This is a genomic window from Moraxella sp., assembly GCF_030525845.1.
Classification (GTDB): Bacteria; Pseudomonadota; Gammaproteobacteria; order Pseudomonadales; family Moraxellaceae; genus Moraxella.
Genome location: NZ_JAUNDY010000004.1, coordinates 57,672 through 115,342 on the forward strand (window position 1 = coordinate 57,672; position 57,671 = coordinate 115,342).

Genomic DNA, 57,671 nt, shown 5'->3' on the forward strand with positions numbered 1-57,671 from the left:
AGCTCCAACCCAACAAACCGCCCTAAAAATGGTTGGCGACAATCAGGCAAATCTAGCCATGGGCGATTGCACGGCACTGCGTTATTATATCAAGCACGAACCTATGCTACAAAATTACCGTTTTGTGGTGCAAGAGCTACCCAATTCGGACGACCCAAAAAATTCACAGCTTGTTTTTGGTGTTGCCAAAAATCCTGCTTTGATACAACAAATCAATGACGGACTTGCCACGCTTAGACAAACAGGCGAACTTGATAAAATCAAACAAAAATGGGGTCAATAACCCTACTAACTTATCAGCCAAATATTGCCAAGCAATATTAGCAACTCGGAGACCATTATGGCATACTCAGACAAGGTCATTGACCATTACGAAAACCCCCGCAACGTGGGCAACCTAGACAAAAACGCCAAAAATGTTGGCACAGGCATGGTGGGTGCTCCTGCCTGTGGCGATGTGATGCGTTTGCAAATCCAAGTGGGCGATGATGGCATCATTGAAGACGCCAAATTCAAAACCTATGGCTGTGGCTCAGCAATTGCGTCAAGCTCGCTGGTTACCGAATGGCTAAAAGGCAAAACCCTAGACGAAGCCCGTGCCATTAAAAACCTAGACATCGCCAAAGAATTGGCATTGCCTCCTGTCAAGGTGCATTGCTCAGTGCTTGCCGAAGATGCAATTAAGGCAGCGATTGATGATTATCAATCCAAAGCGACTGCCTAATCAATAAGATGAGGCTTATTCATGCAGTCAATGATAACGTCCCATTTCCTATTGCATTAACAAAATTAAATGACTTTTAAGCATTAATTAAACATTCACGTCACACAAGGGAGGATAGCAAATGATTATTCATCGGTTATTTAATAAGCGTACCGCTGCTGTATTGATGAGTATGGTACTGCTAAGTGCCTGTGGGAACGATAAAACAAGCACCGCCCAAAACACAGAAGTGGCCAAAACAGATGTGCCGATGACTGTGCTACGTTTTGCTACCGAAGGGGCTTTTCCTCCCTACAACTACACCAATGAAGATGGCTCTTTGGGGGGGTTTGATGTGGATATTGCCAATGCTATTTGCGATAAAATGCAAGTCAAATGCGAAATCAGTGCCCAAGATTGGGATGGTATTATCCCTGCCCTAAAAACAGGTAAGTACGATGCGATTATCGATGCACTATCCATCACGCCAGAACGCCAAGAACAAGTGGATTTTAGTGAGCCATATTACTCCAATCCTTTGGTATTTGTCGCAAAAAAAGACAGCAATTTTGACCCTACCAATCCAGATGACATCAATAACAATACCATCTTGGCTCAACGTGGCACCATCGCCGTTACATGGATGGAAGAAAACCATCCCGATGCCAAATTGCTGCTCCAAGACACGCTAACCAATTCCTTTTTGGATTTAGCAGCAGGTCGAGCGGCAGCTACTGTGGTAGATAGATCAGCTGCCAACACTTGGATAAAAACCGAAGTGGGCAAGGACTTTACCATTAAAGGTCCAGAAATTAGTTTTAATGACAGCGTTGCTATTGCCATCAACAAAGGCAATCCCCAATTACTTAGTAAAATCAATAATGCCCTTGCCGAAATGAAGGCTGATGGCACTTATGATGAAATTGTTACCAAAAATAATTTTTAAATTAACCCAAAATCGTAAATCATGATTTGGAGTATTGTCAAATCAGCAATATTCCAAATTAGATTTTACAATCATTTATTCTCGTTAATCAAGGTGTCGCTATGATTACTCTGACAGAGCAAGCAATTACCCATGTCAAAGATTTTTTGGCAAATCGTGGTTCGGGCGTAGGCATTCGTGTCGGCGTACGCACGGCAGGGTGCTCAGGTCTTGCCTATGTGCTTGAATTTGTGGACGAGCCCAATGACACCGATGAGCGATTTGACAATGACGGTGTGAGCGTGTTTTGCGACCCCAAAAGTTTGGTGTATTTAAATGGCTTGCAAATGGACTACGTGACCGAAGGGCTAAACTCTGGTTTTAAATTTACCAATCCCAACCAAACAGGCGAGTGTGGTTGTGGCGAATCCTTTACGGTGTAAATCATGGCTCAATTAACCAATCATTTTTTTGACTTATTTGGCATGCCTGTGGCGTTTGACATTGACCAAACAGCCTTAAAAAACACCTTTTTGCAATTACAAAAACAGCATCACCCCGATAATGCCGATGATAAACTCAAAGCCGAGCAAAATACTGCTTTAATCAATCATGCTTATCAAATTTTATCTCGTTATGACAGTCGTGCGGTATATTTGCTCGAACTTGCCAATATTGGTTTTGATTCGGATAAATCCATTAGTGATGAAGGTTTTTTAATGCAAATGATGGAATATCGTATGGCATTAGAAGACGCAGATTTTGATAAAGATGATGAACAAATTAAAGACATTGGCGGACAAGTCAGTCAGTTATTATTAAGTACCGCCAAAACATTTAATGAGAGCTATCAAAATCAAGATTGGCAAAATGCCCAAATACACGCTCAAAAACTTAAATTTTTGACCAATTTACATCAAGATTGTGTTGAAAAATTAAATCAACTTATAACACTTACAACCAATGACGATGATGAGTTATATGTGTGATTTTTATCATACAATTTAAAAATACAACAGATCATCAAATGTATCATACGCCATTGTAGATTTGATTTTTTATGTTGTACCATTTTAAAAAATAGTACTTAATATTTAGTTTTATTTATTTTATTAAAAACCCAAACCGCCAAAAATTTTAACCAATAAGAACCAAATTATGCAAAGGTGTCTATGACGCACCATAAAAAGCCCAAGTCTTAAAGGGTGCGTGGTACGCACCTTACGATTGCGGTATTTTTAAAATTCATCAGCATAGTTTGTTAAAAATATGTTAAAATTTTAGCCCATTTTAAAAGATTAAAAAATATTGCCATGTCCCTACTTCAAATCAGCGAACCCAACCAATCCGCCAAACCCCACCAACACCGCTATGCCTTAGGCATTGATTTGGGGACGACTCATTCATTGGTGGGCGTGGTGCGGTCTGGGCGAGCTGATGTGTTGCCTTTTGGCGATACACCACTTTTGCCAAGCGTGGTCTATTATGGCGAAAAATCAGACACGCCTGTGGTGGGTAAGCTCGCTTTGGATTATAACGACCCCACCAACACCATCATTTCCGCCAAACGCTTTATGGGGCGGTCGCTTGCTGACATCAAATTTAGCCACCCTTATCAGTTGGTTGGGACGGACGGCATGATGCCTGCTTTTGTAACGGCACAGGGCGAAAAATCCCCCGTAGAGACTTCGGCTCACATTCTTGCCAAGCTCTACAACCACGCCAAAGCCAGCCTACCGCCCAACAGCATACAAGGGGCGGTGATTACTGTGCCTGCGTATTTTGACGAGGCTCAACGCCAAGCCACCAAAGATTCTGCGACCAGCATTGGGCTAGAAGTCTTGCGACTCTTAAACGAGCCAACCGCCGCCGCCATTGCCTATGGGCTGGACAAATCCGCCAAAACGGGTACTTATTTGATTTATGATTTGGGCGGGGGGACTTTTGATGTCTCGCTCCTTAGCCTAAAAGATGGCGTGTTTGAAGTGCTTGCCACAGGCGGAAATTCGGCATTGGGCGGTGATGACATTGACCGTTTGATTGCTAACTTTTTTATCAAATCGGCAGGGATTGACCCAAAAACGGTGGACAATGCCCAAAAAGCAACCCTTGCCAAACTTGCCAAAAGTTATAAACAAAAACTTTCCGAACGCCAAGCGGTGTCCGTAGATGTGGAAATTAACGGAACGCCCTTTACCACGATTTTGACAAGTGAAACCTTGACCCAGATTTGTGAGCCTGTCATTCGCCGAACGGTGCAAATTTGTGAGCAAGTGTTGATGGACGCACGCCTTGACAAAACCGCCATTGATGAAGTGGTGCTGGTTGGTGGTTCAACCCGTATGCCAATCATCAAGCAAGCGGTGCAAGCCTTTTTTGACAAACAGCCCCTTTGCTCCATCAACCCTGATGAAGTGGTGGCATTGGGGGCAAGTCGTTTGGCTCATCAGTTGATTCATAAAGATGATAATAATCTACTCCTACTTGATGTTACACCCTTGTCATTGGGCTTGGAGACGATGGGCGGACTGTGTGAAGTCATTATCCCACGCAACACCCCCATTCCTGTGGCTCGCCGTCAGACCTTTACCACCCATACGGACGGTCAAACGGGCATGGTGATTCATGTGGTGCAAGGCGAGCGAGAGACGGTGGCGGATTGTCGCACGCTTGCCAATTTTACCTTGACGGGCATTCCACCGATGAAGGCAGGCGTGGCAAGGGTGGAAGTTACTTTTGCGATTGATGCCAATGGACAGCTGACTGTCTCAGCCATGGAGCAAACCACCAAAGTTGCCAGTAAAATTGATGTCGTGCCAAGTTATGGACTGAGCGAACGACAGCAAGAAGAGCTATTAAAAGCAGGCTTTATCCACGCTAAGGCTGACAAAGAAAAACGCATGCTGATTGAAACGCAAGTAGAAGCCGAACGAGAACTTTTGGCATTACAATCAGCACTTGTGGAATTTGGCGAATTGCTTGATGATACCGCCAAAGCAAGCCTAAGCGACAAAATGACCGCCGTTAGCTCTGCCATTGCCACCAATGACAAAGCGGTGCTGGATAAGGCGGTGAGTGAATTAAAACCCTTGTCGGATAATTTTGCGTCCATCATCATGAACCAAAATGTCAAACAGGCACTTGCTGGCACTAAGGCGAGCGATTGGCAATAATTGCTTAACCCACCCATGTTAAATAATAAGTGAAACAACTATGGTAACAATCACCGTACTTCCCCACCACGAAATCTGCCCAGAAGGGGCAACCGTTGAGCTAAACGCAGGCGAAAACCTGCTAGAAGGCTTGCACGAACAAGGCATTAACATTGAACACGCTTGCGACTGCTCAAAGGCGTGTACCACTTGCCATGTTGTCATTCGTCAAGGTTTTGACAGCCTTGAAGAAATGGACGACATTGAAGCCGACCTACTTGACCGTGCATGGGGGCTAGAACCCAACTCTCGTCTGTCGTGCCAATGTATTGTCGCTGATGAAAATCTGACCGTTTATATTCCCAAACATACGCTTAACCATGCCAAAGAAGGGCATCATTAAAGTTGACACAAAAAAGACTTAGAAAACTCTAAGTCTTTTTTATCGCAAATTATTGATTATTTGCTTTTGCTGCTGGTAGTTTTTCAGGGGCGCCACCAAACCATTTCTCATAAATCTTTGCATAAGTGCCATCAGCAACGATGTTAGCAAGTCCCGCATTGACTTTATCCATCAACTCAACCTCAGCTTTTGGGGCTATAATAGCCATCTCATAAGGTTCAAAATTGCCCACAATCTTAAAATCCACATCTGGGAACTGTTTAGCATAATAACGCAGCACGCCCTCTTCTCCCATTACTGCATCTACCCCACCTTGAGCCAACTCTTTAAATGCGAGGAAATCCGATGGTCTTTGAATAATATTTGAACTACCCTTACCCATGACCATTTCTAATTCCTCAACATAAGGGCTATTCATGAGCGTGGATACTTTCCTCCCTGACAAATCCCGAATATCAGCAATGGTCGTATTGTCGCCCCTAACGCCAATAGCATCTTTTCCCCACATGTAAGTTTCGGAAACCGCATATTTAGCCATACGCTCCTCACTTTTGTAAAAGCCTGATAAAACAAGATGGTTTTGGTCGTTATCCAAACCCTTTATGAGAGCATCCCAACTTTGGGGAATAACATCAACATTAAACCCCTGATTTTCGGCAATCGCCTTGATAATATCCACATCAAAACCTTGAGCATCCCCCTTTTCATCTTTAAAATCATAAGGTGGATAGCTGGCATCAGTACCCACGATGTAACTTTGAGCATTTGGCAATGTAGCAGATGCTATTTGTTGTACATCCGAAGTTAATTCACTTCCTGATGGGGGGGGGCAGACTCTTCTTTACTACATGCCACTAAAAATGATACAATCGCTGGCAGTAGTACGGCGAATTTTACTCGTCTCATGAATTGATTCATTGCATTCTCCAATAATAAGTGGTTTACCTGCAACGTCTTTCGACTGTAGCGTATTCATTGTAACACATTTTGATATCATAGAAAATCTCACACTCTCTTAAAACAATGCAAATCTTTTATGCTTTTTGAGTAATTTTTTGATATAATTTAGCGAAATTTTTAGCAATGATGGAGCTTTTTATGGCACTGGTTTCCCTACGCCAACTTTTAGACCATGCAGGCGAGCATGCTTATGGTTTGCCCGCCTTTAACGTCAATAACTTAGAGCAAATGCGTGCCATTATGATGGCAGCCGACCAGACAGATTCTCCCGTCATCGTCCAAGCCAGTGCAGGGGCGAGAAAATACGCAGGAGCTCCATTTTTACGCCATCTTATCTTGTCCGCCATTGAAGAGTGGCCTCACATTCCTGTGGTCATGCACCAAGACCACGGCACAAGCCCAGCCGTGTGCCAACGTTCCATTCAGCTTGGTTTTAGCTCGGTCATGATGGACGGCTCATTAAAAGAAGATGGCAAAACTCCTGCTGATTATGATTATAACGTGGGCGTAACCCGTGAAGTTGTCCGCATGGCTCATGCCTGTGGCGTATCGGTAGAAGGCGAGATTGGCTGTCTAGGTAGCCTAGAAACAGGCATGGCAGGCGAGGAGGACGGCGTGGGTGCAGAAGGCGTGCTTGACCACAGCCAACTACTCACTTCGGTAGAAGAAGCCCGTCAGTTTGTGGCGGATACAGGTGTGGATGCGTTGGCGATTGCGGTCGGTACTTCACATGGGGCATATAAATTCACTCGTCCGCCTACTGGCGACATTTTGGCGATTGACCGCATCAAAGAAATTCATGAGGCTCTGCCAAATACCCACCTTGTCATGCATGGTTCATCAAGTGTGCCACAAGAATGGCTAAAAATCATCAACGAAAATGGTGGTCAAATTGGCGAAACCTATGGCGTGCCTGTTGACCAACTGGTAGAAGCGATTAAACATGGCGTACGCAAAATCAACATTGATACCGATTTGCGTTTGGCAAGCACAGGGGCGATTCGTAAATTTATGAACGAACACCCAGCCGAATTTGACCCACGCAAATACCTACAAGCGTCTATCATCGCCATGAAAGACATTTGCGTACAGCGTTATGAAGCCTTTGGTTCGGCAGGTAACGCCAGCAAAATCCGCCCAATCAGCCTTGAAAAAATGGTGGAATATTATAAATAATTGGTGGTTTTACACCCATAAACCAAGTTCAAGCGATTGGGCTTGGTTTTTATTTTTAAAACAATTGAAGGAACAACCATGATAGCCATTTTAAAAGGCGAAATTTGCCACTTATCTGCTCCTGTGGCGTGCGTGATGACCTCAGGCGGGGTGGGTTATGATGTGGAGATGAGCATTCCTACTTTTTGTACTCTGACACTTGGGCAATCCGTTACGCTGTTTACCCACCTTCATGTGCGTGAGGACGCTCATCAGTTGTTTGGCTTTGCCACACCAAAAGAGCGAGAAGTGTTTCGTAAACTCATCAAAACAAGTGGCGTGGGAGCAAAAATGGCACTTGCCATACTCTCCACCCTACCCCCTGATGAGCTTGCCCAAGCGGTGGAGTATGACGATGAAAATGCACTCACTCGGGTGGCAGGCGTGGGCAAAAAAACCGCCCAACGGCTCATCATTGAGTTAAAGGGTAAATTGGACGGCGGGACGGAGACTGGTTTATTTAATATGCCAACCACCACCCAACCTGCCCTCCAAACCGCCAACCCCATGCACGTCATCGCCGAAACAGAAAGTGCATTAGTCAGTTTGGGTTATAAAGAAAAAGAAGCCCAATCTGCCATTAAAACCGCCAAACAAAATCTGTCTGATGATGACTTAACCACGTCCAATCTGTTAAAGGCGAGTTTAAAATTATTGTCGGGGTTTTAACTCACCGCCCGCAGTTGTACGATAACCAGCCCCCCAGCCCCATTCATACAAAAATCCACGTCCACCGCCTTATATCTCATGCTACACACGATGTCTGTTTCGTGTTGGCGGTAGGCAGGGCGGGGGTCTTGGGCGATAAGCTCACTGATGATGTCTTTGTCATGTTGATGTAAATCATGATTTTGTAAAAATGTGCCAAAATCCTGCTCGGCAGTATCCGCCCAACGCACCGACCGAACAGTCGGTTTGTCAAAACTCATTGCACCGTCCACACTATCGACAAATGCCAAATAGGGTTTGATGTCCAGTATGGGTGTGCCGTCCGCCATGTCCGCCCCTGTGATGTGTAGGATGACGTGGTTGTCCTTGACTTCTAATTTATCAAATGCCACCACTGACAACCCCACCGCCGATGGTCTGTACATACTGCGTGTAGCAAAAACACCAATTTTGTCATTACCACCCAGACGGGGTGGACGCACTTGGGGGCGAAAATTATCCTGTGGTTTGTTGTGATGAAACAGCCAAAGCACCCAAAGATGACTGTAATTTTCAATACCCACAAAGGCATTAGGGTCATCATAAGGCGTGATGAATGTGATGTGACTCTTGACTGCCACGAGATTAGGCTGGCGAGGAATGCCAAATTTTTGGGTAAGGGGCGAGTGATGATGACCGATAATCGGCAGGGTGTGCGTATTCATGGCGTTTTTGAGGTACTTATGCTAAAATATGTCGCAGATATGCCAATTTGGCATTAAAATTTGGTAGAAAAAATCGTTATTATACACAAAATTTGTTATCATATCACTTTTCAAATCAATTATCATTATCACTAGGATTTGTTTATGTCAAAATTCATCAAAGAAACCGTAACCTACGTCCATCATTGGACAGATCGACTATTTACCATCAAAACTACTCGTAGTGATGGTTTGCGTTTTAGAAGTGGCGAATTTGCGATGATTGGGCTAGAAGTGGACGGCAAACCACTCGTGCGTGCTTATTCTATCGCCTCTCCTGCATGGGCGGAGGAGCTTGAATTTTACTCCATTAAAGTCCAAGATGGTCCTTTGACCTCTCGCCTGCAACACATCAAAGTGGGTGATGAGCTTTTGGTTTCTAAAAAACCCACAGGCACGCTTGTCATTGATGATTTGCTTCCTGCCAAAAACTTGTATCTACTTGCCACAGGTACAGGGCTTGCTCCATTTTTATCACTCACTCGTGAGCCAGAAGTGTACGAGCGTTTTGAAAAGGTGATTTTGGTGCATGGCGTGCGTCATGTTGAGGATTTGGCATATCGGGACTTTTTTGAAAATGAGCTACCCAACGATGAGATTTTTGGCGAATGGGTGCGTGAAAAATTCATCTACTATCCCACCGTAACTCGTGATGAGTTTAAAAATCAAGGGCGTGTTACCGACATCATCAAATCAGGTAAATTGTTTGACGACATTGGCTTACCACCGATTTGCAAAGAAAATGACCGTGCGATGATTTGCGGTAGTATGGCAATGAATGCTGATATGTCAGCGATTTTGGATAGCTTTGGGCTGACCGTCTCGCCACGCATGGGCGAGCCTGCTGACTATGTGGTGGAGCGGGCGTTTGTGGGCTAACTTAACCTTAAACCATCAAGCAGATGTGATGATTTCATGACATTTGCTTTTAGATTTTTTGTTCAACACCCTTAATTTGGAACACAAACATGGCAAAAGCAAAAACTTCCTACGTTTGCCAATCCTGCGGTGCTAATTACGGCAAATGGTCAGGACAATGTATTGATTGTGGTGAATGGAATACCCTAGTGGAAGCCCCATCGGTTGCCATGCCTCATCATAAAAACACCAAACCAACCAGCCCCACCCCAAAAACCGCAAACTACGCAGGAGCGGTATCGGGCGTCATGAGTCTTGACGAAGTGGGCGTAACATTGGAAACTCGCATGCCAACTGGTATTGGCGAATTTGACCGTGTGCTTGGCGGTGGACTAGTGGCAGGTTCTGTGGTGTTAATCGGTGGCGACCCCGGTATTGGCAAATCTACAATTTTATTACAAACCGCCATCAACATGGCAGGTAGCGATTCTTTGGCGGGCTCTGCCCTATACATCACAGGCGAGGAAAGCCTCTCTCAGGTTGCCATGCGAGCCAAACGCCTAAGACTGCCAACCGACCGCCTAAGGGTGCTTGCCGAGACCAATGTTGAGACCATTTGTCTAGCCCTAGCCACCGAACAGCCTGCGGTTGCTGTCATCGACTCCATTCAGACCTTATTTACAGAAGCCATCACATCAGCACCTGGTGGCGTCTCCCAAATCCGAGAATCTGCTGCCATGCTAACTCGCTACGCCAAACAAACAGGCACGGCATTATTTTTGGTGGGACATGTTACCAAAGAGGGTTCTCTGGCAGGCCCTCGTGTACTAGAACACATGGTGGATACAGTATTATACTTTGAGGGGGAAAGCGATAGCCGTTTTCGCATGATACGAGCGGTAAAAAACCGTTTTGGAGCAGTAAACGAACTGGGAATTTTTGGCATGACTGACACGGGATTAAAAGAAGTTGCCAACCCCTCTGCCATTTTTTTGAGTCGCTACGATAAGCCCATTGCAGGGTCGGTCATCATGGTCAGTCGTGAGGGTACTCGCCCCCTGCTGGTCGAGGTACAAGCATTGGTCGATGACAGCCATGCCCAACCTAGACGCATGGCACTAGGACTTGATTACCAGCGTCTATCCATGCTACTTGCTGTCATGCATCGTCATGGAGGCATTCATACCAGCGGTCAGGACGTGTATGTTAATGTGGTGGGCGGCGTTCGAGTGATGGAAACAGGTTCGGATTTGGCGGTACTGCTTGCTTGTGCATCAAGCCTAAGAGAGCGTGCCTTGCCGCCTAATCTCGCCGTCTTTGGGGAGGTGGGCTTATCTGGCGAGATTCGCCCTGTACCAAACGGTCAAGAACGCCTCAAAGAAGCCATCAAGCACGGCTTTACTCACGCCATCATCCCCAAAGCCAACGCCCCAAAACAAGGCGATGATAATTTTAGCAACATTAATATTATCGCAGTAGATAGACTTGATGACGCTCTGTCACAAGCCTTTTATTTATGACATTTATATCATGTTTGGTTATTTATTTCGACAATACCTCATTAAATACAGCTTGATGATTGTCTTGCTGGTCATCTGGCAAATGACGGTGATGTTTGGCATTATCCCTGATTATTTATTACCATCGCCCACTCAGATTATTGTGGCGTTTATTGAGGATTTTTATTTACTATTCAATCATGCCAAATATACATTATGGACAGCATTTTTTGGCGTGTGTATTGGGCTGATATTAAGTTTTGTATTATCCATCATGATGGATTTATCAAAAACTTTTAAAGAAATTATCTACCCCATTCTACTTCTCAATCAAACCATTCCCACCATTGCCATTGCACCATTACTGGTGATTTGGCTGGGTTATGGCATATTACCCAAAGTGGTACTTGTGGTGTTGTCCGTGTTTTTTCCCATTACCATCGCACTCATCGATGGCTATAATTCGGTAGAAAAAGAACAGCTGAATTTATTTCGCTCACTAAATGCCACCAGATATCAACTTTACCGCCACCTAAAAATCCCATCTGCCATGAGTCATTTTTTCACAGGATTAAAAGTAGCCTTGTCTTATGCTCTGATTTCGGCAGTAGTGGCAGAATGGCTTGGTGGCTATCATGGGCTTGGCGTGTATATGACGAGAGTGAGAAAATCTTATGAGCTGGATAATATGTTTGCTGTGATTTTTTTAATTAGTATTTTGACTTTGTTATTAATTGGCGCGGTTAAATTATTAGAAAGAAAAATATTGGCTTATCAATATATTAAATAATCATCACATTAACCTTAAATTATCCAATTTTTAAATTTATCATAAATGGCTTGACAAGCTTTTATCATTTCTTTATAATCAAGAGAAAGTCGGGGTGCCGATAGGCTGAGATGATACCCGTGAACCTGATACAGTTAATACTGGCGTAGGAAACTTACATGAACTTATTGAATATTTTTGATATGACATTTGGTTTGGTCGTATTAACTGTACCTTGTATCGCCTTTGGGTTATTGTAATCCAAAGGTTTTCTTTATTTTAACGGAAGCGACATTCATGAAACCAAACACAAAATCACACAAAGCACTTGGCATCAAATGGCTATCTACCCTCATCTGTGGCACAGCCCTGTGCTTGCTTGGCTGTCAGCCCTCCAATGACACCAAGACCGCCCCGCTTGATGAACTTGTCATCGCCCTAGACTGGACACCCAACACCAACCATACAGGGCTGTATGTGGCACTTGATAAGGGCTATTTTGCCGAGCAGGGTTTTGATGTGAAAATCGTCCAACCCTCTGAGGATAGCACCTCCACATTAGTGGCAAATAACCGTGCTGATTTGGGCGTGTATTTTCAGCCCAACATGGTCAAACGCCTAAATAAAGGGGAGCCAATTACCGCCATCGCCACCATCGTCCCTCACAATAACGCAGGCTTACTATCCCTAAAATCACTGGGGGCGACCACGCCTGCACTTTTACACGGCAAACGCTACTCCACATGGGAAGACCCCATCGATGATAAAGTTGTGGCAAGTTTGGTGGGCGAACCCCTAAACCCCATTCCCGGAGAAAGCACCGATGCCACCAGCGCCTTACGCATGAACCAGTTTGATTATATTTTGGCTTATTATAGTTGGGACGGCATTCACGCAAACTTAAAAGGCGTGGAAACCAACTTTTCCTACCTAAAAGATGCTAACCCTGTGTTTGATTATTATTCGCCAGTATTAATCGCCAACACCAACCAGCTTCAACAAAACCCCAATCGTTACAAAAAAGCCCTAAACGCCATCTCACAAGGCTACACCTACGCCAGCAAACACGCCGATGAGAGTGCCGACATTCTCATTAAGTACGCCCCAGAGATTAATCCAGAACTTGCCAAAGCCAGCCAAAAATACATGTCAGGGCAATATTTGGCAGAAGATGGCAGTTGGGGGAGATTTGATTATGATAGGTGGGACAGATTTTTTACATGGGTGTATGAACAAGGTCTTATCCAAAACCCCTTTGCACCACACGAGGGCGCAACCAATGATTTTTTACCCCAAAACCAGTCCCAGCCATGACCAAGCCCATCACATTATCCCTATCCAATATCCATCATGAATTTGATGGTCAGGCGATATTTACAAATATTAATCTAAATGTCCATCAAGGCGATGTCGTGGCGATTGTCGGCGTGAGCGGCGTCGGCAAAACCACCTTATTTGACATCGCCTCAGGGCTAATCCCCCCTAAACACGGACAAGTCATCATCGATGGGCGTGATGTAACCGCCTGTGCAGGGCATGTCGGCTATATGCTCCAAAAGGATTTGTTGCTACCCTTTAAGTGCATATATGACAACATCGCCCTACCCTTGACACTCAAAAACACCCCAAAAGACATCATACACCAAAAAATCACTGCGTTACTACCAGCATTTGGACTTGAAGGTCTGACACATAAGCACCCCACCCAACTCTCAGGCGGTCAAAGACAGCGAGTGGCACTGCTTAGGACTTATCTTAGCAACGACAAAATCATGCTACTTGATGAGCCATTCTCGGCACTTGATTTTATTACCAAAAACCAAATGTATGATTGGTTTGACAAATTTCGCACCCATGCTCATCTTACCTGCCTCATCATCACGCACGACATTGATGAGGCCATGAGGTTATCTGACCATTTATATGTTTTGAGCGGTTATCCTGCCACTTTGTCGTCTCATTTTGTCATTCCCAAAACCCATAACTTCGCCCAAAGCCAAGAATATTTATCTTTAAAAAACCAAATTCTAAACACCCTAAAATAATCACACACAAATAAAGTAGCACGCCCCATTGATAATTACACATTCGCCCATATTTATCATTGATTATTAAAAAATACAACACACCTTTATTATGTCTTTATTTCGCTATTTTGAAAACCGCCTAAATCCTTATCCTGATACCCCCATGCCCACCCCAAACCCCAATCAACGTCGATTGTTTGCGTTTTTGTGGGCATGTACAGAAGGAGCGAGAGGCTGGATTGGCTTACGTATCGTCATCTCAATATTGATGGGCGTGTTCGGCTCTTTGTTGTTTGCGTGGGCAGGCGATGTCATAGACTGGCTGACCATCTACACCCCAGACACGCTTTGGCAAGAAAAAGGAGCAACCATCACGCTGATTTTGGGATTGTGCGTACTGTCGATTTTTGGGGAGTTTTTTGGCAATTTGGTGCGTTTTCAAGTGCTACAAGGGGTCATGCCCATGAGACTGCGTTGGTGGTTTCATAAGCACATGCTGGGGCAATCCATGCAGTTTTATCACGATGAATTCTCAGGACGTGTCTCCGCCAAAGTCATGCAAACCGCCCTGTCGGTGCGTGATACCATCATGACGATGGCTGAGATGGTGTCGTTTGTAATAGCCTATCTCATTACCAGCGGTGTGATTTTACTTGGGCTGGACATTTGGCTGTTTTTACCATTTGTTGCATGGCTTATTTGTGTAGCGATGATGATGAGGTTTTTTTTGCCACGCCTACGTCAAAGTGCCAGCAACCAAGCCAATGCTCGTGCCTTGATGACAGGACGCATCACAGATGCTTATGCCAACATCAGTGCCGTCAAGCTGTTTAGTCATTCAAATCGTGAACTGACCTACGCAAAATCCGCCATGAATGAGTTCATGGATACCGTTCACACCCAAATGCGATGGGTGTCCGTGCTAGGCACCACCACCGAAACCATCTCGCTACTGATGATTGTTGGTAGCACCGCCATTGGTGTGTACTTATGGATGGCAGGCAAGGTAACCGTTGGTGCCATCGCCATTGCCAGCGGAATCGCCCTACGCTTAAAAGGCATGATTCAGTGGATTATGTGGGAGATGGCAAGCCTGTTTGAGCATATCGGCACCGTACAAGATGGCATGAATACCCTAACCACACCTCATGCCATCATTGATAAAGATAACGCCGAAGACATCGTGGTTAGCAACGGGCAGATTGAGTTTAAAGGCGTACAGTTTAATTATGGACGTGGCGATAAAAATACCAAACTTTTTGATGATTTTAACCTCTCCATCAAGGCAGGCGAAAAAATCGGACTAGTGGGGCGTTCAGGTGCAGGCAAATCCAGTCTTGTCAATCTACTTTTGCGTTTTTATGATGTTGATGGCGGTCAAATTACCATTGATGATCAAGACATCAGCCAAATCACCCAAAACTCCCTACGCCAAAACATCGGCATGGTAACCCAAGACACCGCCCTACTTCACCGCACCGTACGAGAAAATATCGCCTATGGCAGACCTGATGCCAGCGATGAGGAAATTATCGCCGCCGCTCGTCTTGCTCAGGCATGGGATTTCATCCAAACCCTAAAAGACAAACACGGCAATACGGGGCTTGACACCGAAGTCGGCGAACGTGGCGTAAAGCTCTCAGGGGGTCAGCGTCAGCGCATCGCCATCGCTCGTGTCATGCTAAAAAATGCCCCCATTTTATTGCTTGACGAAGCCACCTCCGCTCTTGATAGCGAGGTTGAGCATGCCATTACCCAAAGCCTAGATGAAATGATGAAAGGCAAAACCGTCATCGCCATCGCTCATCGCCTATCGACCATCGCAAGCCTTGATAAACTGGTTGTCATGGATAAGGGCAAAATCATCGAAATGGGTAGCCACGATGAACTACTCGCCCAAAATGGCGTGTACGCAAGCCTATGGGCAAGACAATCAGGCGGATTTTTGGGTGAAATGTAAAGCCTCATGAGTCAGTTACATAAAACCAACAATTTACCACAAACTACTCTCAATACACAAAAGACAATTAAGATAGATTTGGTATGATTTGACAGACCTCTTACATAGATTTAGCGTAGGGCATCGCCCAATTACCATGTTTTGATTTAACTTTAATGGAAGTATCATGAAAATGACCAAAATCGCTTTTTTAACAGCCCTGTGCCTGCCCCTATCCGCCCTTGCACAGATAAACGCTCCCACCTTGCGTGATGAAATTACCACGCCTGTTTTTTATGCTGGTGCTACCAACCTGCTGACGCAATCCGTTGCCAGCATTCCCAGCATTTCAGCAAATATCAGTAACGTCAATTACATCAAAACCACCATCATTGATGCCAACAAAAACGGCAGTACAAGGCTCGATGTCAGTCTGATTGATGATTTTATTGACGATGTTTCGCCCAACGCTCGCCATTATCCACCAAATTTCCCCAATCGCACCACCGAATTTAATACCGCTGATACCATTAAATATCTCTCTGACTGGCTAGAACCCTATGCTAACGCTTCTGATGCATCACTTGATGTCGTGCTACGTGCCGCCAAAATCAACGGTATGGCTCGCAACATGAATGTCGGCACAGAATACACCCAGCGTGCCAATAAATACATGGCAAAAGCACTAAACATCACTCCTGATGACGCAGAGGCCAACTTCTTGTATGGCATGATGATTAGTGAGGGTGGCGGTTTTGTTGAGGGGCAAAAATACCTCCAAAAAGCCTCATCGCTTGGCTATCTTGAAGCCGAGCAAAGCCTAGCTCAGGCAGAGCTACTCGCTGGCGACCACGCTGGCGCCATCACTCGCCTTAGAAATTTACAAAACCAATATCCACATAACTCCCAAATTGCCGAGCAAGTACGCATTGTTGAAAGTGGCGGTTTTTACATTTGGAACATCAAAAACGATGACATCAATGTCAAACCACTAAACATCAACTAACCACACTTGCCAGCTCATTTAATCCGTCAATTTTGGCGGATTTTTTTGGTTTTTAGCAAATTACAAATAAAAAAAGCCACCCCCAAAGGTAGCCACTTTAAGGGTGGGAAAGCTTGACAAGTTTTGATACAGGCTTACTCAGTTTTAAGTGCCAAATTTACCACGCTATCTTGACTGGCTTTATCATCGGCTTGTTTTTTAGTGTCTTTGTCTAGCTTTTCTTTGGCAAGCATAGAATCGGTAACTTTTGCTTCCTTTGCAGGTTTGGCACCCACAGGCGTTACTTTAACTTTAACCAAGCCTGCTGATAATGGTGCTAATTGCTTAAAAGCATTTTGGGTTAAATCAATACGTCCTGCCTTGCCGATACGGTCATTGACTTTACAGGTAATGGATTTTCCTGTTTTGACATTGGTAACTTCCACATAAGTACCAAGTTTATACTGGTTAGAGGCACAAGTCATGCCTTTATTGCTAAACACTTCGCCATTGGCGGTTTTACGACCATTGAATTTGTCAGCATAATAAGACGCTGTGGTGGTATTGGCATATACTGACATACCAATCATTGATGTTAAGGATAAAATACAAGTATAAAATAAACGCATGATAATTTCTCTGATAAATATAAAATTACACTTCCATCGTTTTGATGGTTTCAAGATAAGTACGGATATTCGCTACGTAATGCATGCATTGCACATAGCGACTGTTTTGGCTGGCATTTTGGGAGAGATAGCCATAAACCTCAGCCCAACTGTTGCCGTTACGCCCCTTGGTATTAAGCTCGCTTTGGATACGCTTGATGGCATTAGGACCCATATTATAAGAGGCCAGCACAAACCAAAGACGCTCTGACTCGGAGACATCTGCATAGAGCTTTTCGAGAACTTCTAGGTACTTAGCACCGCCTGCGATGCTTTCAATGGCGTCAGTGCGATTGACGACCCCCATTTCTTTGGCGGTGTCTTGGGTAAGCATCATCAAACCCTCCACGCCTGTGCGTGAAATGGCATTGGGGTCAAGATGAGATTCTTGGTAACTGATGGCTGCTAACACTCGCCAATCGTGGTTATGCGCTTTTGCTCCCTGTAAAAATGCATGCTTGTATAGAGGCAGACGCTGACTGATGGCACGCTTAAAGTGCTTATCACTGTATTCGTTATCCAACAAAGTTTGGTCATAAAACCGTGCCAAAGAAGTGGTCAATGCCATCTCATTGGTGTCACAAAAAAAGGCGTTGGCATGCTTCATCATGGTGCCATCATCAGCCCCAAAAATCAGCGATATTTGGGTATCTAGCCCATATCCACCCACCGTCTGTGCCATGCCATCATCACACACCAATCTTGCCCCAGCGTGCGTGGTGCTTGACCCCAAAAATCCATCAACCTGACCTGATGTTAGGGCGTTGAGTGCTTCTTGTTCGGTGTCGTACACTTTTAGGTTAAGCGTTACGCCCAACTTATCAGCATAACGATACGCCACGTCATGACCAAAGCCATGCAACAAATCCTCATGATGAAAAACCGTGCTGTCGCTTTTGGTGGTGGCAATTGTCATTTTGCCTTCATTAATGACTTTTTCTAGGGTACTGATTGACTGAGGCGTGGTTGGCGTTAAAAAACCTTTGACAGGCAAAATAAATAACGACATCGCACCAACACACAACACCCATTTGCTTAGGGTGCTAGCAGACTTAGAAAAATATGTGAATCTTTGGGCGAACCTACCCAATAAACCCAGCCTGTCAGCTTGACTTTCCTTATGAAGCAAGGCGGACTTTTGAATGACAAAAGGTGTAAATGTAGTTGTTTTAAAATTCAGATGATGTAAAGAGGCGTTAGGTGTTGTATGACTTCTTTTGTGAAAGGAATAATAAAAATGTTGATTGTCAGTGCGAATGCTTTGCATAAAGATTCTCCTATCTTACCGCAAACATCATTGGGGAGCATCAAGCACCATAAATGATGGGGTAATTGTTTTAGATATCCACCTTGACACGATGTTTGTCCAAACTCTCCTTGATTGTTACACCAAGCATTATTTGACATCTATGCCAAACCAGATAAATCATCATGACATCAATATATAGCATCTAAGACACCATCAAGCTTACTTGTATTGACCAGTTAGCCAAATCAATACAAGCTGACATCATCACGCAACTACCAAGCGGTTTAACTAAAATTTTGGCAACTGCTTCGCAGGCTTGTAATTTGTGGGTAAGACAGCCCACTCACAAACACAGGGTTAATTAAAACTAAAATAAACTATAAAGTTAATATAGAGAATTTCGCCAAATGTGCAAGACACCATGCGAAATTATGGAGATAATCGGTATAAAATATCCGTTAAATGGTAAAAATTAGCAAAATTTCACAAAATCCACCAAAAGTCTGACAGATTTTTTATAAAAAAAATAAATTTTAAAAATTACAAGTTATTTTAGTGAACTTAATAGTCATTTTTATAATATTAATAAAATCAAATAGTTAAATCATAAATCAAACAAAAGACAAGGTTTAAAAATAATTATCATTATAACACATGTTTACCATATAGCTCTCATGACAAAATGACTGATAAGTACAAATCATACCATTGCCAAATGCTTATTTTTTGTTTAAATTTAAAAACACTTCATCTGTTTCTCAAAAAAGGACACACTCATGACCCTACAATACACCGCCCCCCTAGACGAAATGCGTTTTACACTCAACGAAGTTTTTGACGCACCAACCCTCTGGCAAAACACGCCTGCCCTATCGCATATGGACAGCGATACGGTGGAGATGATTTTGGACGAAATGGCAAAATTCGCCCAAGAAGTCATCTTACCACTCAACCAATCAGGCGATGACGAGGGGGCAAGCTATCTAGGCGAGGGTAAAGTTGCCACCCCCAAAGGGTTTAAAGAGGCATTTCGTGCCTATGCGGACGCAGGGTGGATTGGGCTTGGGGGCGACCCTGATTTTGGTGGTCAAGGCATGCCAAAAATGGTCAGTATGCTCACCGAAGAAATGCTCTTTGCCACCAACCAATCTTTTGCTCTATATCCCAACCTAACCGTTGGGGCAAGCCTATGCCTACTGGCAAGCGGTAGCGATGAACAAAAAGCCCTATACCTACCCAAACTATATAGCGGTGAATGGTCTGGCACAATGTGTCTGACCGAAGCTCACGCAGGCACGGACTTAGGCATCATCAAAACCCGTGCCACCCCAAACGCTGACGGCTCGTACAACATCACAGGCACAAAAATCTTTATCACGGGCGGTGAGCATGATTTGAGCGATAACATCGTGCATTTGGTGCTTGCCAAAACCCCCAACGCTCCTGCTGGCTCAAAGGGCATCTCACTCTTTATCGTGCCGAAATTTTTGGTGAATGCGGACGGCTCTTTGGGCGAGCGTAACAGCGTACAAGCAGGCTCGATTGAGCATAAAATGGGCATCAAAGCCTCTGCTACCTGTGTGATGAATTTTGACAACGCCAAAGGCTACATGGTTGGGGCAGAAAATACAGGCTTGGCAAGTATGTTTGTGATGATGAATTACGAACGTGTTACTATGGGTTTGCAGGGCTTGGGAGCAAGCGTTCTGGCTTACCAAAACGCCTGTGCCTACGCCCACGACCGCCTACAAGGGCGTGCCGATAGCGGTGTCAAAAATGCCGACAAGGTAGCCGACCCCATTATCCACCATGCAGACGTTCGCCGTATGCTCCTAAACGCCAAAGCCAACAGCGTCTGTGCTCGCACCTTTGCGATGTATGTGGCTCGTGAGTTGGACATCGCCAAATTTAGCGATGACAAAGACGCCAAAGCCCAAGCGTCCGCCAAAGTTGCCCTATTGACCCCCATTGCCAAAGCCTTTTTGACTGACATGTCATTTAACGCCACGATTGATTGCCAGCAAGTCTTTGGCGGACACGGCTACATCAAAGAATGGGGTATGGAGCAAATTGTCCGTGATACTCGCATTAGCCAAATTTACGAAGGCACAAACGGCATTCAGTCGCTTGACCTTTTGGGGCGTAAAGTTGTCAAAGACAACGGTGTGGCGATGTTTGCCCTACTTGACGAAATCAAACACGCCACACAGACACTCGATGACAGCCCCCTAAAATCCGCCACGTTGCAGGCGTGCGACAGCGTTAGTGAGTTGACCGCACACCTTATCAGCACCGCCAAAGCTGACCCAAACGCCATTAACGGCTCGGCGGTGGATTATCTGCACGCAGTTGGTTATCTGTGCTATGCTTATATGTATGTACTGATTAGTAAAGCGTGCGTGGGCAAAGACGGTGAATTTTATGCCAATAAAATCCGCCTTGCTGACTACTTCACCGCTCGCATTTTGCCACGCCTGCACGCTCATGCCACAAGTGCCAAAAATGGCGTGGAGAGTATCATGGCATTTGATGAAGCATTTTTTGCTTAATTTTTAACCCCAAAGGCACTCCAAAGCAACGCCAGCTTTGGGGTGTTTTTGCAAAAAATCAAAAGTGTGCTACAATGAAAAGCCATTTTATAAACCAAGGACACAGCCTGTGCTAGAACATAGCTCCGACTTGCGTCATGTTTTGCAATACATTCATCTACTTAAAGAATTGCCAGAACCCACCTCTTTGAAGCGTTTGGTTGATGCACTGCGTACGCCAAGCCATGACGAGGTACAGATTAATGCCAAGATTCGTGAATTTATTACCATCTTACAAGAAAATCCTGAATACGGCGTTAGTTTAGCAACTTTTATACTTAAATTGACAGACAGCTATCAACGCATCATGCTGTATGCTGACACAGGCATCGTCTCTGATGATGGGTTTTTGCACGGCATTGGACAGCTTGTCGGACATCGTTTTTTGCCACTACTTGCCAGAGAAGATTCCGTTGTAGAGTTGGCAAATTATCTTTTTGATGATGACAACGACCTTGAATGGCTCTCTTTGATTAGCCCTGACAATTGGCAAGAAATGATAGCCCTCATCAAAGCAGACGACAAGCACTTAGAGCTTGTCGCTAGTGCCAAAAATAGCATTTTAAACTCCCTTGTGATTTTGTCCTATCGTATCAGCGGTATCGGTCTACATCCCGAAATGATGGACGCTTACCCACAAATGTTGCCTTGCTCGGCAGCCTTTGTCGCCCAAAACCAAGAAGCGGTACAATTTGCCGACCACTATCGCCAAGCCCATCATCTCGATGCCATGACCGATACCATGCCAAAGACGGACATCGACCCTGCACCGCTCATCGTCATGCTTGACCAGTGTAGCGAAATCGTGGCAAATATCCGCAAACGCATCTACAAAACAGGCATTTCCATTCGCATGACCAACATGCTCGTTCGCCTCGAACAAAGCATTCATCGCATGCATATTTTGATTGAGCTTTTGTGCAACAAAAACCAAAACCGAGATAAAGCCATCATTGGTCTTATCCAAGAAATCGTCCGCACCGCCAAAACTCGTTATAGCTTTGGTTATCTTATCCAAAACAACACCAAATTGCTCTCTCGCAAAATTACCGATAATTCAGGGCGTGTTGGCGAACATTATATCAGCACCGACCGTGCTGGCTACCAAAAAATGTACAAAAAGGCCGCTCTTGGAGGACTATTCATTGCCTTTATGGCAACCCTAAAAATACTGGGTTCATCACTCATTCTTGCCCCCATTGGCAAGGCATTCATCAACAGCATGATTTATGGGCTTGGGTTTGTCAGCATTCATATCGCAGGGGGAACGGTCGCCACCAAACAACCTGCCATGACCGCCGCCGCCATCGCCTCTACCATCTCTGAAACAGGCAACAAGAAAACCAAACAACTCACCAAACTTAGTGAGCTTGTCGTGGATATCATGCGAACGCAGTTTATCGCCATTGTCGGCAATATCTCAGTTGCCATTCCCATTGCTTTGTTGATTGCATTTAGCTGGATGCAATACTATGGCACACCCATGATTAGCACCGAAAAGGCAGGGTCGCTATTGCACGAACTTGATCCACTTCGCTCCTTGTCCTTGATACATGCAGGGATTGCAGGGGTGTTTTTGTTTTTGAGTGGACTGATTTCAGGCTATTATGACAACCTAGCCACATTTAATAAAATCGGCGAACGCATCAAACACCACAAACTCCTTACCTACCTCATGCCTAGCACATGGCAAAATCGTTTGGGCGACTTCATAGAAGCCAATCTTGGGGCGATTATGGGTAACTTTATCTTTGGTTGCTTTTTGGGTAGCACCGCCACCATCGGCTATATGCTTGGCTTACCGCTTGACATTCGCCATATTGCCTTTGCCTCAGCAAATCTGGTGCATGGATTATTTTTCTTAGCCCCCCAAGATTTGACGTGGCAAATCGCCCTGTATTCTTTTATTGGGGTGTTACTCATTGGCATGGTAAATTTAATGGTAAGCTTCTCACTATCTTTGATGATTGCCTTACGCTCCAAAGAAGTAAACTTCAAACAATGGCAAGATTTGGGCGAACTCATATTCAAACACCTCATCACTCGCCCAAGAGATTTTTTCATACCCCGAAGCGAAACCGTGAAATACGCACGCATTGACAACGAAGGTAAAATCATTCACGATGACAATGTCAAAGAAGCTACCATGCCAACAGGTTATGTGGTTCGTAGGCTGGGTAAACGCAAAGTCAGTGCCGAGACCACCGCCAAAACTGACCTTAGCCAAGAGCAGTTTACCCCTGTGGGTGTGCCACTTGAAGCGGGCGAAGTTGGGCTTGACATGAACAATGAAAACAACGCCAAAAACCCCCTACCCAAACCCGACAAACCGCCACAATTGCCTAAATAAGAAAAAAGCCAAACATGATGTTTGGCTTTTTTATCAAAAGATAATAGGGTTTAACAACCCTTGATTTTTTAGTTTTCTTATCTCAACCCAACCCACACTCTACACAAAAAATTTACTTATAAAATAATCACACGCTAAGTATCTAAGTCAGGTTGAACCCAACTCCTAAACATATCAATAAAAGGACAAAAAATTAAACACAACCATCTACATAAAATATGCAGACCAAATACATAACAAATATATAAAAAATTCCAACCAAAAACATCAAGCCAGCCTTGTTTTCCCAACATAATAGGCAAGATTCTCACATCATCAATTATGTCTATTGCAACCGCAGATATTCCAACAAACATCAAAAAACTCATAAATAACACCAATGAAGAAACCCAAATAAACCCCCAGATTTCAGAACTGGCACGATGCATTAAGTGATCGCCACTAATCCAACCAAACATTCTCCAAAATACCAAACATAAGGAATATATGACAGGTACAAAAGAAATCAGCTTGATAAAGCTCATAAACATTGCTGACTTGCCAAGCTCGGAGTTTAAAAACAATCCACTATCTTGATAATAGCTGTACAAAAATGTACTTTCTGTAATATACGCATTAAAGCAAAAAAGTCCGCCACCATTTTCTGATACAGATGCCAATCTTGCATTAGACTTCACCCACTCTATAATCCCAAGCACCCAATCAGGTTGCCAAACAAGTGTCATGTCCTTTATCCAAGCCGACACAACAAACAGCTCAAACAAGGCATAACAGCCTACAAATAACAGTGCATAGCGTTGTTTGTTGGTGGGTATGACATAACCTTGCTCTTCTATCAAATCCCAAACAATCTCTTTTTCATCATCGGTTAAATTTTCTTCTATTTCTTTTTCTAGTGTTTGTAGGTATTTTTTATATTTATTGGCTTCATAAGTATGGCAAAATATGATGAGACTACTTATCATCAATGCACATACCACCAAATACCAAATAAAATTAACCAATAGATTTTGAGCAGAGCTAAAACCATCTATCTCAAAACCTAGACCAATAAGACCCACTATCACCCAAAAAGCAATAATCAAGGTATGGTAAAAAATATGCACTTCATATAAACGATTGGAGACAATCCAATCTTGGATAGGGTCGGAGTAGTAGGACATGGGTGGTAAGTAGGGATAAAATCATCTATCCTATTGTAACACACATTTTTAATGTTTATTCTTGTCTCTTTGTTGTTCCATCAGCGTACCCCATTGTAGCACAAATCCCCCACCCAAAAAATTTATACTTTTTTTCTTTGGGTAAAAATGCTATGCTACACCTTTTAGCAAACCAATCCGCCATGAGACAGACAACCGCACTCGACATCTTAAAAACAGGACAAAACGTCTTTTTGACAGGGCAGGCAGGGGCAGGCAAAACCTACGTCCTAAACCAATACATTCACTATTTGCGAGTGCGTGGTGTATCCGTTGCGACCACTGCCAGCACAGGCATAGCCTCCACCCACATGAACGGCATGACCGTCCACGCATGGTCTGGCATGGGCATCAAGGACAGCTTTACCGATGAGGATTTTAAACGCCTAAAATCTCGGCAGGTGGTCATTGACCGCCTAAAAGACACACACGCACTCATCGTGGACGAGATTTCTATGCTTCATGCTCGGCAGGTGGATTTACTAGATGAGATTTTGCGGGTGGTGCGAGAAAATGATATGCCCTTTGGCGGACTACAAGTTATTTTTTCAGGGGATTTTTTTCAGCTACCGCCCATCGGCAAAAAAGACGAAAACAACAAAGAAAAATTTGCATTCATGGCAAAGGCATGGAAAAGTGCCAATTTCCAAATCTGCTATCTATCCGAACAGCACCGCCAAGCAGGGCATGACGAGCGTGAACAATTTGGCATGAGCCTAAATGACATCTTAAACCAAATCCGAGCCCAAGACGTAGACACGCAAGCACAGGATATTTTGCTAAGTACTCGCCATCACGACATCGGCACGCATTACACACGTCTTTATACCCATAATGCCAACGTGGATAATATCAACCAAGAACAGCTTGCCAAGCTAGATAGCGACCCACACACCTTTGAATGCACCACGTATGGCGATAAAACTCTGCTTGAAATGCTCATCAAAAACGTCAAAACCCCCCAAAGCCTAACCTTAAAAGTAGGGGCAAAAGTCATGTTCGTAAAAAACAATACCACCTTAAATGTCTTTAATGGCACGATGGGCGAGGTGGTGGATTTTACGGCACTACCACAAGCAGACATCGAAACTGGCAAACAGTTTAGCTCCATCAAATACCCCCTTGTTCGCCTAAATAGCGGTCGCACGGTGCTTGCTGAGCCTGATGAATGGACGATAGAGGATAATCAAGGCGAGATTTTGGCAAGTTTTAGTCAAATCCCCCTGACACTGGCTTGGGCGATTACCGTTCACAAATCGCAAGGCATGACGCTTGATTCTGCCGAGATTGACTTATCTCGCACTTTTGAGATGGGTCAAGGCTACGTTGCTCTATCACGCCTACGCTCACTGGGCGGACTGCGTCTTTTAGGCATGAACAAAAACAGCCTACTGCTTGATGATTGGGTATTTCACATCAATCGTCGTCTGCTTGAAATTGCTGATGAACAGACCGAAAAATTTCATCAAATCGATGCAGACACGCTGGCTAATATCCACAAACAATTTATCATTGCCTGTGATGGCATTAGTGATGAAGCCAAAATTAAGCGTCAAGAAAAACTACACCAAAAAATCAAAGACGAACACGCCCAAAAACAACACATTCTCGCCAATCAAACACAAACTGCCAGCCCCAAAACCCTTGATGAGACCTATGCCCTAATCCAAGAAAATCTATCCATTGATGAGATTGCCACCAAACGCAATCTTGCCAAATCCACCATCATCAATCACATCAGCGAACTCATCGCCTGTCATGGCAAAGAGGATTTTATGAGGTTCTCTCCTAGCGAAGATGAATTAAATGACATCAAGCATATTTATGATAAGCTCGATGCACAAGGCGAATTTACAGACGGGGTCAAACTTCGCCCCATCGTAGAGATGAGCAAAAAAGGCAACGGTTACTACAACACCGTACGGCTGGCTTTGGCATTTTTGGGTATCAGCACCAAAAAGGATAACACATGAAACTTCGCCTTGCCATCAACGGCTTTGGACGCATTGGGCGTATGCTGGTGCGGGCATATGTGGCAAATTTGGATAAATTTGACCGCCTTGACATCATCGCCATCAACGACATCGCAGACGCATCCACTCTCCTACATTTGCTCAAATTTGACAGCACGCATGGACGGCTAAACGCAGATGCCTTTATCCAAGATGACACACTCATTATCCAAAAACAGGGTAAAACACTATGCCAAATCCTACTTCTCAACCAAAAAAATCCCCAAGCGTTGGCGTGGGGCGAGCTTGGTGTGGATGTGGTGCTTGAATGCACGGGGCATTTTCGCTCTTATGATGATGCCAACTTACACCGCACAGCAGGGGCAAGGCAAGTCATCATCGGCTCTGCTCCCTTTGATACGGTAGATGCCAGCGTGGTGGTGGGTGTCAATGAACAAAGCCTACACAGACAGCTCCCCATCATCTCAGGCGTGTCCTGCACCACCCAAGCACTCGTGCCATTACTACACACTTTACATCAAGCATTTGGGCTAGATAGCGTGATGATGACCGAAGTCCATGCCGTTACCGCCGACCAGACAGTGCTTGACCAAGCCCATCGAGACCTAAGGCGAGCCCGTGCCTCAGGACAAAATATCATTCCCACCACGTCAAGCAGTATCAATGCCAGCGTGCGAGTGTTGCCATTTTTACAAGGTAAGTTAAGCGGGCATTCCATCCGAGTACCGACCATCAATGTCGCCTGCATCGATGTCAATGTGGTTTTTACGCACACGCCCACCCTTGATGAAGTAAAACACCTACTCCAATACACAAGCCAAACCAGCTTGCGTGGCGTCATGGACTATACCGATGAGCCGTTGGTGTCGTCTGATTTTATCGGTGATACGCATTCGCTCATCATTGACGGCGGTCAGCTCATGCAGGCAGGCGAGCAGTTTAAAATCCTAGCTTGGTATGATAATGAAGTGGGCTATGCCAATCGTTTATTGGATATGTGCCATCATCTTGCATGTTCATCATAAACCAAAATACCAGCACACATAAAAATAGGGGTATGCACCCCTATCAATCACTTAAACTTCACAGGCTGTTCGATATTAGGATAATGATGTTCATGCTCAACATCGCACGCCTCGCCCACCGTGTTACCTTTATTGTCTTTGGGCTTTTCGATATAGCCTGTGCGTTCATGAATAGGCAAATACTCATACTCCCACACCATGACCGCTTGCATGCAAGTTTGGCGTTGCTCGTCCGTTAGACGCACGCCATTTTCCCATTTGCCAATCTCAATGGCGGTGCGAAACTTAGCAACAATCTCGGGAGTTAAACTATCTAAAATATCTTGCTTATTCATATAACACCCCTTTATTTTAATAAATTCTTAATCACACCCATCAATCCACGACTGATGGCTCTGGTGGCTTGTTTGTTGAGCTGATTACCCAAAGCGTCCGCCACATTATACGCCACACCTTGATTGCTGCTTTTTCTAGCACCAGAGAGCCCACTAATGAAACCATCTAACGCTCCCAGCTCCTTTTTGGCTTGGGGGTTATTTTGGGGTTTTGTGGGGGCTTGGGAGGATAAATCTTGCTCTGGCGTGGCGTTTTGCAACTCGTTTAACGCCTCAAACGCCGAATAATTATCCACGCTGTCTTTATAATACCGATACAAAACATCGCTTTGGTATTTTGCTTGACATTCCTCAACAGTCAGCGGAGTTAGCATGGAGGCAGGTGGCAAAATGTACGCACGCTCTACCACGCTGGGCATACCCTTATCATCCAAAAATGACACCAACGCCTCGCCCACCCCAAGCTCACTGATGACCTTAGCAACATCAAGATTGGGGTTGGTACGAAATGTCTCTGCCGCTGCCTTGACCGCCTTTTGGTCGCGTGGCGTAAATGCACGCAGGGCATGCTGAACACGATTGCCAAGCTGTCCTAAGATGGCATCTGGTAAATCCAATGGGTTTTGGGTCACAAAATACACCCCCACTCCCTTGGAGCGAATCAGCCTAACCACCTGCTCCACCTGCTCGGTCAAAGTGCCAGAGGCCTTATCAAATAACAAATGTGCTTCATCAAAAAACAGTACAAATTTTGGCTTTTCAAGGTCGCCCACCTCTGGGAATTTTTCAAAAATCCGTGCCAAAAACCACAATAAAAACGCACTATACATGCGTGGCGAAAGCATGAGTTTTTGGGCGTTTAGGATATTAATCACGCCTTTATCGCCCTCAGTTTGTACCCAGTCCTCTAAATTGAGTTCAGGCTCGCCAAAAAAGGTATCACCCCCCTCACTTTCAAGCTGTAACAACTGACGTTGTATCGCTCCAATGCTGGCAGATGAGACGTTGCCATATTCGGTGCGGTAGGTTTTGGCATTATCTGCCACGTGCGTGAGCATGGCTTTTAGGTCTTTTAGGTCGATAAGTAGCCAGCCATTGTCATCTGCCACCTTAAAGACCAGATTAAGCAGTCCCTCTTGGGTGTCGTTAAGGTTCATAAGTCTAGCAAGCAACATCGAACCCATGTCGCTGACCGTAACTCGCACAGGAATGCCGTTTTCGCCGTACACGTCCCAAAAACGCACAGGAAACCCCGACAAATAACCCTCATCAAGCCCAAACTGTGCCATTCTCTCGCCAATCTTACCACCAGATGAACCCGCACGACAAATCCCCGATAAATCCCCCTTGACATCCACCAAAAACACAGGCACGCCAGCACGACTAAACTGCTCCGCCATCTGACGCAGTGTTACTGTTTTGCCGGTACCTGTCGCACCTGCAATTAGTCCATGACGATTTGCCATGTTGCCCAATAAATTTAGCTCGCTGTCAGTGTCGATACTGCGCGCAATGGGAAATACGCTCATAAATTACCTTTTAATAACTTCAATGACTGCGATTATACTGGCTTTTTTAAATGAAGTAAATTACAACTTAACAATCACCATCGCCATACGTCCTGTGGCTCTTTTTTTGGCGTGGGTTTGTTGGCGATAAGAGTATAAGTTGGGCGTGTCATAACTGCATGGCACATCATCATTCATCACGGTGATGTTTAAATGAGCTAATTGTAGCCGAGTGAGTTTGACAATATCAATCAGGCATTTGTCATTTTCTTTGTCAACAATAATGGCTTGATATAATTCATCAAACGTCAAATCAACAAGATTTTTATCAATCACACCATTTATAATATCATTTGCCAATGCTTTATCAATTTCATAATTGGCTTGGCTAATGCACGCCCCAATAATGGCTTTGATGTTTTTATTATCAAATTGATTGGTGGTATTTTTGATAATGCCTTTTACCAAACCTTGCCAGCCTGCATGAATGCAAGCAATCTGGCTTTTTTCGCCATCATCATTAAATAACGCAATTGGCACACAATCCGCTGTCATGATGGATAATGCCACGTCTTTTTTATCACTAATCAAAGCATCGCCATTTTGCAACTTATTATCATCAGCACAAATAACCACATCGCTGTGAATTTGGTTTAGCCAATGGATTTGGTTAATACGATGATGGGTAAGTTTATTTAAGGCGGTCAATAAATTGGCACGATTTATTAAAACTCTCTTACCATCATCGCCAACGTGCATGCCCATATTATATTGTCCATACACATCATCGCCCCATTTATCAAACTGCCCTGCGTGCGTTTGGATAACAAGAGTGTGATTATCTTGGTATAATACCTCAAACATGGCTTATCCCTCACCTTGTAACAGTTTAATCATGTCCGCCATGTCAGATGGTAGCGGTGCTTCAAATACCAATGCTTGATTGGTGGCAGGGTGAACAAAACCCAATTTATGAGCATGCAGAGCTTGACGAGGAAAATCTATCACCGCCTGACGTACATCAGGGGCAAGTCCTGCTTTGGGTAACGTGCCATAGACTTTGTCGCCAAGCAGGGCATGACCGACATGGGACAGATGTACACGGATTTGGTGAGTGCGTCCTGTTTCTAGTCGTACCGTGAGCAAGCTATAATGCGTGCCTAATGCTTGGGCGTGCGTGATGTGGGTTACGGCAGGTTTGCCAGCATCCGTAACGGTCATTTTGGTGCGGTGAATGCGATGACGGCCAATGGGAGCATCAATGGTGGTATGACGCAAAACATCACTCGGTACGCCTGTGGCAATCGCCACATATTCACGATAGACTGATTTGTCTTTGAGCTGTTCGGTCAAATCTAGCTGGGCGGTTTTGGTGCGAGCAACCACCAGTAGCCCTGAGGTATCTTTGTCAATGCGATGTACTAGCCCCGCTCGTGGCAGGTGGGCGTTATCAGGATAGTGATAAAGCAAGGCATTGACGAGCGTACCCGTCGGATTGCCCGCCCCCGCATGAACCACGAGCCCCACAGGTTTGTTAATCACAATAACCGCCTCGTCCTCATAGATGACATCAAGCGGAATATTTTCAGGCAAATCCTCACCATGATTGGTTAGGGTTGCCACTAAAGTCAGCTCATCGCCTACTTTGACGGCGTATTTATTTTTTTGGGAATTACCATTGACCAGTAGACACCCCTCATCAATAAAGCCCTGTATCTGCACTCGTGAAAAGCCAAGAAATACTTGGCTAGCAATTTTATCCAAACGCACACCCACCTGCCCATCGCTGATGATGTGTCGCTGGCTTTGGGTCTTATCTGGCATGTCCACCAAGCCATCATCGCAGTCATCGAGCATAAGTCTGTCGCCATCAAGTTGATTGTCCATCATAAATTAAAACTTCGTGTCAAATTTGGTTATTTTAGCATTTTTTAAGAAATTTATCGGATTTTATTTTGATAATGTTAAATCTTAAAAATTTATGATAAACTAAGGGGAATTTAAGTATCATTTATGATTTTGGACAAAATATGAACAATACCACCAACCTCTCCAAATTCGCCCTAACTGCCATCACTGCTGGCATCTTAACACTCTCTGGCTGTTCTACCGTCAAAGGTATGGTAAAAAAAGACGAAAAAGTCGTCCAAAGTGCCGAAAAAACCGAGCTGGATTATTACCAGTCCGCCCAAGACTCTCTTAATAAAAACCACAACAACGAAGCCATCAAAGCACTTAGCTCGCTTCGCACCTTTTATCCCACAGGCAGATATGCAGAGCAAGCACTGCTTGACCTTATGTATGCTCAGTATCGTGCCAAAGACTTTGAGACGGTCGTCAAAAGTACAGAAGAATTTCTTCGTCTGTATCCTACCAGTCGCCACGCAGATTATGCCTTATATGTACAAGGCGTTACCAACATGGGCGGTGCTCCCAAAGCGTCCAGACTATTTACGCTAGACCAATCACAAAGGGACATCACTTATCTTAGATTGGCGTTTAATGATTTTCAAAAACTGATTAATTTCTACCCAAACAGCCAGTACGCCCCAGATGCCGCCCAACGCATGATAGCCATCTACAACGACTTTGCCGAACATCAACTGGTTGCCGCTCGTTGGTATGTCAAGCGTGAAGCCTATCTTGCAGCTGCAAACCGTGCCAAATGGGTATTTCAATACTTTCCCCAATCTGAGGGTGTGGCAGAGTCCATTGCAATTTTGGCATACAGCAATGAAAAATTGGGACTTACCGATACCGCCAACCAATACAAAACCCTACTACAAATCAACCACCCAGAATATCTTGATGCTAACGGACAAGTTAAAATTGGCGGACATAAGTCCTTTGCCAAGCGAGCCTTGCACTCTGTAAGTTTTGGTAAATTTGGCAAGGTCAGCGATAATGACAGTCAAGGTAGTGTTGGTACTTATACTGGGGCGACACGCACGCAAGTGATTACCTCCGCCCAAGCACTTACCCTCCCAAAAACCGACCTGCCAGAAGCACCCAAATCTACCGACACACACAATCGTCGCAGTATCGGTTTGGGGCTACCCGCCAGCGATGTGGAGGCAGGACACACCAACGAAACACGCTAATCATTTGGCAAAATCTACCTTTTGACGGCGGATTTTGCCAAACGCTGACATTCATGATAAAATCCCCATCAGATTTATAAAATTTTAGGATTATTTATGGCAATGCCCGTTCGTGGTGGTATTCTCACTTGCAATATCACTGACATTCCCACTCTATACAGTAGCTATATTTCCTTTGTAACCAACAGCGGTATTTTTGTGCCAAGTGCCAGAAAGCATAATTTGGGCGAAGATGTGTTCGTGGCGTTTACCTTGCCTGGCTCTACCGAACGTTATCCTGTTAACGGCAAAATCGTTTGGATTAACGAAAAAGGCACACCCCAAAAGCCAGCTGGTTTTGGCATGCAGTTTGGTACTAACCCCAACAGCCTAAAACTAAAAAATGAGATTGAAAGACTGCTTGCTGGGGAAGTAGAATCTGTCAAGCCTACTTACACCATGTAAGCCACTCATCAAACCCCAACCATCAACCCATCTTAACTCATTGATGGGTTGTTTTCCTGTGCTCGTCAAAACAAGACTTGGTATCGTTTCGTTATTCGCCTACGACCTCACTCCATACACCACACACAAATGCCCTGATGGCTTGCCAGTTTTCGTCATCAACCACCACTTGTTTTTCGGATAACGCCAACTCATGCGTAGCTTTTCGTAAATCCAAATAAGCCTGCGTCAGTCTATCACACCAACTTGCTGACCACAGTCCGCTGATTGCCACTTGCTCAAAAATTCGCACATTATCCGACCAAATCGCCAAATTTTTATGTTCGTGAGAATGACTTAGCACCATAAATTGTGCCAAAAACTCAATATCAATGAGTCCCCCAAAGTCCTGCTTGATATGAAATGGACGAGAGGTTAGACCATGTTTATTATCCGTATCTTTTGAGCCTAAGTGCTCTTTCATTTTTTGACGCATGGACAGCACATCTTGTCGCACCTGCTGAGTGTCTCGCCTTGTGGTTAGCACCTGATGTCGCACTTCATCAAACGCACCTAGCACCGCCTTATCGCCTGCTACGCCTCTGGCTCTCACCAGTGCTTGATGTTCCCACGCCCACGCTTTTTCGTGCTGATACAGTTTAAAGGCATTAACCGACACCACCATCACGCCTGCATTGCCCGAAGGTCGAAGTCTCATATCAAGCTCATAAGCCCTGCCATCTCTGGTTTGTGTTGTCAGATAGGCGATGACCTTTTGGACAAGACGTGAGGCAAATTTCATACCGCTGATGGGCTTGACATCGCCACCTACTGTCTGTGCTTTTTCGTCAATGTCATGCAAAAACACCACGTCCAAATCCGAAGCATAAGACATCTCCAAACCACCCAGCTTACCATAACCGATAATGGCAAACCCACACTGCTCTTCATTGGTTTGCGTGCTATCGCCTCGCAGTGGATAGCCATGTTTGGCTGTCAGTTCCTCATAGGCTCGGTGCAAGGCTGATTGTAGCACCACCTCTGCAATAAAAGTCAAGCTGTCTGATACCTTCATGATATGACGAAGCCCCAACACATCAGCTGTTGCCACCGCCAAAACTTGTGATTTTTTAAAGGCACGAATTACCGTCAAATAATGCTCATCATCAAAGGGTAGCACCCGAAGTAGTTGCTGACGCAAAATGTCTGTCAGCTCCTCTTTGTCAGGCAAATGCAAATAACGTTGCTGTAAGAAATTATCCAGTAGCATGGGGTGTAGTGCCAACTCACGAGCAATCCAAGAACTTGCCGACAACATCGGGATTAGCTTCATGGTGGCATCTGGGTTTTCGGCAATCATCACAAGATAAATAGAACGACGACAGATGGCTTCTAGTAAATTAATTAGTCGTGGCACTGCGACATTGGCACGAGAAACCCCCTCATTTTTGGCATGATGATACAGTGCGTGCAATAAAATGGGGTAGGCTCTTTCTAGGCGGGATTTGGCTTCACTTTCTAATGACAGTACCATTTTTGATTGCCAAAACTCCCGAAGTGCTGTCAAACTTGCCTCATCTAGCAGTCCTTGAAGCTCGCCATCTAGTGTCGATTGGGAGGTGATGGGCTGTTTGGGGCTTTGGCGGTCTGTTACCATGCGATTAAAGGGGATTAGAACGTTTTGACGATGATGATTAAGCTGACTTCTAAATGCCTCAACTCCCTCAAACCCCATGACGCAAGCCACCGCCGACAGCTCCTCCCCCATTGGTAGCCTTTGGGTTTGTTCATCATGTCGTGCCTGAATGGCGTGTTCTAATCGCCTTAAAAAACGATACGCTTGCGTTAAATTTTTCGTCTCATTCTCATCAAGATAATCCAACTTGCCAAGCACCGCCAGCACATCAAGACATGCCGATTTTTCGCCAAGCACCACATGATGTCCGCCATAGATGAGCGAGAACGCCTGTGCGATAAACTCAATATCACGAATACCGCCCACGCCCAGCTTCACATTATCCACATCTTGCCTTTGTTCCTGCTGTCCGACAATCATTGTTTTAATTTCACGCAAAGCAGAAAACGCCGTATAATCAATATAGTAGCGATACACAAAATTAGAAATCGCCACCGACAGATTATCCAAAAAAGGTCGACTTACACCATTAATCACTCTTGCTTTTAGCCACGCAAACCGCTCCCAAGTCCGCCCATGCTGACCAAAGTATTTTTGTAGGGCAGGCAAGCTCATCACTAAGGGCGAGCCGTCCCCCCAAGGACGAAGTCTCATGTCCACACGAAACACAAAACCATGCTGTGTCTTATCGTCAAGCAGTCGGATAATGCCACGACCTAAATTTGTCATAAACTTTTGATTTTCAATGATTTTTTTGCCAATTTGACTAACATCTGTATCGCCCGTTCCCACATGCACAAAAATCAAATCAATATCGCTTGATAAATTAAGCTCTCTTGCTCCAAGCTTACCCATGGCAATGATGGCAAATTCATCAGGCGATGGCTGGTTCTTGCCTGCTTTTGATGATTTTTGTCCATCACAGCTTTGGGTCATTGGCACACCGTATCTTAAAGTCAGCTTATACCAAACATAATCCTTGGCAAAGCACACACAAGCGTCAGCAAAATCCGACAGTTCAGCAGTCAGCTGTTCAAGCTCGATAAGCCCCAAAGCATCTTGCCAAATCCATTTTAGCATGAGCATGGCACGAAGCTCTCGCAAGCCCTGCATGACCGATGGCTCGTCCGCCTGCTCGATGAGCGTCTGTCTATCAGGCACATCAAGCCCTGCAAATTTCATCACAAATTCACAAATCAACTCATCAAAACAGGTGTGATTAAGCGGATAATCAAACGAAAATCTTGTCAAAAAGTCATTTGCTTGGGCTGTTTTTTTGTGATAAATGGCACTGGCAAAGGGGCTGGCAAGACCAAGCATGTCCAGCTCACCTGCACTGGGAGTAAACATAATCATACCCTATAAGTTTGGCAAAATGTTAAAGTTGATGTGTCGCAAATTTGTGGCATACACCCCAAATATTTTACACCAAATTTTTAAAATTAAGCTATAATATAAAATCAATAAAAATAAGAAAATTTATCATCTATGGCACAGACGTTATTATTAATTACCAGCTCGCCTCACTCCCATCAGGGCAAAAAAGCCCTTGATACCGCCAAAGAGTTGCTTGAAAAAAATGTACCTGTTTTGGTGTTTTTTTATGGCGATGGAGCTTATACGGCAAACCGTCTCATTTGGCAGACCGCTGATGTTCCCAGCATTCCCCATGCGTGGTGTGATTTGGCGAGGCAATACAACCTAAAACTACCCGTATGCGTCAGCACCGCCCTAGCTCGTGGTATCAGCGATGAGGAAAACGCCAAAAGACATGGGCTAACCAGCGAAAATCTGCTCACGCCATTTTATTTAGTGGGGCTATCTGAACTACTTTTACAGATAACAGACGACACAACCTTAATCCAGTTTTAGCCTCTGGACACAAATTTATGAATATTTTAATCAATATCCACACCGACAGCGAGCTTATCGCCTATGAAGCAATCGCTCTTGCATTTACGATGGCAAGTTTTGACCATCAGGTACAGCTGTTTTTGGGTGGTCGTAGCGATGTAGTATTACAAGACCCCAAAAGCCGACTTTATGGCATGATACAGTCGCTGGATTTATACGACATACCAAAAGCATGGCATGGTTTTGATGGCATCAATCATCTACCCTTAGACATTATAGACCACATCGAGGTAGCCCCCCAAGACGACCCAAGCCAATTTGACAGCGTGCTGTCTTTTTGATGATTTTGGTTTTTGAGCATGCTTTTTATCATTAAAACACCCCAAAAGTTTACAACACAATACTAAATTTATGTCAAATTCTCATTTAGCCGATTTATCCTTAGATGACGATGGACATCTCATCGACCATCAGGTTTGGACGCCAGCCATCGCCCAAAAACTTGCTGATACTTTGCAAGTTGAACTAACCGAAGTGCATTATCGCATTTTGGGGCAGGTGCGGGATTTTTTTGAAAAATATCATCACAGCCCCAGCACACGACCGCTCATCAAACATCTAAAACAAACTCTACCTGATGATGACATTGATAACGCCAAACTCCAAGCCTTATTTAATACTGGGCTGGTAGCACGTCATGTCAATCGCCTAGCGGGATTACCCAAGCCCCCCAACTGCCTCTAATCCTCCAAGCGAATTCTCGTGGCATTTAGCACCACAAAGAGACTCGATAGCGACATACCAATAGCCGCCAGCCAAGGCGGTACATAGCCTAGTGCCGCAGGAATGAGTATTAGCGAGTTATAAGTTACCGCCCACCGTAGATTCTGCCTGATGATGCGTTGGGTCTTGGTTGAGATGGATACAGCACGCATGATGGCTGTCAGCTTACCGCCAAGTAGTACACCATCGGCAGACACTTGTGCCAAGTCTGTCGCCCCTGCCATCGCCACCGAGACGTTTGCTGCCGCCAATACAGGAGCGTCATTAATGCCATCGCCCACCATCAGCACTTGATGTCCATTTTCTTGAAGTGCCTTAATATGAGCAACCTTTCCCTCAGGACTAAGCCCAAAACTCGCCTGCTCAATACCTAAGGTGCGTGCGATGTCTAGGGAATTGGGATTGGGGTCGCCTGTAAGCATGATGGGCGTGATGTTTTTTTGTTTTAGCTCATCGATGAGTATGCGTGCGTCGCTACGAATGGTATCATTAAAATAAAACCGTGCCAACACCTGCCATCTGTCATCGACATGCACCGACAAAAGCACAGACATATTTGCTCGGTAATACGCCAAATCCTCCACAAATTCCTCTGGCAACCCCTCCGCCCCATCTAGCACAAACCGCTCATGTCCAATCCGATACAGTCCACCCTCTATCTGCCCCTCTACACCGCCTGCGGTATGGTGCGTACTGTTTTGAACCACAGGTAAATGCAGTCCGTGTGTGGCACTAAGTAGTGCTTTTGCCACAGGGTGTTTTGAGCCAATTTCCAACGCAGCAGCGTATTTTAATGCCATCATTTCATCGTGTTTATCCGACTGCTTGCACACGGTTGCCAAAAGATTGGCTTGACCCACCGTCAGCGTGCCTGTCTTATCAAAACAAGCATGAGTGATGTCTGATAGACTCGAAATGGTATGCCCTCGTGTTGCCAAAAATCCAAAAGTCGCCAAACGATTGGTTGCCACCGTCAATGCAATGGGGGTCGCCAGCGACAATGCACACGGGCAAGTTGCCACCAGCACCGCCACGGTCGCCCAAAGTGCTTGATTTTTATCAATAAACCACCACACCGCAAACACTAGCACCGACAACACCAGCACACGTGCCACAAACCACCTAGACATTTTATCGGCATCTTGGGCGATTTTGGGTTTTTCGCTCATGGCACGATTCATCAAGCGGTCAATGAGTGCCATTTGGCTGTTTTGCACTTCCTTAGTAACCAGCATGACAAAGGGCTGGGCGTCGTTTTGACTACCGCCCACCATTTCATCGCCCATTGTTTTGACGATTAAATCACTCTCGCCCGTCAAAAGACTCTGCGATACTGTCGCTGTTTCTGACAACAAAATACCATCACAAATAATCTGCGAGCCAGCATCTACCAAAATCACATCGCCTACTTGCACCGATTGGGCAAGGACTTTATGCTCATCGGCGGTTTTGTCGATGGTATCTACCTGCTGATGAGTTTGCCACCATGAGTGAATGCTTGCCTTGTCAAGCTCTCCTTGATGGTACTTTGTGATGAGCTTACCATCATCTGATAATTTTTGAACCAATGTCGGCTCAATAACCACCAAATCCGATGCCATGTTGGAAGCTTTTAGGCGGGCATTTTGTTCGATGTATCGCCCAGCCAACAAAAAAAACACAAACATTGACACAGAGTCAAAATAAGTCTCACCAGATTGTGTCATGGTTGCGTACAAGCTTGCCAAAAAAGTAACCGCCAACGCAATGCTAACAGGCACGTCCATATTGACCTGACGGGCTTTTAGGGCGTTGTAGGCAGAAGCAAAAAATGGCGAGCCTGAATAAAAAATCACAGGCATGGTAACAATCAGCGCCACCAAACGCAAAAAATGTCGATGTTCATCTGCCATGCCTGAATAATCGCCAAAGTACATGCCGATTGAAAACATCATCGCCTGCATCGCACCCACCGCAGCCACGCCCAGCCTGATGAGCATTTGCTTGTTTTGGCGTTTTAACATCGCCTCGTGCGTATCTTGACGATAAGGACGTGCATCATACCCCACCGAATGCACCGCTTGTAATATCCGTCCGATGTCTGTTAAGTCATTATCCCAGCTCACTTGCATGCGTTGCTGAGTAAGATTTACCTGACAGGCACGCACACCATCTAGCTGTCTAAGCCTACTTTCAATGAGCCATGTACAGGCAGTACACCGCAGATTTGCCACCGACAGCTCGGCAGTATTAGCCCCATTTTCTTGATAGACAAATAAGGATTTGACATCATCATGATTATACGCCTCAAAATTCATGGCACTAGGCAGACTTGCCGTTGGGCTAATTTCTCGGCGGTCGAGATAATACTGCTCCAAACCCATCTCTACGATACTTTGTGAGGCAAGCTGACAACCCAAACAGCACATGGGTCTTTTTTCATCAAAAATTACCGTATAAAATGGCTCTTTTGGCAAAATCTCGCCACAATGAAAGCACGCTCCATCAGGCGGTAAAACTAAGGATTCAGACAGCAGATTGGACATGGCAAGCGATGACAACACAAAAAGACTTTGGCATTATAACATGATTTTAAGTGAGTTTCGTTGGATTTAAATACTTAGACGTGTTCCCATAAAAGCTCCACACGCCCTTGTCATTTTTGTTTTTTATCGAAAAGTACATGACCTTACAAATCCACGCCCACACGCATAAAATGTCATCACACCCTATTTAAAATTAAAAATATTTGTGTATAATGAGTGTTATTTATTTTATGGTTTTAATAAATCAATAATGGTCTGCCAAAAGGACATTTTATGCCACATCGCCCACACTTTATTTCCCTCAAAACCCTGACGCTTGCTATTGTTACGCTCATGGGTAGCTTGTCGCTATCTGCCTGCCAATCCACGCCAAATGACAAACCTAGCACAGCCATACAGGTAGGCACACCCTCCTTTAACGCCAAACAAACCCTAACGCAAGCACTGGCGACACACCTAAACAGCGAGCGTTATGCCGTGTCATCTACTCGTTATGTGGCAGAACCCCTATATATTAGCGACATCGACAAAGAAGCGGACAGTGCATGGACAACCGCCACAAAAGTGATGGCATTTAAGGATAAAGCACGCTATGATGGCTATTTGGCTGATGTGCCATTTATGACGTATGATGAGTATTTGGGTGAGTCTGATGAGTTGGGCGAACTGCCCTATCTACGCTACGGCGACGATGAGGATGCCCACACCGTGACTCGCACAGTCGGCATGAGCGATGAATATCAAGCTGTCTCTGCTCAAATCCTAGATTTGTACGCCGAGATTAACGACCACCTACTATCCGCCGATGCACGGAATTTTTTAAACGATAAAGGTCAATTCAACCAAACCACCTTTAAAAAAGACTTAGAAGATTTCGATAAAAAAATCAACCAAACCGCCAACGAATTATTAAAAGTCGCACAAGGCTACCAAATCAGCGACATTCGCCACCTACAATCATGCGTATCAGATTACAAAAACCAAAAACTCACCCTAACCAAAAATATCAAAAGCCACACCGAACTAGATAACATCGTAGAGGCACTTTACCGCTTAGAAATGTCGTCTAGCCATTGTTCGGTGGCGGTTTGGTATGATACTCAGCTTGAACCCTCCTATTATATCAATGATGCATCTGAACAAACACTCAACACACATTTAGCACAAAAACAGTGCCTGACAAAGCTGGTATCAACCAATCGACAGCTGTTTAGCGAAGGCAAAAACCATCACACCCACGCTGATGATTTTAGGGATAATCTAATGCAGTATTCTGAGTGCGATGGTAGCGTTGTTGAGCCATCTACCTATCATGATGCCGACCGTTATGAAGGAGTCTCTGGTTTTATTAAGGCATATAAGGACATGAAAGCCCAAGATGCCGACCAATCCAGTGTGGATGTGTCATCAGCCCTGCCTGCTTATCTACGCATGGGTATTAGCCTACTCAACCTAAAACAAACCCCAGAGCAAACCGTTGCCAAAAACCTCTATCAATATCAAAATTTTAGCCTAAGCGGTCTTACCCATCACAGCCCCACCACCCAAGTAGTTCGCTCGCTATACTCCATAGATTATGATACGCCCACCATCGTGCATTCTGCACAATTTCCCATGATGTTTGACCACGACAAAGGCGAGCTGAACGCTGATGTCTCGGCACTGCTACCTCTGATGGCACTCATCGCACCCAAACATGCTCCCATGCTCAAAGACATGCCAGATGGCTTGGTGTCATTCACTCTACCCCAAGAGCTACGTGAGCAAATCCCTACCGACGTGATTTATCGTGCAATTAATGACGGTATCGTAGCGGGTGTCAATGCATTACACAGCGAAAAGTTTACCCCAGTCGATTTTCGTGATGACCTCTTTGCCAAAGAAGTGGGGGCAAGTCGTGTCATCAAAATCACACTCGGCAGTAAGGAGCTTGGCACGCTATACGGTGTCATTGCCAAACACGTGGGGGCATCGCTAAATACCTACGTGCAAGAAAACCCAGCATATTATCCCAATACCTCCGATGAAACAGATGACAACCCAAATAAAATCAAACAATTAATCGATAATTTTACCACCCTAAATGGCAGTTATCACAGCAGTGATGTTGGTGGATTACTCCAAGTTATCGAAGCGGTCATGCCGTTTAGCTTAGATGGCACGGCGTATGTTTATTTGGATTCGTCAGGTAAAATCATTGCCCTACAAAACATCAGCCACATTCAAGACCAAATAGGTCTTACCACCACCCAAAGCATACAGCAGATTCGCTATGACAAAAAACAGTTTGATAAACACCTATTATCACGCCAGTTTAATGACACATTTAGTAAATCCGCCCAAGTGGACGGCACGGCGTTTTTTACACACCTTTTAGAAGAGCAAAAATTTGCAAAAGAAGCCAAATACGCTCGCTATGACTACGCCTACGATACCGTTTGGTCATCAACAGAAGCGTGTGCCAACGAACCAGAGGGCGATACTTGTATGGAGTTGACCTACGCCATCGAAAATGCTGTCAGCGAACCCAAATAACACCCAATAACATCAATCTACATCGTGCCAAATATTACGTAAAAATGAGAAAATCACAACAAATCATTTTTGATGACATAGTCCATCGGTATTTGGCACGCCAGACATTATTTAAGGAAAATCATGAAAAAATCTCATCGCCATCTCTTAGGTATCGCTGTTGCCAGCTGTTTTGTCAGTGCATGTGCCACCACTCAGCACACTGCTAGCACCACCAGCACTCCAAAAAGTACGTTAGAGAATGCCATTAAATCACAGCTTCGTTCGTCATTTGATTATCAAAGTGGCATATATATCTCAAACGACATTCGTCGTGATGCCTTATCGCACGCCACACCAGAACAGCTCAATGCCGTCCACCCCCAACAACAATGTGCAGACGCTCATGACAAGGCATACATCGCCCTGCTTCATCACGCCAAAGCCAATGACGAGAACATTAAAGATGATAAATACACCCCCCAAAAAGAACAAATCAAAAACGACTTTTTGGCATGCCAACAAGACATGAAAGCCAAACAAGCCTATCAACCTTTTGATTTGGAATCATTTTACCAAGAAACCAAGGGACAAGATGAAGCTGATTGGACAAAATCTTTTGCCCTTGCCATCGAAAATCATCTTGCCAATCAAGCCCCAAAGGAGATTGATACCTCACACACCGTGCTTGACGCCAAAAAAGCTGAATTATTGCACGAATACTTAATCCGCCCATCGAGCATTCAGATGATTGGCAGTTATCAGCCTCTGCATGGCAAAATTACCGCCTTACCCACATTTGACTACACCGCCAAGAACCTTAAAATGGCAATCCACCAACCCATCTATATCGACCTAAAAGCCGAAAAAGTCTATTTATGGGCGGATAACATCGCTCCGCTAAACAGTCAATTACTGGACAATAAACTAGGCGATTCATGGCACAACAAATGGCTGTACATTCCGCTAAATGACGGTAGCTTACCCAAAGATTTTACCAAAGACTTAGTAAAAGCCTATCTAAACGCCCAAAAAGAGGGTTTTATGACACTGCCTGACGAAGGTTTTTTGGCGGTCAGCCCAAAGAGTATCATGGATTTGCCATTTATCAGCCAAAATCTACCCTCTGATAAATTGACCCTCATACAAAATACCCCAACCATCATCAAAAATGCAACAGATACCAAAAGCAAGGCATATAGTGAGTATGTATTTGCCGACACTCTTTTTCAGGAGATGACCAACAAATACCCCATGCTGACCATGCAAATGCCAGATTTTTATGAGCGTGAGATTATTGATGGCGAGAGTATCATTCATGTAGTCAACAAAAACGACGATACGGAGCCTAACTTAGACACAAGCACCCCAACCGAGCTCAAAATCAACAGCGAGACGCTCATGCGTGGTCTGTTTTTATACTTGGGTAAAAAAGTTGATGATTATTATTATCAGCTATACCAAGCACAAGGCGAGGAAGCCCCAACAGCCCCCGAAAACAAATACGCCCCAGCCACGCATTATGGCATTGCCAACGGCAAAATCTCATGGGTGCACCAACGCCGTTACATCAATAACGCCAAAATGATGAGTGCAGATGAGCCTTTATTGGTGGACACATTTACCCAAATCCTCCCATATGGCAAAGCAGGAGAGTTTGGTCGCCTGCCAAGTGCCAGTCGCACGCCCACACCTGATAATAGCATCGATTTGTTTGCCTATCAAGAAGCACTAAGAACTCGCCTAAGCGAATCAAGCGAGTTGTCAACACCTCTTGCCTCTTATCTTGGTCGTGCGTTTTCTCGCCAAAATAACGATTTTGATGATGACATGGAGTATTTTGAGGAGGATTTTGACGACAATACCACGCCTGACGCAGAAGCATTACCAACACCATAACCCCCATGTATTGCCACATATGCCACACCCCTACCAGACCTAAGAGGTGTGGCATAGCAACAAATATCCCATCACAATAAAGTCATTCTTATTATGATTGATGAGTACAACCAAACATAACAAAATGATGGTGTATAGATGTATTTTTGGTTTTTGAAGTATTATATAAAGCATGGCTTATTATTAATACAAAAACCCTAATAAAATCAAAAGTATAATCAAATTATGATTTTCATGACTAGCGATAACGCCATGATAAAAAAATAAATATGGATACAGATGAATCGACCAGTCACACTCCCTACAATCGGGATAATCCAAAACAATACGGGATAAGTTGGGATATAAATTTGCAGTCTTACAGGAAAAGTAGGTGGTAATGCCTGTCTTTTTTATTGTCCTATTTTTAACACATGGATTAGCGACGGTAGGTGTTTTTGAGTGGTTGTTTTAGGTTGTGCACCAGATGTCAGGGCAGACAAGGCGACCTCTGTCAATCGTCTGCAATATGCCATAAAAAGTAAGGTATTTATCGTGCTTTTTGGGATAATTTTACATTTGGTATCATCTGATAATACAGATTGAATGCTTATCAATCAAAAATCGCCCATCTGATTATTTAAGTATGGCACAATGACTGATCGTAGATGACAGTTAAGCCCCGTTTGTGTTTCATGATACGCTTACCCCATCGCCACAACTCGCCATTGTCAATCCCAGCAACAGACACACTCATTATTGCTAGATTTTTTCTAATTTTTCTACTATAATATGCTTTTATTTTAGATTTATCAGATTATGGCAAAAAAAGACGACATCATCGAATTTGAAGGCGAAGTCATTGACACGCTTCCAAACACCCTATTTAAGGTTCGCCTTGATAATGGACATGAGATTATCGCTCACATTTCAGGCAAAATGCGTAAACACTACATTCGCATTTTAACTGGCGACAAGGTAAAGGTTGAGATGACCCCCTACGACCTATCCAAAGGTCGCATTACCTATCGTGGCAAATAATCTTCTGTGGTAAAACATCATGAATAAGCCCCTAACCCTGCTTATTCATGGTCTGCACATGCATGGAATCTACATGGCACCTTTGGCGAGAAATCTTACCAAAGTAGGTTTTTCTTGCCAGACATTTAGCTATAATAGCCTAACCAAATCCATTGACGTTCACAGCAAAGACTTGCACGCATGGCTTACCCATCATCATGATGGCTCACCCATTAATCTGGTGGGACACAGTTTGGGCGGATTGATTATCCGTCATTTTGTCGCTACTTATGGTCATCATTGGCATGTTCATCGCTGTGTGAGCTTGGGTACACCTCATCAAGGTAGTATCTGTGCCAGTTATGCTCATCGACTATGCCCTCCCCTCATAGGACAATCCTATCTCCACGCCTTAGACGGCAATTGCGTGGCATTGCCAAGTAACATAGTATTTGGGGCAATCGCTGGCACACGTCCGCTAGGACTTGGTCTGCCTGTACTCGGCTATCACAGCAAAAAACACCGCCTATCAAGCGAAGCACGCCAAAACGATGGTACGGTATATCTGTCAGAGACCTATCTACCCACATTCAGTGATTATTTGGTGCTGCCTGTCAATCATACTGGGTTTTTGACCAACAAAACCGTCGCCAAAGAGATTGTACATTTCTTGGAACATGGACGTTTTAGTCAATCCAGTCCGCCACCGCACCATGAACCATAACAGCAACCATGACACATCACATACCCAAAAATCTCGCCACGCCACGCCCAGCCACCTGCCCTGTGGCAAAACATGCTGTCAGCAAATAGCCCCCTGTGGGTGCATCAAAATCCAACATCTCCCCACAACAAAACACATGGGGGTTAGATTTTAGTTGTAAATCATCGGTCAATGCTGATTGTTTCACGCCACCTCCTGTACTGATGGCCTCCGACATCGGACGAAATCCCTCAAACATTATCGGAAGTTTCTTGATGAAGTTTGCCATCTTATAAAAATCCGACCAGTCGGTTTTTTGTGTATATTCTCGAAGCAGGGCAATTTTTGTATCGCTCAATCCCATCTTTCTAAGATGGTTATTTAGGGATTGTTTTTTATTTTTTGAAAAATATTTTTGGATATCATCTATTGATTTATCTGGCAATAAATCCAAATAAATAACAGGGCTTTTATTGTTTAACGCTTCTCTCATGGCACGATTATGCTTATAAATCAAGCCACTTTCCAGACCATAATGTGTAATGATAATATCCCCAAAGGATTTGGCATTAGCATCGCATAATGCCACTCGCTTTAATGGCTGACCAAAATAAGGGGTCATGTAATCCGACCATGATTTTAGCACGCCGACATTGCTGGCATAGAGTGGGGTTCGCTCCGCATCGTCAAACCACGCCTGCCAACTCCCATCTGTCCCTAATTTTGGGTAAGAACCACCGCCACAGCATAAAACAATCGCATCAAACGTCTTGTGATATTCGCAAACATCGCCATTTTTTGGTTGATGTGTAAAATAAAGTGTGTTTTTGTCGATTTTTTGGCAATGATGTCCATAAAAGAACGTTACTTGACGGTCAGTCAAGCGACGTAGCCAAGCTCTGACAAATTTCGATGCTTTCATTTCAACTGGAAATATGCGACCACTAGACCCCACATAAGTTTGTACGCCCAACGTATCTAGCCACCGCACAAGCCAAGCATTGTCAAACTGATATAAATAAGGGGCAAGCCAATCACTGTCATAACGCCCCACAAAATCCTTCATCGGCTCGCTGTGGCTGACATTTAATCCTGTCTTGCCCGCCCATAGTATTTTGCGTCCTGCACTAGGCAATCTGTCGTAAATTTCAATGCGAATATCGCTTGATAGAGAGGATAAATAATCCGCCACCATCAGCCCACTCGCCCCAGCTCCGATGACGGCAACAGTGGGTAAATTAGGAAAGATTGCCTGACTCATTGCGGCAACCAAGACAACGGCAATGTTTCATCAAACCGTGTGTGGTAGTGTGTCGGTTTGGTAATGACAAGCTCCCAACACGCCTCGCCTCGTGCCAGATATTTGATTTCAAAATGTGTGCGCGCCGAATCAGGCTCAATTTGTCGCTTAGAATAAGGTAAATGCCAAACCGTCTCCAACAATACCTGACATTCTTGGATGTACTCATCAATGTTGCTGGCAATGATGATTTGACCATTTGGCGACATTCTTGATAATAAAAATTCAAAAAACGGCATGTTTAAAAACCGCTGATTTTTATTTTTGGGTTCTGGATTGGGGTATAGGATAAAGCACTTTTGGACTTGATTGGGGAAAAGTGCATACGCCGACCAGCAGATTGCATCGCTGTGAATAGGGGTAAGGCTAGTTAAAGGCTGGGCATCAAAAGACTTTTTGAAAGCGGTAAATTTCTCATGGGTACGCTCAATGGCATACAAATGACACTCTGGATTTTGACTAGCAAACAACAAGGCGTGTTTGCCCTTGCCTGCACCAATCTCCAAACAAATCGGCTCACGCCCAATTGGCACAAAATCTCGTGGAGGCATAAGAGCAGATACATCAAACAAACGAGAAAATCGATGTGAAATCATAGAGTTATGCTCTCTCCAACGTCAACAACAGCGGATATTCTGCCTCTTCGGCATATTGACCGACAATGGCAATCTTGGTCTCGCCAATCTCTTTGGGTAGGGTCGCCACAACCGCACTACCTTGCTGATGGACTTGCATCATGACATCAGTCGCTTTATCCAAAGAGTACGAAAACACCTCAACCAAAATAAACACCACAAACTCCATCGTGGTAAAGTTGTCATTGTGCATAATCACATGAAACATCGGCACTTCATCATACTGATGATGTACCGCCACATCTGCCTCAACCTCAAAATCCTGATGTGTACTCATAGTCCGCCCACAGGTCGCTCACTCACACCTTTATCCTCTCGTTGAGCCATGACCTCGCCCACTTGCCAGTTGTAGAGCTGTTCAGCTCGCTCGCCACCTGCGTTAATTTCCAGCTTGATTTGTCTGGGTTTAAAGCCATCAGGCATCACAAAACGCCCACGAATTCGCTCAACATCGCTGATTTCATAGATGGCAGGTTTTAGGGGAATTTTTACCATATTTGTGGCATTAAGCAAGGTCATCTTTGGTGTCATGGTAACGCTCGCTCCCGATGATGCGACCATTGCCACATCAAAACGATACTCAAAGGTGTTATCAGGCAACGCCAAAATTTCGCCACCCAATACTTCTAAGGGTAGACCGCCGTCTTTGGCAAGTTTTTTCTTAAATAGCTTATTAACCTGCAAAAGTTGTAGATTTTTGGTGGTCAGCTCTTCGTTTTTTTCACGCAAAGATTCAAGGTTGGAGAGGCTAATGTCTCGCTCCTTGACCGCTGAGTCGAGCTGTTGTTTTAGCTTGGCTTCATCGACAGACATGCCTTGTACCGTGATGGCTTTTTCTTGTTGTTCTTGGAGCTGTATGACCATGCCTTTTCTTAGCCCTTGCTTGTGTCCGATTTTATAACCAAACACCGCCATAACCATCGCAATCAAAGCGAGTGCCATCACAAAAAGCACCAAGATTTGCTGTGCTGACCCACGTTGATGACTTGTTGTATTTTTTAAAAATTTCATAAAATCATAAAACCAAACAGAATAAAAGCAAAATGCCCACAAACAAGCTGGCTATTATACCAAAAATCATGCAATGATTAACCTCATTTTTACCAAAATTTAGCTTTTAAAAAACAAAAATCATACACTAACATTGCCCTCACATCATATTTACCATCAAAACTTCGGTTGCCATACACAATAAATCCGCCTCGTTTGTAAATATGCATTGACCTTTTTTGTAGTTTGCGGTATTGTAAGCATCTGTAACATTTGGCAACTTTACCATATTTTTTACAATCTAGGAGATTGTTTATGTTGTGGTTTTTATTTTGTATCACGGTTTTGTTGATGGGATATTTCATCTATGGAAAAATCATTGAAAAAATCTTCGTCATCAATCCCAATAAAAACACCCCTGCCTACACCATGACAGATGGCGTGGATTATGTACCGATGTCCAAAAAACGCATTTGGCTCATTCAGCTACTCAACATCGCTGGCACAGGCCCGATATTTGGTCCAATTTTGGGAGCATTGTACGGTCCTGTGGCAATGCTTTGGATTGTGTTTGGCTGTATCTTTGCAGGGGCGGTGCATGATTATATGTGTGGCATGCTCTCGGTGCGTAATGGCGGTGCCAGCATGCCTTATTTGACTGGCAAATATCTAGGAACTCCCGTTAAGCATTTTATCAACCTTTTGGCGGTGGTGCTTTTGGTGCTAGTGGGCGTGGTGTTCGTGGCAAGCCCAGCCAAGCTACTAACCAACATCACGATGGAGAATATCGCCAGCTTTGATGCTTCGGCGGTTTTGGTGGCGTGGACGACCATTATTTTTGTGTATTACATTGTGGCGACACTACTTCCTATTGATAAAATCATCGGCAAGATTTATCCATTTTTTGGTGGGCTGTTGCTGTTCATGTCTTTTGGCATGATGTATGGTCTCATAAAAAATGAGCTTAGTGGTAGCGAGACTTACTTTTTTAATAGCATGGGTGGCTTGACGGTTGATAGCTTCTTTCAAAACCTACAACCCAAAGGCGACCTACCAATTTGGCCCTTACTATTTTTGACCATCACTTGTGGTGCATTATCAGGTTTTCACGCCACCCAAACGCCACTAATGGCTCGCTGTGCCGAAAATGAGTCAGAGGGTCGCTTTATTTTTTATGGGGCGATGATTGCTGAGGGTATCATTGCACTCATTTGGTGCGTGGTAGGCATGTCATTTTATCCCACCTTAGCTGGTCTACAAGAAGCCATCGCCGCAGGCTCGCCTGCAAAAGTGGTCTATGACAGCTCCATTGCCTATCTTGGGGCTATCGGTGGCGTGTTTGCCATCTTGGGCGTGGTCATACTACCCATTACCTCAGGCGATACCGCATTTCGTGCAGCACGCCTTATCATCGCAGAGTTTGCCAATATAGAACAACGCACCCTCGCCAAACGTTTATGGATTGCCATTCCGCTATTTGTCATCGGCTTTGTCATCTCCAAAGTGGACTTTCAAATCCTATGGCGATATTTTAGCTGGGCAAACCAAACCGTTGCGGTGGTCATGCTTTGGACGGCGGCAGGTTATTTATACCGTTATCGCAAATTTCATTGGGTTTGTACCTTGCCAGCGATATTTATGAGTGCAGCGTGCTTTACGTTTTTGGCATATGATAAAATCGGCTTTAAGCTTGACTATCAGCTATCTGTCTACATCGGACTTGGATTGACACTCTTGACGACGTTGGCGTTTTTTGTGTTTGTCAAACGAGAACGAGTGGCAGGCGACCCTGATGCCAGTGTCATTGAGGAGTCTCTTATCCCAAACATCTCCAAAGCCTAAAAACAAAGACCACGCCAAAAGCGTGGTTTTTTATCTCTAAGTCATCTCTACCAGCTTTGAGACTGGCATGCAAAAATGCCACGCCCCCAGACCTGCCACGTCTGTTTTATTTAGGCAATCAAGCTCCCCCAAAAACGCCTGTCTATCCATCAATGTCGCCCCCAAACTCATCAGATGAGGGTTTTTTAGCTGACAATCCACCAAACAAATTCCCCGCTTCTGGCACAGCTTCATCAGCCCCCAAAATGCCACCTTTGAGCTGTCGGCCATGCGATGAAACATACTCTCCCCACAAAACACCGCCCCAAAACCAATGCCATAAAGCCCACCAATAAGCGGACTTTTTGTTGGCTCATCTTGCCAAATCTCAACACTGACCGCTACGCCTAACTCATGTAACTTAATATAAGCCTCTACCATCTCGCTCCCTATCCATGTCTTATCGGTGTACGCTCGTGGCTCACGACATGCGTTGATGACCTCCTCAAAAGCATGATTGGTCGTCAGCGTCCAAGATGATTTTCGTGTAGTGCGAATCAGTGATTTTTTGGGCGTGAACGACAAGGGGTCTATCACGCATCTAGGGTTTGGCGACCACCACGCAATCGGCTCATTATCAAACCAAGGAAACACCCCACAGCGATAAGCATGAAGCAAGGTTGAGACAGTCAAATCTCCCCCTTGCCCAATAAAGCCATACCCTTCCTCATCAGATAACGCCAGAACCTGCCCACCAAAATCATAAGGACAGCCATCAGCGAGGGCATGTAATGTTTGTAAATTTAGCATAAATTCCACATAATTGATTATTTACCTTTAAGATTTTAAGGTACGCCCCCATTAATGACAAATGCAGGTGTATCAAACGGCTTAGGGTGTAGTCTCATTGACGAAACCAACCCAAATACACCAAATATCATCATTTGCGTGTTTTTATCATTTCACAAAAAACACGCTATTATTTAGAGAATATTATGACTACTTGTGATTACCGTCAGCGTTTTTTTATCGAAAACTCGCCAGTGCGAGGCGATGTGGTGCATCTGTCTGACAGCTTTACCACCGTCATCAGCCAAAAGCCCTACCCCAAAGCCATCAAAGCCTTGCTCGGCGAAATGCTAGTATCGGCAAGCCTGCTCATCGGTACACTAAAAATCGATGGCAAACTCTCCATTCAACTACAATCATCAGACGAAAACTCGCCTTTGCGTTTTGCGATGGCAGAATGCGACCACTCCCAAGAATCGGCAGGGGCGGTGCGTGCACTAGCAAGTTTTGATAACAGCGATGACAAACAAACACTCTGGCAATCCCTAACCACCAGCGATGAAGCTTTTGCCCTTATCCAAACAGGCGTGCTATTTATCAGCATTCACCCCAATTTTGGCGAGAGCTATCAAGGCATCGTGGAACGAGTAAGCGACAATCTGGGTGAGTGCCTTGCTCATTACCAAAAACAATCCGCCCAAATCCCCACCATCATTAAACTTGCCACCAATGAGACACAGGCAGGTGGGATTTTGGTTCAGCTGTTGCCACAGTCAGACGAAGACAAAGAAAATGACCCCGACCTATGGGACAGACTTAGTATCTTGACGAGCACCATCAAAAAAGAGGAACTGACCGACCTACCAGCCAGCGAAATCCTCTACCGCCTCTATCACGAAGAAGATGTGGCACTACCCACAGCCACCCCACTTCATTTTGCTTGCACTTGCTCAGATGTCAAAAGCGAAGGGGCGATTTTGCAACTAGGGCACGACGAAGCCCTAAACGTCATCACAGCACATGGTGGCACGCTGGTGCTAGATTGTGGTTTTTGTGGTAAAGAATATCGCTTTGATAAAGAGCGTGTTGATGAGTTATTCGCCTAGCCATACCACAAAGAGCCAGCAAAATACCCCAACTTTGGGGTATTACCACGCTTCATTTCGCCAATGTCGGTTATGAAGCAGGTCAATGTCGGCAGGTTTTAATTTAAAATTATGGGCGTCTTGCTCATTGCTATAAGGATACATAAGAGCGGTGGGGTCGTCATTATGCCCCAAACCCAAAGCATGCCCCAACTCATGAGCCAGTACCAAACGCAAATCATCTATCGAGGTAAACTCATAAATATCAACATTTCGCCCATCAAACTGACCCTTATGAAACTGGCGTGGCGTCAAGCGAGCATTGGCGTGATGAATCGTCTCGTTTAAGCGACCTGTTTCGTGATTGATGTCGCTTACTGCTTGATTAAAGGCGGCTTGGGACAATCCATAAGCCTCAATTTTGGCATTTAGGGTTTGTTGTTCGGCAATCAGCTCATCTTGGCGCACCAGTAACTGCCGTCTTTTGTTGTGGTCTTTGGTCTCATTTAGGGCAAGCATGAGCATGTCATACTCTTGTTGCCATGTACCCAGCTCGGCACTTAGACGAGTAAATTCTGATTGCAATGCCTGTCTTTGTAATTCTAAATCATCTGAGCGTTTTTGGTGGTGGTCTTTTAGTTCATCAAGTTCGTTTTTGATTTTTTGACGTGCATCGGTTTCTGTTTGGCGTTCATCATAAATGAGATTAATGCTTACTTTGGCATTCTCGTCATATACGAACCACTCCCTATCTGTGCCATGTTGCCAAATCATTGCTGCTTCCTCAGCAAGTTTGTAAACCTCAGCACGACTAAGTCCAAAACGAGCATCCACCTCGCCAATGCGATAACGCACCCTCACATCCAAAGGATACATCAGGCGATGGCTTAGACTGTTAAAGCGAACCTGTGGCTCAGTATAAGTCTGATGAGCGAAAAACCCAAGTACCGCCAATATTACCACGTACACACACGCACGAATAACGTTCATCAATCATCAATCCAGCAGTTTAAAAAAATGCTCACGATAATGACGAAGCTCTCTGATGGAGTCTCTGATGTCATCGAGTGCCAAATGCGTACCACTTTTGTGGTAGCCTTGTGCCACGTCAGGTCGCCAGCGATGACACAGCTCTTTGACGCTTGATACATCTAGATTGCGATAATGAAAAAATGCTTCTAGGGCTGGCATTTGCCGCGCCAAAAAACGTCTGTCTTGGCAAATGGAGTTGCCACACATCGGCGACACCCCTTTATCCACCCATTTGGACAAAAATTCAATGGTCGCTTGCTCCGCCTGAGCGAGCGTTACTGTACTACGGCGAACACGGTCGGTCAGCCCAGACTCACGGTGCTGGCGAGTACACCATTCGTCCATGCCATTTAGCACCGTGTCAGGCACTTTAATAGCAAAGACAGGACCTTCGGCTAAGATGTTGAGATTATCATCGGTAACAATGGTGGCAATCTCAATAATCTCGTCTTTTTGGGTGTCAAGCCCTGTCATTTCAAGGTCAATCCAAATGAGGGCCTTTTTGGGTTTTTGGGTGGGTTTGGCGTGCTGAATGTGAACTTTTGTCATAAAATATTCCGTTTTGGTGTGTCGTATTTTTAAAGGATAGTGATGTATGCGTTAATCGTTTTAGCTAAATCGCTTGGGTTTTTCATCATAGACATGGGCGTGATACTGACGCATTTGGCGTTCCATGACGCTAGCTATCGCCGCCGAAATCATGTGCTGACCGATGCCTTGTAGATTTTCTTGACCGAGTAACTCTTTGACTTTATCGGCAAATTCAATCTTTACCAAAGCCTCACTATCGCCCATCTCTCGTAGCACCAAAACCCCACTCTCCACCTCCACAAATTCAAGCAAAGCCTCTCTTGGAGTTATCATGCGAGGTTTGGATTTTGATTTGGGGGTGCTGGGCTTAGGGGCATCACTTTTATCTGCGTCCCGACCTGTCAAAATCCACTCAGGGGAGACTCCCAAAATTTTACTTAGTTTTTTGGCTCCCGCCTGTGATATGCCATGCTTCGACCAACGCATTACCGTTGTCATCGAGACATCAGCAAGTAAGGCAATCTCCTCTACGCTTTGACCTGACACATCAAGCACACGCTTTAAGCTGGCATGAATGGATTTACTCATAAGACACACATTCCTAAAATAAAAACCATCATGGGGATTTATCCTAAATTTTCAATAGGCAGCACCAAAAAAATACATTTGTAAATAACTATAAAGAATATAATCGTTATTATTTACATTCTAGAATTTTTGTTATAAAATGACAGTATTGTTATTTTTTTATAAATTTTCCTGCTGATTAATGACCAACAATTTATTTTAGAGGGATTTTTATGACTAAACACCCCAAAAAAGCTCTGCTTGCCTTGCTCGTCCCCGCTCTCATGTGCCATCACGCCTATGCTGATGATGCACCCACTCCACAGGTTGAGCTTGAACACGAGTACATTCGTTTAAATAAAAAACCCACAACAGGCGTGGGAGAGAGCATCATCACTCGCCGTGAGTTGACCAGCCAAAATATCCAAAACACCCACGATTTGGTGCGTTATCATACCGAAGTCGATGTCGCCGAAGTGGGACGATACGGCAATAAAGGCTTTGCCATTCGTGGTGTTGATGGCAACCGTGTCGCAATGGATTTAGATGGGGTGGCATTACCCACCGTCGAAGCCAATGAACTTTTTTCGCCCTATGGCTACATCTATGAGGGTCGCTTTAATCCAGATGTTGAAGTTTTGGGCAATGTTCGCATCATGACAGGGGCGGACAGCATCATCTCTGGCTCTGGTGCGGTGGGTGGGGCTGTATCCTTTAACACCAAAGAACCCATCAGTATGATAAAAGAGGGAAATTTGGGCGGTTATACCAAAGTTGGCTTTACCAACAAAAACGAGGAAACACTGTTTGCAGTTGGTTTGGCTGGCGTATATGACAAAAATGAATTTTTATTAAATTATGCTCGCCGTCAAGGACATGAACTTAAAAACCACGACATGCGTCGCCATAATTCTGATAGAATGAGTCTGTTTTATGATTTTGCTAAAAATGGTGAAATGGGGCGTACTTCACAGCCCAGCTCAACTTTTTATCCAGATGCGGTAGATTATGAACGCAACACTCTGCTCTTGAAGGGTTATCATCATCTTAGTGATACCGTACGTGTGGGTGCTTCCGCCTTTTACCAAAAACAAAACACCGACTCATACGCATGGAGCAAAAGCGTCTCAGGTCAGTGGAGAGTACCCCGTGATAAAGAAGAAACCAAAGGCTTTGGACTACACTATCTTTACACGCCCAATCACTCAAAATCCATCGACAACATCGCCCTCAACTACCAAATCCAAGAAGTGCTTGGGCTGGCAGACACATTCTTGCACAGCCCAAATAGAAATAATCCCTACCTAAGCCAACGAGAATACAGACCCACCCAAACCAACACCAAGCACCTCGATGTCTCTACCACGCTACTTCCCAAAGATTTGGGGAAATTTGGCACACACACTTTTTCTGCCAAGTTGGGCTTTAATCATCAAGATTATAAATCCACCTTTGTTCGCCTAAACTACGACCAAGCAGGTAACATCACCCAAGCCATTCAACCTTATGCCATCGTCATGCCTGATGCCAAAAAAGACAATCTAAGCCTCATTTTTGGCGATGCCATCGATGTTAATGAGAGGCTCAAAGCAGGGCTTGGCATTCGCTATGATTATCATAAATACAGCCCCTATTTTCAAGATGACGTGTATTTTGGCGACATTCGAAGCAGTGAACAAAACGAAATCAATAATAACGTAGACAAAAGCTGGGTTCGCACCAAGTTTTATCAAGATTATCGTAGTGGCGTGTATGACAGACAGCCTAGTTTTAACAAGCTGACATACAGTGGCATGCTTGATTACCAAATCATTCCTGATAAGCTAGCCGCCCGCTACAAAATCAGCACAGGATTTTTGGCACCGACAGTTACGCAGATGTACTCTGCATTTCAGGGTTTTGGCGTCAAACAAATCATCAACCCCAACCTTCGCCCAGAAACCTCTTTAAATCACGAGCTTGAATTTACATACCAACCCAGCCAAGCAACCAAACTTACACTAGGAGGCTACCTCTCAAAATACGATGACTTTATCCACACAACCTACTGGCAAGCAAGTCAATCGCTCGGCTATCGCGGCGAAGACGAACACGGCTGTGGCAATTATGAAGGCACTTGCACCATGTCTCACAATTTGGATAAAGCCACCATTAAAGGTGTTAAATTTGGCATTGAAAGCGATGTCTCTGACAAACTAAATCTAAAAGGTCGCCTAAATCTTTTCGCTAATTTTCACACCTCATGGGACAGTGCCATTGTAAACACTGACCATAACGGCAAAATGAAAATCAACACACTCGCCGCCGTGCCTGCCAATCTTATTTTGGGGGCGGATTATTATGCTCCAAACAACGACTGGTCGCTACACGGTCGTGTACGAGGTCTCATGCGTAAAAACCCTAAGGATACCAAATACATCGCCTCAAAGGATATTGAGGAAGTTACCACCAGAATCCAAGAATGCCCTGAGGATTTAAAATGGTATGGCTGGTGTGAATATTACGGCTATCAAGATGACGGCACGGGCAAATACACCAGACTTACCACCAGCAAAACCATCACAGGCTATGAAGAATACGTTGATACTTATCAGCATGCCAATCACGGCAGAAACGTTTGGCTACTTGATGTGTATGGCACCAAAAAATTTGGCAAAAACCAAAACATCATCCTAAATGCAGGCATTTACAACCTAACCGATGCTAGATACATTCCGTGGGAGACACTGCGTCAATTTA

At 44.6% G+C, this 57,671-nt stretch carries 51 protein-coding genes and 1 riboswitch (2 of these 52 cut by a window edge); of the genes, 32 read left to right on the plus strand and 19 right to left on the minus strand.

Features of this window, described 5'->3' with window-relative positions; genetic code table 11:
* From Q4B79_RS02795 to fdx, 7 genes are all read left to right on the plus strand, one after another.
* Positions 1-283, plus strand: partial view of a transporter substrate-binding domain-containing protein gene (locus Q4B79_RS02795; protein WP_303084905.1) — the 3' portion only. Its footprint begins 473 nt before the window's first position; the window shows 283 of its 756 coding nt (coding positions 474-756); its start codon lies off the left edge, out of view; it ends in the stop codon at positions 281-283.
* Positions 284-340: 57 nt separating this feature from the next.
* Positions 341-724, plus strand: a complete 384-nt coding sequence (gene iscU / locus Q4B79_RS02800; RefSeq protein ID WP_303084906.1) for a Fe-S cluster assembly scaffold IscU — start codon at positions 341-343, stop codon at positions 722-724.
* A gap of 121 nt (positions 725-845) precedes the next feature.
* The gene (locus Q4B79_RS02805) at positions 846-1,649 is read left to right on the plus strand and encodes a transporter substrate-binding domain-containing protein (protein WP_303084907.1); all 804 of its coding nucleotides are present in this window, start codon (positions 846-848) and stop codon (positions 1,647-1,649) included.
* Positions 1,650-1,750: 101 nt separating this feature from the next.
* Entirely contained in the window at positions 1,751-2,071 is a 321-nt protein-coding gene (gene iscA / locus Q4B79_RS02810; protein ID WP_303084908.1) for an iron-sulfur cluster assembly protein IscA, read from the plus strand.
* 3 nt (positions 2,072-2,074) lie between these two features.
* Positions 2,075-2,617 carry a Fe-S protein assembly co-chaperone HscB gene (hscB, locus tag Q4B79_RS02815; protein WP_303084909.1) on the plus strand — a complete coding sequence of 181 codons (543 nt, stop codon included), beginning with the start codon at positions 2,075-2,077 and terminating at the stop codon, positions 2,615-2,617.
* A gap of 324 nt (positions 2,618-2,941) precedes the next feature.
* Complete coding sequence (gene hscA / locus Q4B79_RS02820; RefSeq protein WP_303084910.1) at positions 2,942-4,801, plus strand: Fe-S protein assembly chaperone HscA; 1,860 nt, start codon at positions 2,942-2,944, stop codon at positions 4,799-4,801.
* 40 nt (positions 4,802-4,841) lie between these two features.
* Positions 4,842-5,183: an ISC system 2Fe-2S type ferredoxin gene (gene fdx / locus Q4B79_RS02825; RefSeq protein WP_303084911.1), complete on the plus strand. Its 342-nt coding sequence runs from the start codon at positions 4,842-4,844 to the stop codon at positions 5,181-5,183.
* Positions 5,184-5,232: 49 nt separating this feature from the next.
* On the opposite strand, the gene Q4B79_RS02830 is transcribed toward fdx, so the two are convergent.
* A complete protein-coding gene (locus tag Q4B79_RS02830; protein ID WP_303084912.1) occupies positions 5,233-5,931 on the minus strand; it encodes an ABC transporter substrate-binding protein in 699 nt (232 codons plus the stop codon).
* Between the two features lie 350 nt (positions 5,932-6,281).
* Between Q4B79_RS02830 and fba the strand changes: the two genes are divergently transcribed.
* On the plus strand, positions 6,282-7,319 hold the full coding sequence (fba, locus tag Q4B79_RS02835) for a class II fructose-bisphosphate aldolase (RefSeq protein ID WP_303084913.1): 1,038 nt from the start codon (positions 6,282-6,284) through the stop codon (positions 7,317-7,319).
* A 78-nt stretch (positions 7,320-7,397) separates the two neighbouring features.
* Positions 7,398-8,027 (plus strand): Holliday junction branch migration protein RuvA, encoded by a 630-nt coding sequence (ruvA, locus tag Q4B79_RS02840; RefSeq protein ID WP_303084914.1) that lies wholly within the window; start codon positions 7,398-7,400, stop codon positions 8,025-8,027.
* On the opposite strand, the gene tsaA is transcribed toward ruvA, so the two are convergent.
* Positions 8,024-8,731 carry a tRNA (N6-threonylcarbamoyladenosine(37)-N6)-methyltransferase TrmO gene (gene tsaA, locus Q4B79_RS02845; protein WP_303084915.1) on the minus strand — a complete coding sequence of 236 codons (708 nt, stop codon included), beginning with the start codon at positions 8,729-8,731 and terminating at the stop codon, positions 8,024-8,026. The genes ruvA and tsaA overlap by 4 nt on opposite strands.
* 144 nt (positions 8,732-8,875) lie before the next feature.
* Between tsaA and Q4B79_RS02850 the strand changes: the two genes are divergently transcribed.
* The 7 genes from Q4B79_RS02850 to Q4B79_RS02880 all read left to right on the plus strand — a co-directional run bounded on the left by Q4B79_RS02850 (position 8,876) and on the right by Q4B79_RS02880 (position 16,868).
* Positions 8,876-9,649: a ferredoxin--NADP reductase gene (locus Q4B79_RS02850; RefSeq protein WP_303084916.1), complete on the plus strand. Its 774-nt coding sequence runs from the start codon at positions 8,876-8,878 to the stop codon at positions 9,647-9,649.
* A gap of 89 nt (positions 9,650-9,738) precedes the next feature.
* A complete protein-coding gene (gene radA / locus Q4B79_RS02855) occupies positions 9,739-11,148 on the plus strand; it encodes a DNA repair protein RadA (RefSeq protein WP_303084917.1) in 1,410 nt (469 codons plus the stop codon).
* A 10-nt stretch (positions 11,149-11,158) separates the two neighbouring features.
* Positions 11,159-11,917 carry an ABC transporter permease gene (locus Q4B79_RS02860; RefSeq protein ID WP_368500043.1) on the plus strand — a complete coding sequence of 253 codons (759 nt, stop codon included), beginning with the start codon at positions 11,159-11,161 and terminating at the stop codon, positions 11,915-11,917.
* Positions 11,918-11,997: 80 nt separating this feature from the next.
* Positions 11,998-12,086: riboswitch (TPP riboswitch) on the plus strand.
* Between the two features lie 107 nt (positions 12,087-12,193).
* Complete coding sequence (locus Q4B79_RS02865; protein ID WP_303084918.1) at positions 12,194-13,210, plus strand: ABC transporter substrate-binding protein; 1,017 nt, start codon at positions 12,194-12,196, stop codon at positions 13,208-13,210.
* The gene (locus Q4B79_RS02870; RefSeq protein ID WP_303084919.1) at positions 13,207-13,941 is read left to right on the plus strand and encodes an ABC transporter ATP-binding protein; all 735 of its coding nucleotides are present in this window, start codon (positions 13,207-13,209) and stop codon (positions 13,939-13,941) included. Before Q4B79_RS02865 ends, Q4B79_RS02870 begins: the two co-directional genes overlap by 4 nt.
* Positions 13,942-14,032: 91 nt before the next feature.
* Positions 14,033-15,883 carry an ABC transporter ATP-binding protein gene (locus Q4B79_RS02875; RefSeq protein WP_303084920.1) on the plus strand — a complete coding sequence of 617 codons (1,851 nt, stop codon included), beginning with the start codon at positions 14,033-14,035 and terminating at the stop codon, positions 15,881-15,883.
* 166 nt (positions 15,884-16,049) lie between these two features.
* Positions 16,050-16,868 (plus strand): hypothetical protein, encoded by an 819-nt coding sequence (locus Q4B79_RS02880; RefSeq protein ID WP_303084921.1) that lies wholly within the window; start codon positions 16,050-16,052, stop codon positions 16,866-16,868.
* Positions 16,869-17,002: 134 nt separating this feature from the next.
* On the opposite strand, the gene Q4B79_RS02885 is transcribed toward Q4B79_RS02880, so the two are convergent.
* Positions 17,003-17,476: a septal ring lytic transglycosylase RlpA family protein gene (locus Q4B79_RS02885; protein WP_303084922.1), complete on the minus strand. Its 474-nt coding sequence runs from the start codon at positions 17,474-17,476 to the stop codon at positions 17,003-17,005.
* Positions 17,477-17,501: 25 nt separating this feature from the next.
* Positions 17,502-18,782: a transglycosylase SLT domain-containing protein gene (locus Q4B79_RS02890; RefSeq protein ID WP_303084923.1), complete on the minus strand. Its 1,281-nt coding sequence runs from the start codon at positions 18,780-18,782 to the stop codon at positions 17,502-17,504.
* A gap of 758 nt (positions 18,783-19,540) precedes the next feature.
* On the opposite strand from Q4B79_RS02890, the gene Q4B79_RS02895 reads away from it, so the two are divergent.
* Together Q4B79_RS02895 and Q4B79_RS02900 are read left to right on the plus strand one after the other, a co-directional pair.
* A complete protein-coding gene (locus tag Q4B79_RS02895) occupies positions 19,541-21,313 on the plus strand; it encodes an acyl-CoA dehydrogenase C-terminal domain-containing protein (protein ID WP_303084924.1) in 1,773 nt (590 codons plus the stop codon).
* 109 nt (positions 21,314-21,422) lie between these two features.
* On the plus strand, positions 21,423-23,702 hold the full coding sequence (locus Q4B79_RS02900) for a site-specific recombinase (RefSeq protein WP_303084925.1): 2,280 nt from the start codon (positions 21,423-21,425) through the stop codon (positions 23,700-23,702).
* A gap of 134 nt (positions 23,703-23,836) precedes the next feature.
* Here the strand turns inward: Q4B79_RS02900 and Q4B79_RS02905 are convergent, their stop codons facing one another.
* The gene (locus Q4B79_RS02905) at positions 23,837-24,763 is read right to left on the minus strand and encodes a super-infection exclusion protein B (protein WP_303084926.1); all 927 of its coding nucleotides are present in this window, start codon (positions 24,761-24,763) and stop codon (positions 23,837-23,839) included.
* A gap of 284 nt (positions 24,764-25,047) precedes the next feature.
* Here Q4B79_RS02905 and Q4B79_RS02910 point away from each other — a divergent pair, with 284 nt between their 5' ends.
* Positions 25,048-26,877: a helix-turn-helix domain-containing protein gene (locus Q4B79_RS02910; RefSeq protein WP_303084964.1), complete on the plus strand. Its 1,830-nt coding sequence runs from the start codon at positions 25,048-25,050 to the stop codon at positions 26,875-26,877.
* On the plus strand, positions 26,874-27,902 hold the full coding sequence (locus Q4B79_RS02915) for a type I glyceraldehyde-3-phosphate dehydrogenase (RefSeq protein ID WP_303084927.1): 1,029 nt from the start codon (positions 26,874-26,876) through the stop codon (positions 27,900-27,902). Before Q4B79_RS02910 ends, Q4B79_RS02915 begins: the two co-directional genes overlap by 4 nt.
* 47 nt (positions 27,903-27,949) lie before the next feature.
* On the opposite strand, the gene Q4B79_RS02920 is transcribed toward Q4B79_RS02915, so the two are convergent.
* Genes Q4B79_RS02920 through Q4B79_RS02935 form a run of 4 tightly spaced genes read right to left on the minus strand, consistent with a single transcriptional unit; the run spans position 27,950 to position 31,635 of the window.
* Positions 27,950-28,237, minus strand: a complete 288-nt coding sequence (locus tag Q4B79_RS02920) for a YeaC family protein (RefSeq protein ID WP_303084928.1) — start codon at positions 28,235-28,237, stop codon at positions 27,950-27,952.
* A gap of 11 nt (positions 28,238-28,248) precedes the next feature.
* Entirely contained in the window at positions 28,249-29,766 is a 1,518-nt protein-coding gene (locus tag Q4B79_RS02925; RefSeq protein ID WP_303084929.1) for a helicase HerA-like domain-containing protein, read from the minus strand.
* Between the two features lie 60 nt (positions 29,767-29,826).
* A complete protein-coding gene (locus Q4B79_RS02930; RefSeq protein ID WP_303084930.1) occupies positions 29,827-30,609 on the minus strand; it encodes a polyphenol oxidase family protein in 783 nt (260 codons plus the stop codon).
* A gap of 3 nt (positions 30,610-30,612) precedes the next feature.
* On the minus strand, positions 30,613-31,635 hold the full coding sequence (locus Q4B79_RS02935) for an RluA family pseudouridine synthase (protein ID WP_303084931.1): 1,023 nt from the start codon (positions 31,633-31,635) through the stop codon (positions 30,613-30,615).
* 140 nt (positions 31,636-31,775) lie between these two features.
* Here Q4B79_RS02935 and Q4B79_RS02940 point away from each other — a divergent pair, with 140 nt between their 5' ends.
* Both Q4B79_RS02940 and Q4B79_RS02945 read left to right on the plus strand, forming a co-directional pair.
* Complete coding sequence (locus Q4B79_RS02940; protein ID WP_303084932.1) at positions 31,776-32,846, plus strand: outer membrane protein assembly factor BamD; 1,071 nt, start codon at positions 31,776-31,778, stop codon at positions 32,844-32,846.
* Positions 32,847-32,942: 96 nt separating this feature from the next.
* On the plus strand, positions 32,943-33,290 hold the full coding sequence (locus Q4B79_RS02945) for a PilZ domain-containing protein (protein WP_303084933.1): 348 nt from the start codon (positions 32,943-32,945) through the stop codon (positions 33,288-33,290).
* 91 nt (positions 33,291-33,381) lie between these two features.
* Here the strand turns inward: Q4B79_RS02945 and glnE are convergent, their stop codons facing one another.
* Complete coding sequence (gene glnE, locus Q4B79_RS02950) at positions 33,382-36,255, minus strand: bifunctional [glutamate--ammonia ligase]-adenylyl-L-tyrosine phosphorylase/[glutamate--ammonia-ligase] adenylyltransferase (protein WP_303084934.1); 2,874 nt, start codon at positions 36,253-36,255, stop codon at positions 33,382-33,384.
* Between the two features lie 138 nt (positions 36,256-36,393).
* On the opposite strand from glnE, the gene tusD reads away from it, so the two are divergent.
* The 3 genes from tusD (at position 36,394) to Q4B79_RS02965 (ending at position 37,503) form a co-directional block, all read left to right on the plus strand.
* On the plus strand, positions 36,394-36,777 hold the full coding sequence (tusD, locus tag Q4B79_RS02955) for a sulfurtransferase complex subunit TusD (RefSeq protein WP_303084935.1): 384 nt from the start codon (positions 36,394-36,396) through the stop codon (positions 36,775-36,777).
* A 17-nt stretch (positions 36,778-36,794) separates the two neighbouring features.
* The gene (locus tag Q4B79_RS02960) at positions 36,795-37,100 is read left to right on the plus strand and encodes a hypothetical protein (protein WP_303084936.1); all 306 of its coding nucleotides are present in this window, start codon (positions 36,795-36,797) and stop codon (positions 37,098-37,100) included.
* Between the two features lie 70 nt (positions 37,101-37,170).
* On the plus strand, positions 37,171-37,503 hold the full coding sequence (locus tag Q4B79_RS02965) for a TusE/DsrC/DsvC family sulfur relay protein (protein ID WP_303084937.1): 333 nt from the start codon (positions 37,171-37,173) through the stop codon (positions 37,501-37,503).
* Here Q4B79_RS02965 and Q4B79_RS02970 read toward each other — a convergent pair.
* The gene (locus Q4B79_RS02970) at positions 37,500-40,067 is read right to left on the minus strand and encodes a heavy metal translocating P-type ATPase (RefSeq protein ID WP_303084938.1); all 2,568 of its coding nucleotides are present in this window, start codon (positions 40,065-40,067) and stop codon (positions 37,500-37,502) included. The two genes, Q4B79_RS02965 and Q4B79_RS02970, sit on opposite strands and share 4 nt — an antisense overlap.
* Before the next feature lie 273 nt (positions 40,068-40,340).
* Between Q4B79_RS02970 and Q4B79_RS02975 the strand changes: the two genes are divergently transcribed.
* The 4 genes from Q4B79_RS02975 to Q4B79_RS02990 all read left to right on the plus strand — a co-directional run bounded on the left by Q4B79_RS02975 (position 40,341) and on the right by Q4B79_RS02990 (position 46,203).
* The gene (locus tag Q4B79_RS02975) at positions 40,341-42,602 is read left to right on the plus strand and encodes a hypothetical protein (protein WP_303084939.1); all 2,262 of its coding nucleotides are present in this window, start codon (positions 40,341-40,343) and stop codon (positions 42,600-42,602) included.
* A 123-nt stretch (positions 42,603-42,725) separates the two neighbouring features.
* Positions 42,726-44,480, plus strand: a complete 1,755-nt coding sequence (locus tag Q4B79_RS02980; protein WP_303084940.1) for a hypothetical protein — start codon at positions 42,726-42,728, stop codon at positions 44,478-44,480.
* 798 nt (positions 44,481-45,278) lie between these two features.
* Entirely contained in the window at positions 45,279-45,500 is a 222-nt protein-coding gene (infA, locus tag Q4B79_RS02985) for a translation initiation factor IF-1 (RefSeq protein ID WP_029102801.1), read from the plus strand.
* A 19-nt stretch (positions 45,501-45,519) separates the two neighbouring features.
* Entirely contained in the window at positions 45,520-46,203 is a 684-nt protein-coding gene (locus Q4B79_RS02990; protein WP_303084941.1) for an alpha/beta fold hydrolase, read from the plus strand.
* Positions 46,204-46,219: 16 nt separating this feature from the next.
* Here Q4B79_RS02990 and Q4B79_RS02995 read toward each other — a convergent pair whose 3' ends face one another.
* The 4 genes from Q4B79_RS02995 to Q4B79_RS03010 are packed head-to-tail and all read right to left on the minus strand — an operon-like array spanning position 46,220 to position 49,128.
* On the minus strand, positions 46,220-47,443 hold the full coding sequence (locus Q4B79_RS02995) for a TIGR03862 family flavoprotein (protein WP_303084942.1): 1,224 nt from the start codon (positions 47,441-47,443) through the stop codon (positions 46,220-46,222).
* Entirely contained in the window at positions 47,440-48,078 is a 639-nt protein-coding gene (locus Q4B79_RS03000) for an SAM-dependent methyltransferase (protein WP_303084943.1), read from the minus strand. Before Q4B79_RS03000 ends, Q4B79_RS02995 begins: the two co-directional genes overlap by 4 nt.
* Positions 48,079-48,082: 4 nt before the next feature.
* A complete protein-coding gene (locus Q4B79_RS03005; RefSeq protein ID WP_303084944.1) occupies positions 48,083-48,394 on the minus strand; it encodes an ATP-dependent Clp protease adaptor ClpS in 312 nt (103 codons plus the stop codon).
* Positions 48,391-49,128: a hypothetical protein gene (locus tag Q4B79_RS03010; RefSeq protein ID WP_303084945.1), complete on the minus strand. Its 738-nt coding sequence runs from the start codon at positions 49,126-49,128 to the stop codon at positions 48,391-48,393. The genes Q4B79_RS03005 and Q4B79_RS03010 overlap by 4 nt, the downstream gene beginning before the upstream one ends.
* 294 nt (positions 49,129-49,422) lie before the next feature.
* Between Q4B79_RS03010 and Q4B79_RS03015 the strand changes: the two genes are divergently transcribed.
* On the plus strand, positions 49,423-50,949 hold the full coding sequence (locus tag Q4B79_RS03015) for a carbon starvation protein A (protein WP_303084946.1): 1,527 nt from the start codon (positions 49,423-49,425) through the stop codon (positions 50,947-50,949).
* A gap of 36 nt (positions 50,950-50,985) precedes the next feature.
* Here the strand turns inward: Q4B79_RS03015 and aat are convergent, their stop codons facing one another.
* Positions 50,986-51,738: a leucyl/phenylalanyl-tRNA--protein transferase gene (gene aat / locus Q4B79_RS03020; RefSeq protein ID WP_303084947.1), complete on the minus strand. Its 753-nt coding sequence runs from the start codon at positions 51,736-51,738 to the stop codon at positions 50,986-50,988.
* A gap of 185 nt (positions 51,739-51,923) precedes the next feature.
* Here aat and Q4B79_RS03025 point away from each other — a divergent pair, with 185 nt between their 5' ends.
* On the plus strand, positions 51,924-52,823 hold the full coding sequence (locus tag Q4B79_RS03025) for an Hsp33 family molecular chaperone HslO (RefSeq protein ID WP_303084948.1): 900 nt from the start codon (positions 51,924-51,926) through the stop codon (positions 52,821-52,823).
* A 42-nt stretch (positions 52,824-52,865) separates the two neighbouring features.
* On the opposite strand, the gene Q4B79_RS03030 is transcribed toward Q4B79_RS03025, so the two are convergent.
* The 3 genes from Q4B79_RS03030 to Q4B79_RS03040 are packed head-to-tail and all read right to left on the minus strand — an operon-like array spanning position 52,866 to position 54,953.
* Positions 52,866-53,792, minus strand: coding sequence for a matrixin family metalloprotease (locus Q4B79_RS03030; RefSeq protein ID WP_303084949.1), 927 nt, complete (start codon positions 53,790-53,792; stop codon positions 52,866-52,868).
* 6 nt (positions 53,793-53,798) lie between these two features.
* Complete coding sequence (orn, locus tag Q4B79_RS03035) at positions 53,799-54,383, minus strand: oligoribonuclease (protein ID WP_303084950.1); 585 nt, start codon at positions 54,381-54,383, stop codon at positions 53,799-53,801.
* A 60-nt stretch (positions 54,384-54,443) separates the two neighbouring features.
* Positions 54,444-54,953 (minus strand): hypothetical protein, encoded by a 510-nt coding sequence (locus Q4B79_RS03040; protein ID WP_303084951.1) that lies wholly within the window; start codon positions 54,951-54,953, stop codon positions 54,444-54,446.
* Between the two features lie 212 nt (positions 54,954-55,165).
* Between Q4B79_RS03040 and Q4B79_RS03045 the strand changes: the two genes are divergently transcribed.
* Positions 55,166-57,671, plus strand: partial view of a TonB-dependent hemoglobin/transferrin/lactoferrin family receptor gene (locus tag Q4B79_RS03045; protein WP_303084952.1) — the 5' portion only. The gene runs 104 nt beyond the window's last position; 2,506 of the gene's 2,610 nt are visible here — the first part of the coding sequence; it begins with the start codon at positions 55,166-55,168; its stop codon lies beyond the right edge, outside the window.

What these genes read in the sequence shown, in the direction of transcription:
- iscU (WP_303084906.1), top strand. Translation starts at nt 341, where the DNA reads ATGGCATACTCAGACAAGGTCATTGACCATTACGAAAACCCCCGCAAC.
- Q4B79_RS02805 (WP_303084907.1), top strand. Translation starts at nt 846, where the DNA reads ATGATTATTCATCGGTTATTTAATAAGCGTACCGCTGCTGTATTGATG.
- iscA (WP_303084908.1), top strand. Translation starts at nt 1,751, where the DNA reads ATGATTACTCTGACAGAGCAAGCAATTACCCATGTCAAAGATTTTTTG.
- hscB (WP_303084909.1), top strand. Translation starts at nt 2,075, where the DNA reads ATGGCTCAATTAACCAATCATTTTTTTGACTTATTTGGCATGCCTGTG.
- hscA (WP_303084910.1), top strand. Translation starts at nt 2,942, where the DNA reads ATGTCCCTACTTCAAATCAGCGAACCCAACCAATCCGCCAAACCCCAC.
- fdx (WP_303084911.1), top strand. Translation starts at nt 4,842, where the DNA reads ATGGTAACAATCACCGTACTTCCCCACCACGAAATCTGCCCAGAAGGG.
- fba (WP_303084913.1), top strand. Translation starts at nt 6,282, where the DNA reads ATGGCACTGGTTTCCCTACGCCAACTTTTAGACCATGCAGGCGAGCAT.
- ruvA (WP_303084914.1), top strand. Translation starts at nt 7,398, where the DNA reads ATGATAGCCATTTTAAAAGGCGAAATTTGCCACTTATCTGCTCCTGTG.
- tsaA (WP_303084915.1), bottom strand. Translation starts at nt 8,731, where the DNA reads ATGAATACGCACACCCTGCCGATTATCGGTCATCATCACTCGCCCCTT.
- Q4B79_RS02850 (WP_303084916.1), top strand. Translation starts at nt 8,876, where the DNA reads ATGTCAAAATTCATCAAAGAAACCGTAACCTACGTCCATCATTGGACA.
- radA (WP_303084917.1), top strand. Translation starts at nt 9,739, where the DNA reads ATGGCAAAAGCAAAAACTTCCTACGTTTGCCAATCCTGCGGTGCTAAT.
- Q4B79_RS02860 (WP_368500043.1), top strand. Translation starts at nt 11,159, where the DNA reads ATGTTTGGTTATTTATTTCGACAATACCTCATTAAATACAGCTTGATG.
- Q4B79_RS02865 (WP_303084918.1), top strand. Translation starts at nt 12,194, where the DNA reads ATGAAACCAAACACAAAATCACACAAAGCACTTGGCATCAAATGGCTA.
- Q4B79_RS02870 (WP_303084919.1), top strand. Translation starts at nt 13,207, where the DNA reads ATGACCAAGCCCATCACATTATCCCTATCCAATATCCATCATGAATTT.
- Q4B79_RS02875 (WP_303084920.1), top strand. Translation starts at nt 14,033, where the DNA reads ATGTCTTTATTTCGCTATTTTGAAAACCGCCTAAATCCTTATCCTGAT.
- Q4B79_RS02880 (WP_303084921.1), top strand. Translation starts at nt 16,050, where the DNA reads ATGAAAATGACCAAAATCGCTTTTTTAACAGCCCTGTGCCTGCCCCTA.
- Q4B79_RS02885 (WP_303084922.1), bottom strand. Translation starts at nt 17,476, where the DNA reads ATGCGTTTATTTTATACTTGTATTTTATCCTTAACATCAATGATTGGT.
- Q4B79_RS02890 (WP_303084923.1), bottom strand. Translation starts at nt 18,782, where the DNA reads ATGCAAAGCATTCGCACTGACAATCAACATTTTTATTATTCCTTTCAC.
- Q4B79_RS02895 (WP_303084924.1), top strand. Translation starts at nt 19,541, where the DNA reads ATGACCCTACAATACACCGCCCCCCTAGACGAAATGCGTTTTACACTC.
- Q4B79_RS02910 (WP_303084964.1), top strand. Translation starts at nt 25,048, where the DNA reads ATGAGACAGACAACCGCACTCGACATCTTAAAAACAGGACAAAACGTC.
- Q4B79_RS02915 (WP_303084927.1), top strand. Translation starts at nt 26,874, where the DNA reads ATGAAACTTCGCCTTGCCATCAACGGCTTTGGACGCATTGGGCGTATG.
- Q4B79_RS02920 (WP_303084928.1), bottom strand. Translation starts at nt 28,237, where the DNA reads ATGAATAAGCAAGATATTTTAGATAGTTTAACTCCCGAGATTGTTGCT.
- Q4B79_RS02925 (WP_303084929.1), bottom strand. Translation starts at nt 29,766, where the DNA reads ATGAGCGTATTTCCCATTGCGCGCAGTATCGACACTGACAGCGAGCTA.
- Q4B79_RS02930 (WP_303084930.1), bottom strand. Translation starts at nt 30,609, where the DNA reads ATGTTTGAGGTATTATACCAAGATAATCACACTCTTGTTATCCAAACG.
- Q4B79_RS02935 (WP_303084931.1), bottom strand. Translation starts at nt 31,635, where the DNA reads ATGATGGACAATCAACTTGATGGCGACAGACTTATGCTCGATGACTGC.
- Q4B79_RS02940 (WP_303084932.1), top strand. Translation starts at nt 31,776, where the DNA reads ATGAACAATACCACCAACCTCTCCAAATTCGCCCTAACTGCCATCACT.
- Q4B79_RS02945 (WP_303084933.1), top strand. Translation starts at nt 32,943, where the DNA reads ATGGCAATGCCCGTTCGTGGTGGTATTCTCACTTGCAATATCACTGAC.
- glnE (WP_303084934.1), bottom strand. Translation starts at nt 36,255, where the DNA reads ATGTTTACTCCCAGTGCAGGTGAGCTGGACATGCTTGGTCTTGCCAGC.
- tusD (WP_303084935.1), top strand. Translation starts at nt 36,394, where the DNA reads ATGGCACAGACGTTATTATTAATTACCAGCTCGCCTCACTCCCATCAG.
- Q4B79_RS02960 (WP_303084936.1), top strand. Translation starts at nt 36,795, where the DNA reads ATGAATATTTTAATCAATATCCACACCGACAGCGAGCTTATCGCCTAT.
- Q4B79_RS02965 (WP_303084937.1), top strand. Translation starts at nt 37,171, where the DNA reads ATGTCAAATTCTCATTTAGCCGATTTATCCTTAGATGACGATGGACAT.
- Q4B79_RS02970 (WP_303084938.1), bottom strand. Translation starts at nt 40,067, where the DNA reads ATGTCCAATCTGCTGTCTGAATCCTTAGTTTTACCGCCTGATGGAGCG.
- Q4B79_RS02975 (WP_303084939.1), top strand. Translation starts at nt 40,341, where the DNA reads ATGCCACATCGCCCACACTTTATTTCCCTCAAAACCCTGACGCTTGCT.
- Q4B79_RS02980 (WP_303084940.1), top strand. Translation starts at nt 42,726, where the DNA reads ATGAAAAAATCTCATCGCCATCTCTTAGGTATCGCTGTTGCCAGCTGT.
- infA (WP_029102801.1), top strand. Translation starts at nt 45,279, where the DNA reads ATGGCAAAAAAAGACGACATCATCGAATTTGAAGGCGAAGTCATTGAC.
- Q4B79_RS02990 (WP_303084941.1), top strand. Translation starts at nt 45,520, where the DNA reads ATGAATAAGCCCCTAACCCTGCTTATTCATGGTCTGCACATGCATGGA.
- Q4B79_RS02995 (WP_303084942.1), bottom strand. Translation starts at nt 47,443, where the DNA reads ATGAGTCAGGCAATCTTTCCTAATTTACCCACTGTTGCCGTCATCGGA.
- Q4B79_RS03000 (WP_303084943.1), bottom strand. Translation starts at nt 48,078, where the DNA reads ATGATTTCACATCGATTTTCTCGTTTGTTTGATGTATCTGCTCTTATG.
- Q4B79_RS03005 (WP_303084944.1), bottom strand. Translation starts at nt 48,394, where the DNA reads ATGAGTACACATCAGGATTTTGAGGTTGAGGCAGATGTGGCGGTACAT.
- Q4B79_RS03010 (WP_303084945.1), bottom strand. Translation starts at nt 49,128, where the DNA reads ATGAAATTTTTAAAAAATACAACAAGTCATCAACGTGGGTCAGCACAG.
- Q4B79_RS03015 (WP_303084946.1), top strand. Translation starts at nt 49,423, where the DNA reads ATGTTGTGGTTTTTATTTTGTATCACGGTTTTGTTGATGGGATATTTC.
- aat (WP_303084947.1), bottom strand. Translation starts at nt 51,738, where the DNA reads ATGCTAAATTTACAAACATTACATGCCCTCGCTGATGGCTGTCCTTAT.
- Q4B79_RS03025 (WP_303084948.1), top strand. Translation starts at nt 51,924, where the DNA reads ATGACTACTTGTGATTACCGTCAGCGTTTTTTTATCGAAAACTCGCCA.
- Q4B79_RS03030 (WP_303084949.1), bottom strand. Translation starts at nt 53,792, where the DNA reads ATGAACGTTATTCGTGCGTGTGTGTACGTGGTAATATTGGCGGTACTT.
- orn (WP_303084950.1), bottom strand. Translation starts at nt 54,383, where the DNA reads ATGACAAAAGTTCACATTCAGCACGCCAAACCCACCCAAAAACCCAAA.
- Q4B79_RS03040 (WP_303084951.1), bottom strand. Translation starts at nt 54,953, where the DNA reads ATGAGTAAATCCATTCATGCCAGCTTAAAGCGTGTGCTTGATGTGTCA.